This is a genomic window from Pollutibacter soli (genome assembly GCA_029269725.1).
GTDB lineage: Bacteria > Bacteroidota > Bacteroidia > Chitinophagales > Chitinophagaceae > Pollutibacter > Pollutibacter soli.
On the sequence record JARJHS010000003.1, the window covers coordinates 331,635 to 389,305 of the forward strand.

At 42.1% G+C, this 57,671-nt stretch carries 52 protein-coding genes (2 of these 52 cut by a window edge); 23 read left to right on the forward strand and 29 right to left on the reverse strand.

The features are described from left to right. A protein-coding gene (locus tag P2W82_RS09785; RefSeq protein ID WP_336515691.1) for a hypothetical protein crosses the window boundary here: on the forward strand, positions 1-57 show its final stretch. The gene continues 366 nt to the left of window position 1, outside the view; only the last 57 of its 423 coding nucleotides appear in the window; its start codon lies off the left edge, out of view; its stop codon occupies positions 55-57. Positions 58-504: 447 nt separating this feature from the next. Here P2W82_RS09785 and P2W82_RS09790 read toward each other — a convergent pair whose 3' ends face one another. The 10 genes from P2W82_RS09790 to cysD form a co-directional block, all read right to left on the reverse strand. After that, a complete protein-coding gene (locus P2W82_RS09790) occupies positions 505-936 on the reverse strand; it encodes a DUF2177 family protein (RefSeq protein ID WP_336515692.1) in 432 nt (143 codons plus the stop codon). 346 nt (positions 937-1,282) lie between these two features. Then, positions 1,283-2,836: a serine hydrolase domain-containing protein gene (locus P2W82_RS09795; protein ID WP_336515693.1), complete on the reverse strand. Its 1,554-nt coding sequence runs from the start codon at positions 2,834-2,836 to the stop codon at positions 1,283-1,285. A 679-nt stretch (positions 2,837-3,515) separates the two neighbouring features. Beyond that, a complete protein-coding gene (locus P2W82_RS09800) occupies positions 3,516-4,694 on the reverse strand; it encodes an O-succinylhomoserine sulfhydrylase (RefSeq protein WP_336515694.1) in 1,179 nt (392 codons plus the stop codon). A 32-nt stretch (positions 4,695-4,726) separates the two neighbouring features. Continuing rightward, positions 4,727-5,164, reverse strand: a complete 438-nt coding sequence (locus P2W82_RS09805; RefSeq protein ID WP_336515695.1) for an OsmC family protein — start codon at positions 5,162-5,164, stop codon at positions 4,727-4,729. Positions 5,165-5,410: 246 nt separating this feature from the next. Beyond that, a complete protein-coding gene (locus P2W82_RS09810; protein WP_336515696.1) occupies positions 5,411-6,955 on the reverse strand; it encodes a TSUP family transporter in 1,545 nt (514 codons plus the stop codon). 15 nt (positions 6,956-6,970) lie between these two features. Further along, on the reverse strand, positions 6,971-8,659 hold the full coding sequence (locus tag P2W82_RS09815) for an NADPH-dependent assimilatory sulfite reductase hemoprotein subunit (RefSeq protein ID WP_336515697.1): 1,689 nt from the start codon (positions 8,657-8,659) through the stop codon (positions 6,971-6,973). A gap of 215 nt (positions 8,660-8,874) precedes the next feature. Beyond that, positions 8,875-10,590 (reverse strand): diflavin oxidoreductase, encoded by a 1,716-nt coding sequence (locus P2W82_RS09820; protein WP_336515698.1) that lies wholly within the window; start codon positions 10,588-10,590, stop codon positions 8,875-8,877. Further along, positions 10,574-11,443, reverse strand: coding sequence for a uroporphyrinogen-III C-methyltransferase (cobA, locus tag P2W82_RS09825; RefSeq protein ID WP_336515699.1), 870 nt, complete (start codon positions 11,441-11,443; stop codon positions 10,574-10,576). Before cobA ends, P2W82_RS09820 begins: the two co-directional genes overlap by 17 nt. Before the next feature lie 32 nt (positions 11,444-11,475). Next, positions 11,476-12,720 carry a sulfate adenylyltransferase subunit 1 gene (locus tag P2W82_RS09830; RefSeq protein ID WP_336515700.1) on the reverse strand — a complete coding sequence of 415 codons (1,245 nt, stop codon included), beginning with the start codon at positions 12,718-12,720 and terminating at the stop codon, positions 11,476-11,478. A gap of 23 nt (positions 12,721-12,743) precedes the next feature. Next, positions 12,744-13,652, reverse strand: a complete 909-nt coding sequence (cysD, locus tag P2W82_RS09835) for a sulfate adenylyltransferase subunit CysD (protein WP_336515701.1) — start codon at positions 13,650-13,652, stop codon at positions 12,744-12,746. Between the two features lie 407 nt (positions 13,653-14,059). Here cysD and P2W82_RS09840 point away from each other — a divergent pair, with 407 nt between their 5' ends. Next, entirely contained in the window at positions 14,060-15,496 is a 1,437-nt protein-coding gene (locus P2W82_RS09840) for a hypothetical protein (RefSeq protein WP_336515702.1), read from the forward strand. Positions 15,497-15,642: 146 nt separating this feature from the next. Here the strand turns inward: P2W82_RS09840 and P2W82_RS09845 are convergent, their stop codons facing one another. From P2W82_RS09845 to P2W82_RS09880, 8 genes are all read right to left on the reverse strand, one after another. Beyond that, a complete protein-coding gene (locus tag P2W82_RS09845) occupies positions 15,643-16,533 on the reverse strand; it encodes a bestrophin family protein (protein ID WP_336515703.1) in 891 nt (296 codons plus the stop codon). Between the two features lie 199 nt (positions 16,534-16,732). Beyond that, positions 16,733-17,584 carry a dTDP-4-dehydrorhamnose reductase gene (gene rfbD / locus P2W82_RS09850; protein ID WP_336515704.1) on the reverse strand — a complete coding sequence of 284 codons (852 nt, stop codon included), beginning with the start codon at positions 17,582-17,584 and terminating at the stop codon, positions 16,733-16,735. Beyond that, positions 17,581-18,150, reverse strand: coding sequence for a dTDP-4-dehydrorhamnose 3,5-epimerase (rfbC, locus tag P2W82_RS09855; protein WP_336515705.1), 570 nt, complete (start codon positions 18,148-18,150; stop codon positions 17,581-17,583). The genes rfbD and rfbC overlap by 4 nt, the downstream gene beginning before the upstream one ends. Positions 18,151-18,199: 49 nt before the next feature. Beyond that, on the reverse strand, positions 18,200-19,252 hold the full coding sequence (gene rfbB, locus P2W82_RS09860; protein WP_336515706.1) for a dTDP-glucose 4,6-dehydratase: 1,053 nt from the start codon (positions 19,250-19,252) through the stop codon (positions 18,200-18,202). A gap of 19 nt (positions 19,253-19,271) precedes the next feature. Then, on the reverse strand, positions 19,272-20,567 hold the full coding sequence (locus P2W82_RS09865) for a nucleotide sugar dehydrogenase (protein WP_336515707.1): 1,296 nt from the start codon (positions 20,565-20,567) through the stop codon (positions 19,272-19,274). 1 nt (position 20,568) lies between these two features. Continuing rightward, the gene (locus tag P2W82_RS09870; protein ID WP_336515708.1) at positions 20,569-21,552 is read right to left on the reverse strand and encodes a UDP-glucuronic acid decarboxylase family protein; all 984 of its coding nucleotides are present in this window, start codon (positions 21,550-21,552) and stop codon (positions 20,569-20,571) included. 1 nt (position 21,553) lies between these two features. After that, positions 21,554-22,873: a UDP-glucose dehydrogenase family protein gene (locus tag P2W82_RS09875; protein WP_336515709.1), complete on the reverse strand. Its 1,320-nt coding sequence runs from the start codon at positions 22,871-22,873 to the stop codon at positions 21,554-21,556. A gap of 12 nt (positions 22,874-22,885) precedes the next feature. After that, on the reverse strand, positions 22,886-24,016 hold the full coding sequence (locus P2W82_RS09880; RefSeq protein WP_336515710.1) for a DegT/DnrJ/EryC1/StrS family aminotransferase: 1,131 nt from the start codon (positions 24,014-24,016) through the stop codon (positions 22,886-22,888). Positions 24,017-24,110: 94 nt separating this feature from the next. Here P2W82_RS09880 and P2W82_RS09885 point away from each other — a divergent pair, with 94 nt between their 5' ends. Next, positions 24,111-25,367, forward strand: a complete 1,257-nt coding sequence (locus tag P2W82_RS09885; protein ID WP_336515711.1) for a 3-deoxy-D-manno-octulosonic acid transferase — start codon at positions 24,111-24,113, stop codon at positions 25,365-25,367. On the opposite strand, the gene P2W82_RS09890 is transcribed toward P2W82_RS09885, so the two are convergent. Then, complete coding sequence (locus P2W82_RS09890) at positions 25,340-26,137, reverse strand: hypothetical protein (RefSeq protein WP_336515712.1); 798 nt, start codon at positions 26,135-26,137, stop codon at positions 25,340-25,342. The two genes, P2W82_RS09885 and P2W82_RS09890, sit on opposite strands and share 28 nt — an antisense overlap. Positions 26,138-26,221: 84 nt before the next feature. On the opposite strand from P2W82_RS09890, the gene P2W82_RS09895 reads away from it, so the two are divergent. The 7 genes from P2W82_RS09895 (at position 26,222) to P2W82_RS09925 (ending at position 31,625) form a co-directional block, all read left to right on the forward strand. Continuing rightward, the gene (locus P2W82_RS09895) at positions 26,222-26,818 is read left to right on the forward strand and encodes a thymidine kinase (RefSeq protein WP_336515713.1); all 597 of its coding nucleotides are present in this window, start codon (positions 26,222-26,224) and stop codon (positions 26,816-26,818) included. Between the two features lie 51 nt (positions 26,819-26,869). Continuing rightward, positions 26,870-27,529 carry a heme exporter protein CcmB gene (locus tag P2W82_RS09900; protein WP_336515714.1) on the forward strand — a complete coding sequence of 220 codons (660 nt, stop codon included), beginning with the start codon at positions 26,870-26,872 and terminating at the stop codon, positions 27,527-27,529. A gap of 74 nt (positions 27,530-27,603) precedes the next feature. Then, positions 27,604-28,302, forward strand: coding sequence for an ABC transporter permease (locus P2W82_RS09905; RefSeq protein WP_336515715.1), 699 nt, complete (start codon positions 27,604-27,606; stop codon positions 28,300-28,302). Further along, complete coding sequence (locus P2W82_RS09910) at positions 28,292-28,513, forward strand: CcmD family protein (RefSeq protein WP_336515716.1); 222 nt, start codon at positions 28,292-28,294, stop codon at positions 28,511-28,513. Before P2W82_RS09905 ends, P2W82_RS09910 begins: the two co-directional genes overlap by 11 nt. A gap of 54 nt (positions 28,514-28,567) precedes the next feature. Further along, complete coding sequence (locus P2W82_RS09915) at positions 28,568-29,977, forward strand: Glu/Leu/Phe/Val family dehydrogenase (RefSeq protein WP_336515717.1); 1,410 nt, start codon at positions 28,568-28,570, stop codon at positions 29,975-29,977. 184 nt (positions 29,978-30,161) lie between these two features. Further along, a complete protein-coding gene (locus P2W82_RS09920) occupies positions 30,162-31,013 on the forward strand; it encodes an IS1595 family transposase (protein WP_336515718.1) in 852 nt (283 codons plus the stop codon). 54 nt (positions 31,014-31,067) lie between these two features. Beyond that, on the forward strand, positions 31,068-31,625 hold the full coding sequence (locus P2W82_RS09925; protein WP_336515719.1) for a DJ-1/PfpI family protein: 558 nt from the start codon (positions 31,068-31,070) through the stop codon (positions 31,623-31,625). Between the two features lie 22 nt (positions 31,626-31,647). Here the strand turns inward: P2W82_RS09925 and P2W82_RS09930 are convergent, their stop codons facing one another. After that, positions 31,648-32,286, reverse strand: coding sequence for a hypothetical protein (locus P2W82_RS09930; protein WP_336515720.1), 639 nt, complete (start codon positions 32,284-32,286; stop codon positions 31,648-31,650). A 6-nt stretch (positions 32,287-32,292) separates the two neighbouring features. Next, the gene (locus tag P2W82_RS09935) at positions 32,293-32,745 is read right to left on the reverse strand and encodes a type I restriction enzyme HsdR N-terminal domain-containing protein (RefSeq protein WP_336515721.1); all 453 of its coding nucleotides are present in this window, start codon (positions 32,743-32,745) and stop codon (positions 32,293-32,295) included. Positions 32,746-32,796: 51 nt separating this feature from the next. Here P2W82_RS09935 and P2W82_RS09940 point away from each other — a divergent pair, with 51 nt between their 5' ends. The 3 genes from P2W82_RS09940 (at position 32,797) to queA (ending at position 36,618) form a co-directional block, all read left to right on the forward strand. Continuing rightward, on the forward strand, positions 32,797-33,567 hold the full coding sequence (locus P2W82_RS09940) for an AMP nucleosidase (protein ID WP_336515722.1): 771 nt from the start codon (positions 32,797-32,799) through the stop codon (positions 33,565-33,567). 48 nt (positions 33,568-33,615) lie between these two features. Next, positions 33,616-35,322 carry an ABC transporter ATP-binding protein gene (locus P2W82_RS09945; protein ID WP_336515723.1) on the forward strand — a complete coding sequence of 569 codons (1,707 nt, stop codon included), beginning with the start codon at positions 33,616-33,618 and terminating at the stop codon, positions 35,320-35,322. 246 nt (positions 35,323-35,568) lie between these two features. Beyond that, positions 35,569-36,618, forward strand: coding sequence for a tRNA preQ1(34) S-adenosylmethionine ribosyltransferase-isomerase QueA (gene queA, locus P2W82_RS09950; RefSeq protein ID WP_336515724.1), 1,050 nt, complete (start codon positions 35,569-35,571; stop codon positions 36,616-36,618). 331 nt (positions 36,619-36,949) lie between these two features. Here queA and P2W82_RS09955 read toward each other — a convergent pair whose 3' ends face one another. Next, a complete protein-coding gene (locus tag P2W82_RS09955; RefSeq protein ID WP_336515725.1) occupies positions 36,950-38,269 on the reverse strand; it encodes an aspartate kinase in 1,320 nt (439 codons plus the stop codon). A gap of 61 nt (positions 38,270-38,330) precedes the next feature. After that, a complete protein-coding gene (locus P2W82_RS09960) occupies positions 38,331-39,407 on the reverse strand; it encodes an Ldh family oxidoreductase (RefSeq protein ID WP_336515726.1) in 1,077 nt (358 codons plus the stop codon). Positions 39,408-39,574: 167 nt separating this feature from the next. Here P2W82_RS09960 and P2W82_RS09965 point away from each other — a divergent pair, with 167 nt between their 5' ends. Together P2W82_RS09965 and P2W82_RS09970 are read left to right on the forward strand one after the other, a co-directional pair. After that, positions 39,575-40,861 (forward strand): hypothetical protein, encoded by a 1,287-nt coding sequence (locus P2W82_RS09965; RefSeq protein WP_336515727.1) that lies wholly within the window; start codon positions 39,575-39,577, stop codon positions 40,859-40,861. A 485-nt stretch (positions 40,862-41,346) separates the two neighbouring features. Next, a complete protein-coding gene (locus P2W82_RS09970) occupies positions 41,347-41,754 on the forward strand; it encodes a hypothetical protein (protein ID WP_336515728.1) in 408 nt (135 codons plus the stop codon). A gap of 76 nt (positions 41,755-41,830) precedes the next feature. Here the strand turns inward: P2W82_RS09970 and P2W82_RS09975 are convergent, their stop codons facing one another. Continuing rightward, positions 41,831-42,244: a single-stranded DNA-binding protein gene (locus P2W82_RS09975; protein ID WP_336515729.1), complete on the reverse strand. Its 414-nt coding sequence runs from the start codon at positions 42,242-42,244 to the stop codon at positions 41,831-41,833. A 160-nt stretch (positions 42,245-42,404) separates the two neighbouring features. Here P2W82_RS09975 and mnmA point away from each other — a divergent pair, with 160 nt between their 5' ends. The 3 genes from mnmA to P2W82_RS09990 all read left to right on the forward strand — a co-directional run bounded on the left by mnmA (position 42,405) and on the right by P2W82_RS09990 (position 46,085). Next, entirely contained in the window at positions 42,405-43,511 is a 1,107-nt protein-coding gene (gene mnmA / locus P2W82_RS09980) for a tRNA 2-thiouridine(34) synthase MnmA (protein WP_336515730.1), read from the forward strand. Positions 43,512-43,631: 120 nt separating this feature from the next. Beyond that, positions 43,632-44,387 (forward strand): hypothetical protein, encoded by a 756-nt coding sequence (locus P2W82_RS09985; RefSeq protein WP_336515731.1) that lies wholly within the window; start codon positions 43,632-43,634, stop codon positions 44,385-44,387. 24 nt (positions 44,388-44,411) lie between these two features. Next, positions 44,412-46,085: a S8 family serine peptidase gene (locus P2W82_RS09990; RefSeq protein ID WP_336515732.1), complete on the forward strand. Its 1,674-nt coding sequence runs from the start codon at positions 44,412-44,414 to the stop codon at positions 46,083-46,085. On the opposite strand, the gene P2W82_RS09995 is transcribed toward P2W82_RS09990, so the two are convergent. The 4 genes from P2W82_RS09995 to P2W82_RS10010 form a co-directional block, all read right to left on the reverse strand. Then, on the reverse strand, positions 46,075-47,271 hold the full coding sequence (locus P2W82_RS09995; RefSeq protein ID WP_336515733.1) for an RsmB/NOP family class I SAM-dependent RNA methyltransferase: 1,197 nt from the start codon (positions 47,269-47,271) through the stop codon (positions 46,075-46,077). The genes P2W82_RS09990 and P2W82_RS09995 overlap by 11 nt on opposite strands. Positions 47,272-47,308: 37 nt before the next feature. Beyond that, positions 47,309-47,842 (reverse strand): dihydrofolate reductase family protein, encoded by a 534-nt coding sequence (locus P2W82_RS10000; protein ID WP_336515734.1) that lies wholly within the window; start codon positions 47,840-47,842, stop codon positions 47,309-47,311. A gap of 172 nt (positions 47,843-48,014) precedes the next feature. Then, complete coding sequence (gene odhB / locus P2W82_RS10005) at positions 48,015-49,253, reverse strand: 2-oxoglutarate dehydrogenase complex dihydrolipoyllysine-residue succinyltransferase (RefSeq protein WP_336515735.1); 1,239 nt, start codon at positions 49,251-49,253, stop codon at positions 48,015-48,017. A gap of 57 nt (positions 49,254-49,310) precedes the next feature. Further along, positions 49,311-52,073 (reverse strand): 2-oxoglutarate dehydrogenase E1 component, encoded by a 2,763-nt coding sequence (locus P2W82_RS10010; RefSeq protein WP_336515736.1) that lies wholly within the window; start codon positions 52,071-52,073, stop codon positions 49,311-49,313. 233 nt (positions 52,074-52,306) lie between these two features. On the opposite strand from P2W82_RS10010, the gene rpsT reads away from it, so the two are divergent. From rpsT to P2W82_RS10035, 5 genes are all read left to right on the forward strand, one after another. Further along, positions 52,307-52,564, forward strand: coding sequence for a 30S ribosomal protein S20 (gene rpsT / locus P2W82_RS10015; protein ID WP_336515737.1), 258 nt, complete (start codon positions 52,307-52,309; stop codon positions 52,562-52,564). Between the two features lie 116 nt (positions 52,565-52,680). Then, complete coding sequence (locus P2W82_RS10020; protein ID WP_336515738.1) at positions 52,681-53,646, forward strand: energy transducer TonB; 966 nt, start codon at positions 52,681-52,683, stop codon at positions 53,644-53,646. Between the two features lie 154 nt (positions 53,647-53,800). Then, positions 53,801-54,763: a TonB family protein gene (locus tag P2W82_RS10025; protein ID WP_336515739.1), complete on the forward strand. Its 963-nt coding sequence runs from the start codon at positions 53,801-53,803 to the stop codon at positions 54,761-54,763. A gap of 39 nt (positions 54,764-54,802) precedes the next feature. Further along, complete coding sequence (locus tag P2W82_RS10030) at positions 54,803-56,545, forward strand: M14 family metallopeptidase (RefSeq protein WP_336515740.1); 1,743 nt, start codon at positions 54,803-54,805, stop codon at positions 56,543-56,545. 50 nt (positions 56,546-56,595) lie between these two features. Beyond that, positions 56,596-57,507: a TonB family protein gene (locus P2W82_RS10035; protein ID WP_336515741.1), complete on the forward strand. Its 912-nt coding sequence runs from the start codon at positions 56,596-56,598 to the stop codon at positions 57,505-57,507. An 83-nt stretch (positions 57,508-57,590) separates the two neighbouring features. Here P2W82_RS10035 and P2W82_RS10040 read toward each other — a convergent pair whose 3' ends face one another. Further along, a protein-coding gene (locus P2W82_RS10040) for an MFS transporter (protein ID WP_336515742.1) crosses the window boundary here: on the reverse strand, positions 57,591-57,671 show its end. It continues 1,119 nt past the right edge of the window; the window shows 81 of its 1,200 coding nt (coding positions 1,120-1,200); its start codon lies off the right edge, out of view; it ends in the stop codon at positions 57,591-57,593.

The window sequence follows — 57,671 nt, forward strand, 5'->3', positions numbered from 1 at the left end:
CATGAAATTGAGCAGCTTACGCAGATGAAAGTAGAAACGTACATGCACGCTGAATAAGATTTTATATTTCAGATATTAGCATAGTCCAGCTCCTCTTACCAGGAAGCTGGATTTTTTTATACAAAAGATGCTTTTAAAATCGCTTAATAGTGATGAGTTGAAAATAATTAACACGGAAATTTCTGAATCCATCTGTACGAAAATAAAAAAGCTGAGGATAGATATCCTCAGCCGTAACATTGAGAAACACCTCGTCGTAAGACTCGATGTGTACATAAGGTAGTTAATTATTTACCTGATTTTAATGGGGGAAAACACCTGGTTTTGAATTCAGGCGGGTGAGTTTAAAAAGTTGGTTTTCATTTTTTTCAAAACAAATGCTTCAAACTTTTTTTAAATTTTTTATTCTGATTTTTATTGGAGAAGCTCGAACAAACTGGCCGATTCTCTAAAAATATTTCTTTGGCGGTTCTCTATCCCTTAAAGATTAGAATGCGATTAAAATTAAATTAGGTGACCAAACCGATTGAAGATTACTGCGATCAGATATCCCGCTGCTGCGCCAAGCGCAACATGCCATGTAACATCTACAATAGTTAATGTATCGGACCATCGGATGAACATCGACGCATTTGCGAAATTCCATGAACTTGCAGAAATCAGATTTATAAGTGCTCCTCTGAATGCAGCGCGACCAACGGAAATCATTGAAGTCTGTGTTTCGATGATAAAATACACCATACCAAAACTCAAAATCAATTCAAGAAGAACAACCCAAAACATATTCGTGTACTCGGATGGATGAATGACAGATTGGATAGGTGCAAACTGACGGTCAAAAAAATCACTCGCGATTTTTCCGTGAAAAAGTCCGTTAATGGCAAACATCAATACAAAAGAAGGAAGCCAGCAAATAAGAAAATTCTTGAGTTTCATTATAATCCGTAAGTAAGAAATAAGAAAACAAGCTATGCTAATATTTCAAATCCTTAACTTAATGCGCTTCAGATGATCTGAGTAAGATACAGAAAAAACTCCAGCAGGTAAGATTTAGCAGAATACAATCAATGCAAACAAACCCTGTTCAAATTTTCCATGGATATATATTCCGGTGAGTATTTAAAATTATAACTTCCTGATCGAAATAATAGACAGTTTACCGTAACATTTAAAGTAAGCCACTGTTAAAACAACTTTTTGAAAGTTACCATTAACGTGACTACCGGCAGTGGGTAAATCCGGAATTTGTAAAAATTCTTCCTGTGAAAATTCCAAGTAACTGTTACCTGGTTCCTTCCCAATGCTTTTTCTCGTTGTTAAAGCTCTGCCCGATTTCTACATCGACTTTTTCACTATCGAATTTGCAGGTATATGTTTCTGTATGCGGACTTTCAATATATCTGAGAGTCAGCTGCAAGGTTTGTGCATCCAGCCATCGATAAGATCCTGCTACTGCAAACGGAGCTAACCCTTCCAGATTATTTTTTGCTCTTGCAACAAGGTATGCGCCTTTTTTGTTTGTTTTACCCAACTTCCATGAAGAGGCAGAAAAACCGATCGGATAAACAGCAGAATCGGTTGAAAATGTAACCACACAATTCTTTTTCGTAAAATCAAATGCAACTGATTTAAATCCTGGCTGATCACCTGATTTTTTGAATTCCGATTTTCCGGCGGCAACAGCTTTAAAGGCAGAATCGGAAATCTTTTTAGGAGCGGGCAGTGATAAGGATGCGAGCTTTTTCTTTAATGCCGCTGCGGAGGCTTTATCAGAAACATCAGCATTCCCATCCTGTAACGCAGGAAGTAAATATTTGAAGATGAGATTTAGTTCATCCTGCATATTGTTTGTTTCGCTGGTGATGGATATCACCGCATCCTGGTCGGGCATTACTATAATGTATTGCCCATAAGCACCATCACCTCTGTATGCATTATTCCTGCATCGCCACATCTGGTAACAGTATCCCTGCAGCCAGTCATTACTGGCGAGTTGTTCTGCTGTTGCATTTGGATTCTGCATGATTTTTTTTGTGCTCGCTTCTTCGATCCAGCTTGCCGGAAGAATCTGAGTTCCTTTCCAGTCTCCTTTCTGCAAAAAGAGCTGACCAAATTTTGCCAGGTCTTCTGTACGTATACGTAAGCCCCATCCACCGGTATTAATTCCCCTGGGGTCAGTTTCCCAATCAATATCAGAAATGCCCAGGGGATCAAATAACCTGGGACGCAGATAATCAATTACCGACTGACCGGTGACTTTGGTCACGATCGCCGATAGCATATAAGTAGCGATGCTGTTATACAAAAACTTTGTTCCAGGCTTGTTTACCACCGGGGCGGCAAGAAATCCACGTACCCAATTGGTATCTCTCGCAGGAACATAGTTGGGTTCAGGCTCCTGCCCGGCAGACATGCTGAGCAGATCCTTAACTTCCATTGCAGCAAGATTTGCACTAACGGTATCGGGTAAGTCATTCGGGAAAAAAGCAATCACTTTCGCATTTACTGTTAATCGCTTTTCTGCAACACAGAATCCGATGGCAGTAGCCGTAAAACTTTTACTGCAGGAATACATGGTGTGTTTGAGATCTGCGCGATAGGGATTCCACCAGCTTTCGGCAATCACTTTACCATGACGCAGCAACATAAAACTATGGAACTCATTTTTCGACTGTTCAACAGCATTTACAAAATCAAGAATTGCCTTGCTGGAAACACCTTCTTTTTCAGGAGTACTTCGGATAAGAGGTTGTACATTACCAACACCAGTTTGAGCTGAGGTCTGGACAATCAAAAAAAGGCCAAGTAACAGGGTAGTCAGTTTTCGTATACGCATTGCAGTTGTGGATATGATGATTGAAAGTTGAGAAAATACTAATCTACTAAAATAAGATGAGGTTATTAGTATTCTTCCAGGCACATACCCTGTTTCAGAAAGCTGCAATGATTACTCGGGAGCGATATCAGAAATGGTTCATCAGAAATAAATCAACAGTAATCCCTTCTTTAACAATCAAACAAAAATTTGATTGCAGACTCAATCTGAAGATTGAATGTTATGATCACATGAATGAAAATCGAAATTTAAAGATAGTCGTACTTTTTTGGACGAAGGTACGCGGTGGGCTGTTCAGGCATTTTTGCTGCCGGGCGATCAGGTATTTTTTTAATAACTGGCTCTGGTAACTTTACCCAAGACTTTAATTCAGGATGCATTACTATGATTTCAGCGCCCTGGTCTTGCGTAGGAAGGTGTTGGATTTTTTCGGTAAGCATATATTAAAATCGAGCAAAATGTGTGCCCCATTGATAAATTTTCAATCAATAAAGCAGATATTGAAAACTTTAATGAATACTTGGGCCATAAGTGATGCTTTTTATACATTTTTCAAAAGGATTTAATAATATTCATCCAAAACAGCCTAATGCAAGAAGCTGTCAATTAGATGTTGAACAATTAAAAGCTGGCTAAAGTTGATTTGTTATTAAATCTGTGATCAATGTTTGAACAAATATCAAAGCTGGGAAGCTTTTATAGCCTGCTCCAGATCGGCAAGGATGTCATCAACAAATTCAAGTCCGACTGAAACGCGGACAAGGCCTGCTGTGATGCCAACTTCCTTCTGCTCAGCAACATTCAGTTTGGAATGAGTGGTACTCGCCGGATGAGACGCAATGCTTCTGCTATCTCCGAGGTTGTTTGTCATTGATAATAGCTTCAGATTATTGAGAAACTTTCTGCCATTATCAATTCCACCTTTCAACTCAAAAGTCAAAACACCTCCGCCGGCGCGCATTTGTTTTTTGGCTATTTCATATTGCGGATGAGATTGCAGGAAGGGATATTTTACCCAATTCACACCAGTGTTTTTTTCCAGAGCTTTCGCAAGTGCAAGCGCATTGCTGCTATGTCTTTCCATCCTGACACTTAACGTCTCCAGACTTTTTGAGAGTACCCAGGCATTGAAAGGACTTAAGCTTGGTCCTGTATTGCGGATAAACAGATAGAGTGGTTTTATCAGTTCAGCCTTTCCTACAACAACACCTCCGAGTACACGCCCCTGTCCGTCGATAAACTTCGTTGCGGAATGCAGCACCAGGTCAGCACCAAACGAAATAGGCTGCTGCAAAACCGGTGTTGCAAAACAATTATCAACTACAAAAAGTATGTTGTGCTTTTTGCAGATATCAGCCACATAACGGATATCAATTATGTCCAATCCGGGATTTGAGGGCGTTTCCAGGTAAAGCATTTTTGTATTTGGCTTTACCAGCGATTCTATTTGTTCCGGATTGTTCAGGTTAAAATAATCATGCGTGATCCCCCATTTCGGGAGGTACTTTGTAAGAATTGTGTGGGTGGAACCAAACACTGCCGAAGCAGAAATAATATGATCGCCCTGCGAAAGAAAGGTCATGAAGGTTGAATAAATCGCTGCCATTCCGGTTCCGGTAGCAACTCCATCTTCTGTTCCTTCAAGAGCGGCAATTTTTGCGATAAACTCATCAACAGTTGGATTTGAGAAACGCGAATAGATATTCACATCAAGGGAATCATCTTCAAAGGCAGCTGCCATTTCTTCTGCAGAATGATAGATAAAACTGCTGGTAAGAAAAAGAGGGGTGCTGTGTTCTTTTTCTGCAGTTCTGCTGGTCTGTGCGCGAATAGCAACTGTTTCCGGATGTGTAGACATGTATAACAATAAAAAAATAAAATGGTTAAAAATTAAGGCAGTACTTCTTTGTTATTCACAAAAACCCTCCACGATATCCGGGCACCTGCCCTCCTGAGTGTTTCAGCTACCGAACAATATTTATTTACTGAAAGCTCAACGGCACGCCATGCCTTGCCTGGCTCTATTTCACCAGTGAGTTCAATCGTCATATCTACTTTCTCCCAAAGAGAAGGCGTCTTATCATGTTCCCGCTCTCCATCAATTTTAATTTCAAGGCCCTTGAGTTCCTGCTTTTGTTTTTTCAGGATACTAACGATATCAACACCGCTGCAACCGCAAAGAGCTGCGAGAACTGTCTGCATAGGACGGAAACCCGTTCCCTTTCCACCCTGCTCTACAGGGATATCGATCCTCATCTGGTGGTTTCGTTCATCCCTGATATCAAATCCATAATCCGGGTCTGTAAGACCAGCATGCATTATTGGCATAATCCCTTAATTGAACTGCAAATATACTTCGCCGATGAAACATTTCCCGTGTTGAACATTTCATTCAGACCTTCATGAGAGCATCCGGTAGTTGTGTAACTGACTAAAATCGATGCCAGGAAAAAACTGTATTTGTTTCCAGTTCGGATCTTTACGTTTTGCAATTATTAAAATTGTTAAAATAGGTTATAAGAGCAATACAATTCCCTACCGGACTATTTGGAATTAATGAAGCTATTGGAAAAATTATCCTGTAAACACCTTTATCAATATCCTGGTACTCCAGAAAATGACTAGGATACCTAGTAAAATGAAAGAAGTTTTCTTAGGAAGTTTTCCGGCAAGCCTGGCTGCAATCGGAGCTGCGACAAGTCCGCCGATGATCAGCGCCAGAATTACCTGCCAATGAGTAACTCCCATTAACGAGAAAAACGTAAATGCACTTGCGAAGGTTACAAAGAATTCGGTAAGACTCACTGATCCTATCACATATCTTGGACTGCGTCCTTTCGTGATCAGCGTTGTTGTCACAATTGGCCCCCAGCCGCCGCCGCCAAAAGAATCAAGAAAACCACCAACGCCGGCGAGTATGCCATGGCGCTTGAATTTTTTCTGAGGTTGCGGCTTCCGGAATGCATTCATTAAAATTCGAATGCCCAAAATCATGGTATACACAGCCATCAACGGACGCAGGTAGTTTGCGTATTGTTCACCAAACCTATACAGTAACCATGCACCGAAAACCGCACCGATGACACCCGGTATGACAAGGGCTTTAAATAGTTTTTTGTTTACGTTTCCGAATTTATAGTGACTATATCCGGAAGCTCCGCTGGCAAACATCTCAGCCGTATGAATACTGCTGCTTATCGAAGCAAGATTTACGCCCGCAGATAAAAGTATTGAAGCGCTTGTGACACCGTATCCCATGCCCAATGCGCCATCAACAAGCTGTGCCAGAAACCCTGCCAGTACCATCCATGGAAAATTCTTATCCAGAGTTTCATACCACCTGATCGTACCGCTGGTGAGCTCCTTCATGGGCAGGTATGAAAAAACAAAATGCCCGATCAGCATGAGGCCAAATACGAGCAATGAACGGGTCGCGAATTTTCTCCATTTGTTTTCTTTCTCCTCATTGGTTTTATCAACGAGAACCTTTGTGATATCGTTAAGCTTCTTAACTTTCTCACCAAAATTGCCGGATAGCTTATTTCTGATCCGATTCAGATTTACCAGTACATCATCAAGTTCCTGAGGAAGACTTTCCTGCAACATTTCGCGAATGCGTTTTGCAGCGGTCGGTGATTTACCATTCGTTGAAATTGCGATTTTAAGATTTCCCTTTTTTACTATTGAACCCAGGTAAAAATCACATAAATCCGGAGTATCGGCGACATTGACCAATATCCCTTTTTCTTTCGCGGCCTGGCGAATAAAAACACTATCAGAAACACTATTAACTGCTGCAATTACAATATCAATACCAGCAAGATCATCCTTTTCAAATTCCTTTTCTGATAGCTGAACATTGGGATGATGTTGCAGCAAGGCTTTTACTTCCGGTGAAACTTTCTTTGCCACTATCTTAAGATCCGTAGAGGGAGAATTATGCAGAACAGCTACCAGTTTTTCCAATGCAACATTTCCACCACCTACAACGAGGATACTCATCTCTTCCAGTTTCAAAAAAACAGGAAAAAGATGATTACTCTCCGGAAGAGGTTCGGGCGCAGGTTTATTCAATTCGCCGGCCACCAGGTTTTCATCAATATTTTGTTGATTCTGCAATGCTGATTTTTTCGGTTATGCCGTTACGAAATTACCGCCCACAAGTTTGCGTCTGATGGCGAAATCACCTAAGGCCTCTCCCGGCTCACGTTCATTTGCATACTGTTCAAATAATGCATCCAGCGTTTCAAGTATCGCAGGCTCTTCCAGGTTCTCGCGATATTTTAAATTGAGACGCTCACCAAGTCTGTCGCCGCCTATATGCAGATTGTATTTTCCGTAGGCTGTTCCGATTAACCCGATTTCCGCCAGGTAAGATCTGCCGCAACCATTTGGACAGCCCGTCATCCTTAAATAGATCTCATCATTTTCAAGTCCATGCTTACTCAGCAATGGTTCAATTTTTGATATCAGAGCAGGCAGATAACGCTGTGCTTCGGCTAGCGCTAACGGACAGGTTGGGAATGCCACACAAGCTATAGCATTACGACGAAGCATACCTGCTTTTTCAGTATGTGCATCTATACCAAACTGGCTCAATAATTTTATCACATCCTCTTTATCTTTATCCTTGATATCAGAAAGAACAAGATTCTGATTACAGGTAAACCTGAACATGACTTTTCCTTGTTCAGCCAATGCATACAGGCCGGTCTTCAGTGCACAACTGGTGTCATCTTTTACCAGCCCGTTTTCCGTGAAAACAGTATAGTTCCAGGTTTTGTCCTGGTTTCTCTGCCATCCGAAATGATCACCACGATATTTAAAACTATAAGGTTTTGCGGGTTCCAGCCGGAAACCACATCGCTTCTCCAGTTCTGTTCTGAAATTATCGACACCGATACGATCAATAGTATATTTTAAACGTGCAAGCTTACGATCACTTCTATTTCCAAAATCGCGTTGGATAGTAATGATCTCGTACACGGCTTTGAGAATATTTTCTTTGCCGGAAACAAAACCCAGCATCGATCCTACACGAGCGTATGTTGAAGCATTTCCGTGTGTAGTACTCAATCCGCCACCGGCTGCTATATTGAAACCTAAAAATTTCCCATTGTCAATTACAGCAATCAAACCAATATCATTTCCAAAAACATCCACATCATTATCCGGGGGAACAGCAATAGCAATTTTAAATTTCCTGGGTAAATAACGATCCTGGTATAACGGATCAGTTTCTTCTTCTTTATTCAGAATCTGTTCTTTGTCGAGCCAGATTTCATAATATGCTCTTGTCTTCGGCAACGCCATCTCGCTAATCCAGGTTGCATAATCCTCAATCTCTTTATGCAATGGAGATGTAGCGGGATGGGCACTGTATATCACATTCCTGTTTACATCACCGCATGCTGCGATTGAATCCAGGTGAAGCGTATTGAAAGATTGAATCGCAGGTTTTATATGCGATTTAAGAATTCCATGCAGCTGGACGGTCTGGCGTGTAGTGATTTTTATCGTACCCGTTGAATGTTCACCGGCAATATGATTTAAACCGATCCATTGTTGTGGGGTCATGATACCGGCAGGCAAACGAAGCCTGATCATATAAGAATACAACCATTCAAGCTTCTTCGCGCTTCTCTCTTCTCTGCGATCCCGATCATCCTGCTGATACAAACCATGAAATTTGATCAGCGACTGGTCATCCTCGCGTAATGAACCGGTGATATCATCTGTAAGGCTTTCCTTCAGCGTGCCACGTAGAGCATCACTGTTTGTTTTGATCCTCTCAACAACTGATAATTTCTGTGATGTGCTCAAACTATAAACTTTAAACTATTTATTTTTTACCTACCTGCCCGCACTTCGGGCGGCTATAAACAAAATGTTCCTGCCGGAACATGAACGTTACCTTTCGTCTCCAATGTTAGAGGAATTGGACTTTTAATAAAGCAGACATTTAACCTTTCCCTGCATCCTTCCAAACCTTGAACTTTCAACTTTAACCTTCAGCTTTAAACTACTTCTTCCCTCTCTTAATATACGTCTTTATGAAAACGTCCATCCTTACAAACAGACTCCCAATAAGCCACTGAATCTTCGTGCGATTTATTTCCATGTGTACTTACGATATCAATCAATGCAGCTTCAACATCTTTACTCATAGGATCTTTTGTTCCGCTGATGTAAACATAAGCTCCGGACTCCAACCATTTGAACAATTCCTTTCCCTGCTCTTTCATCCGGTGTTGTACATACACCTTTTCCCGCTGGTCTCTGGAAAAAGCAAGACTGATTTTGTTCAGCACTCCTGTTTGTAAAAACATCTGCATTTCCGTCTGGTAAAGGAAATCAGTAGTGAAATGTTGTTCACCGAAAAAGAACCAGTTCTGTCCGGAAGCTCCTCTCGCATCACGCTCAGCAAGAAATGAACGGAAAGGTGCAATACCGGTACCAGGACCGATCATGATCACCGGTTTATCATCGGCTGGTAACTTAAACGAACGATTTCGATGTACATAGAAGCTCAACTTTGAATCAACAGAAAGATCTCCTAAAAAAGTACTGCAAAGTCCTATGTGTTTTTGCTCTTCAATGAGGTATGCATGCCTGCTGACAGTGAGGTGTACTTCATTTGGATTCACCAGCGGTGATGAGGATACAGAATACAATCGCGGAGCAATTCCTGGCAATACTTTAAGTACTTCGATAAACTGAGAAGGATCTTTTACCGGATATATTCTTAAAAGATCCACCAGGTCCATGCGCGTATCCGGAATATCCTGGCGCGTCAGCGTTGCATACTTCTTAATTGCTGAAGTAAGGAGGTAACAGATATTCAATCTTTCTGTCAGCAACTTTTTTACTGACTCTTTATATTTTGAAGTTTCGACAACTGCGTTTTCATCAACGCCTGTAAGCTCAATAATCCTGCTTACGATCTCTTTCCGGTTATGTGGAATTATCGCTATCGCGTCACCATGCTCGTACTGCACAGGCTCTTCAACAGCGATCTCGATATGCCAGGTAACTTTATCAGAACCACGATCATTAAGGTTAATATGTGTAATGATTGTACCGTCGTAAATTTTCTTTTCGCCTTTTGGTGATGCTGAAGCCGGTGCCGAAACAGGCTTATCGATCGTCTCTCCTTTTTCAGTAATGGTCAGCACTTTTTCAAACCATGCATGTGCAGGTTTTTCAAAATCGACATCACATCTCTGCAACGGTATCTGTCTTTTTCCACCCAACTTATGAAACTGCGCGTCTACATCTTCACCGGTTTTACAATACAATGGATAAGATGTATCTCCCAGCGCAAGCACAGCAAAACGCAGGTGCGGCAACTGAGATTCTTTTGCCATTAATGCATCATAAAACTTTTTTGCAGGACCAGGAGGGTCTCCTTCCCCCTGCGTACTGATGACAACAAAAAAGTATTCTTCTTTTTCGAGATCAGAAAAGCGATATTGATCAAGACCAAGACATTTTACATTTATGCCTTTATGCTTAGCGGCTGCTGCCAGTTCTGTTGCGAGTTTTTTTGCATTCCCGGTTTCCGTACCAAAAACTATAGTGATTTTTTTCACCACATTGATATGCCCGTTTCCATTCTGAATCAGTCCATTGGATTTTGCTTCAGGGAAGCGGGAAACCAAACCGGATAAATAGCCATTCATCCAGATCAATTCTTCTTTCGAAGAACTATCAATCAAATCCTGTAATATTTTCAACTTAGAACCCGGCAGCATGTTCTGATTTTTTTGATTCACCCGTTCCCACCTCATTCGCTTTCATGGGATCTGTCACCGGGTCAAAATAATTGAGTTCTGTTTCAATGGTCGTAAACCATGCAAACTTTTTATGAAGTGATACTACATCACCTATAATCAATAATGCGGGTGACATCAGTTCTTTGTCTTGCAAAGTTTCCATGATGCCGCCAACTTTATTAAAACTTATTCTTTGAAAAGCCGTCGTTGCCTGTTCGATAACGGCTAATGGTTTATCAGCAGAAATTCCTGCGCTGAGAAGATGATCTATCAAATGCTCCAATTGTTTTGAAGCCATATAAAACACAAGGGTATCTGTCGTCTGCGCCAGTTCTTTCCACACTTCACCTGTGATTACCTCTTCTTTATAATAAGTGAGAAAGCGAACTGCGGTGGAATAACCCCGTGCCGTCAATGGTATACCTGCGTAAGCAGCAGCACCGAGACCTGCCGTTACTCCTGGAATGATCTCAAATGAAATATTGTTTGCAGTAAGTGTTTCCAGTTCATCAAGTATGTTTGAAAAAACAGAAACATCACCACCTTTCAATCTGACCACCAGCTTTCCTGGTAAGGCATATTGAAGCAAGAGCTCATTGATCCTGGGTTGTGGTATACTACCTGATTTCCCTGCCTGTTTGCCAACAAATACGACTGTTACCCCGGGCTTTAAGTAGCTGTGGATAATAACCGGACTAACCAGTCGATCAACCAAAACCACATCAGCAAGCAGCAAATACTTAGCTGCGCGAACAGTAATAAGTTCAGGATCGCCGGGACCCGCACCCGCAAAAATCACTTTTGCTTTTGGCTGTACTTCTTCTGATTTCATCACTTGTATATACCTACCAGTTACTTTATACTTTATTGGAACAATACCGCTGCCACCGTGCTATTGCTCGTTTCATCTATCAAAATAGCGGCGCCATTGGTCTGAGAATTTTCGTAGGAATCATAAACAACCGGTGCCGCAGTTTTCAATTTTGCTCTCACAACTTCATTCAATGTTACCGGAGTGGATACTTCCAGTGGTTGCAAAGTATTCACGTCAATCTTATGTTCAAGATTTCTTACCACCGTGCGAACTGTTCTTGCATTGTGCTGCAGGTAATATTTGTTGCCAGGCTGAAGTGGCTTTTCATCCAGCCAGCACAATACTACATCCAGTTCCGACTTTAACTCAGGGCCCTGGTCTCTTCCAACAATAGCATCACCTCGACTGATATCGATATCGTCTGTCAATCTTATTACAACACTTTGTGGTGCAAATGCTTCACTTAATTCCTTTCCTCCTATTTCGACAGACTCGATAGTTGATTCGATTCCTGCGGGTAAAATTTTTATTTTGTCCCCTTTTTTAAAAATTCCGCTTTGTACTTTACCCGCGTAACCACGGTAATCGTGCAGATCTTCAGTTTGAGGACGAATGACGTACTGAACCTGGAAACGCTGATCGTTTAGATTGATGTCATTTTCCACCGGTACTTCCTCCAGGAACTGAAGAAGGGTGGGACCTTCATACCAACTCATGTGTTCACTCCTCTCAACAATATTATCTCCCTGCAATGCGCTGATAGGAAAGAATTTTACATCCTTCAAACCGAGCTGCGCTGCAACTTTTGAGTAATCGATAATAATATTATTGAACACGTCCTGTGAAAAATCAACCAGGTCCATTTTATTAATAGCCACAACGACGTGAGGAATTTTCAGCAGCGAAGCAATGATCGAATGCCTTCGGGTTTGTTCCACAACGCCCTGCCTTGCATCAATTAGAATGATGATCAGTTCTGCATTGGATGCGCCAGTGATCATATTGCGTGTGTACTGCACATGACCAGGAGCATCTGCTATGATAAACTTTCTGACTGGTGTTGTGAAGTAACGATATGCAACATCGATAGTAATCCCCTGTTCACGTTCTGCTCTCAGACCATCAGTTAACAAAGCGAGATCAATCTCACCCTTATCATTTTTTTTTGCACTGGATTTTTCAAGTTGCTCCAGCTGATCAGCGAGGATGCTTTTGCTGTCATAGAGCAAACGCCCTATCAGTGTACTCTTGCCATCGTCAACACTTCCGGCTGTTATAAATCGGAGAATATTCATCTAATCTTATTTATCTGGAAAAATCAGAAATAGCCATTTTTCTTACGGTCTTCCATAGCCGCTTCGGTAACTTTATCATCAATACGGGTTTCACCGCGTTCGCTGATTCGTGTGGCTTTTATTTCATTGATCACATCGTTAATATTATCGGCAGTTGATCGCACCGCCGCTGTACAGGTCATATCTCCTACAGTGCGGTATCTCACTTTTTCACGGATAACCACATCCTCCGGATCAAGTCTGATAAAAGAGGAAGAGGCGATGAGCTGACCTTCGTGTTCAATCAAATCACGTTCGTGTGAAAAATAAATCGAAGGCAAATCAATTTGTTCTTCGCGGATATAGTTCCAGACATCCAGTTCGGTCCAGTTACTGATCGGGAACACCCTTACATTTTCGCCTTTATGTATGCGGCCGTTAAAAATATTCCATAACTCAGGCCGCTGAAGCTTCGGGTTCCATTGACCAAACTCGTCGCGTACAGAAAATATTCTTTCTTTAGCTCTTGCTTTCTCTTCGTCTCTCCTTGCACCACCAATACAAGCATCAAAAGAAAACTCCTCGATGGTATCCAGCAATGTATAAGTCTGCAGCCAGTTACGACTTGCAAATTTTCCTTTTGGTTCCGTGAGCTTACGTTCACGGATGGTGTCTTCCACATTACGTACTATCAAAGTTGCTGCGACTTCTTTTGCTAATTGGTCACGGAATTCAAGGGCCTCGGGGAAATTGTGGCCTGTATCAATGTGTACCAGTGGAAATGGAATACGCCCTGGTGCGAATGCTTTTTTTGCCAGGTGAACGAGTGTGATGGAATCTTTTCCACCGCTGAATAAAAGAGCCGGCTTCTCAAACTGGGCTGCCACTTCGCGCATGATATAAATGCTCTCCGCTTCAAGCTCCTGCAGATAATCTAGTTTGTATTCTGACATGCCTCAAAAACTTTTAATGATAAAGGATGAAGCGGGGCTTCATTACGTTTTTGCTACTGAGGAATGTACAGGTAAACCCGATTCCAGAACCTCAATACCCAATTCCCTACAAATATAGTAGACATAGATCTAAAAATGTCATTAGTGCATAAAAATTACATAGTTTAACATCCACTTGCCTTATCGCCAAAACGGGAATTTTCTGGAACATCATTAAGGTAATAGCCATTGCCTTGCTGCTCTAATTTATTGATTTACAAATCATATAAAAAGAAATGGGCCCGAATTCCCCAAATAAAGCAAAGCCTGGTTTCATTGTTCAATTCAAAGTTTTTCCTAAATTGATCTACCCGCTTTTGGCTAGTACCTATTGAGACTTCTTATCCTAACTTTTAAAATTGCTCGCTATGTTTTATTTGCTTGGCATTTTTGATCCCGGCTGGAGGGATGCTGCAGTCCGGAATTCCAACACAGAAATTACCATCCTATGGGTCCTTGCTGCTGTCATAGGTTTTCTTTTGTATCATTTCTTTTTTAAAGGAAGGAACAATTCCGCCAGCAAGGCACTTATCCTCCGAATGAATCACCTGGAAAAAGAGCTTCACGAAGAAAAAAACAAGCACCATAAATACAAGCAACAAATGGAAGCCGCGGTTTCCAAGGCCAACTCATTTTCTGCGGCAGCTACAGAACTTGATAAAGCCAAACATAAACTGCATGACCTGCACAAGGAGCTAGATGCAGCTTTGCTGGCCAATAAGAAACTGAAAGATGAATTTGCATCGGAACATGCAAAAGTCACTTCAATGATGGTGGATCATGGTGAAGTAGAGGCAGTGCGTAACAGGGTAAAGAACCAGGAAAAAGATCTGAATATAAGCAGGGCGGAAAATCTGAAACTGAGGTCGGAACTGGAGGCGGCATTAAGTGAAAAAGTCAGATTATCCAATGCCTTGAATGAGAGCCAGGTGGCTGAACTTAAAGCGAAACTTCAAAAACTGGAAAACGATCTTCACAGTAGCAGGCTCATGGTGGTGAAGTTCCAGACGGAAACAAATCTACTTGAAGAGGAAAGAAAAAAGATCAGAGACGAATCAGCTTCGCTGGATGAGAGAATGAAAGAAATTGCTGATGCGAGGAGCAAGAGTACACAACTGGAAGCAGATCTTCAGAAATCCAAACAACAACTAGCTGATCTGAACGAGGGTAGATTGCAACTACAGGGTGAAATTGATAAATGGAAACAAGAGGCAGATGTTCAGGCGAAAAATGCAGCAACGGGATTGGATTTTCAAACAAAAGCGATCGGCCTGGAAGCTGAATTAAAAAAACTTCGGGCAGAAAATGAAGACCTGAAGATAAAAGCCTCAAATGGAGCTAATGCAGAACTCAACGCAATAGCAGCTTCTGCTGAATCTACTCATTTGCAGGGGCAGCTGGCAGATCTCAGATTGAAATCGGGAATGCTGGAGTCGGACCTCGTAACGCTCCGTCAAAACTACCTGACGCTGGAAGAAAAATATTCGGCCTTGCAGGATGAAAAAGAAAAACCGCTGCCATTTATTCCACCCGCTGCCTCTGCGCAGCCGGACAATCTAAAACGAATTGAAGGAATCGGTCCCAAACTTGAAGAGATGCTGAATGAACATGATATTTACACTTTCCGCCAGCTGGCGGGTACATCTTCTGAAACTCTTCAGAAAATTCTTGATGAGGGAGGCGAGCAATATCGTATACACGATCCTGCTACCTGGCCGGAACAAGCGAAATTACTAGCAGAAGGTAAGTTTGAAGAATTTGATAGACTTACATTGGAATTAAAAGGAGGCAGAAGAGAAAATTGATAAACTTTCTATCTTATTTCGGCATGCATCTGATTCGCTATTATTAAAATACAAAGCGACGACTATTTTTCAGGATAAATAGTCGTCGCCTTTTTTAATCTATCAACGATCAGGTACGTTTGTCGGTGAGCACTATCAACTAATTTTTACATCAGGTAGAATGTTTCTTTAGTCACTGGCCTTGCGGCTTCTCTATCACCAAGAAGCTGACGTATATTGAGTTCTATTGTTTGCGCAATATTTGTAACAGCGATATCACTCGGTCTGTTGCGGAACGGATCCTGCAGGTAATAAGCAGTCTTCTCTACCAGAAAAAATGCGCTCGACACAAAAGCCAGTAATGGTATCTCGTAAAATGTATCGATGTTTTTTAAAGCAATCGAAAATACAATTACAAAAAGATAGATGGTGAAGTGAAGGAACAACCTGTAAGTAACAGGAAAAACGGTGTTATTGATTCGCTCTGCCATTCCCATTGAAGCAGTTAACCTTACGATCGTTTCGTCAATCTGAACCATACTGTATGGGTCCACCTTACCGCTATCTCTGAGCAATTTCAGGTCCTGTACATGCAGCTGAAGAAGCGCGAGTGGTTTATTATCATGCGATGCGATGTGATTGAAATCTGCTTCGCTTAACCAGGGTTTTGTAATCAGCAAAGCATCCTGCCCGCGCAATGAATTTCCGAGTGAATAACTCCATGCAATCTGACGATAAGAAATTTCATCGCATACTTTACTTTGATCCTTTACAAGGCTTTGTAATTGCAAAACGAGAGACCGTGAATCATTTACTATCGCGCCCCATACTTTACGTGCTTCCCACCAGCGCTCGTATGATTGATTCATTTTAAATGACAACAAAATCGAAATTGATGTGCCAAGCAATGCGGCTACAGTCAGCGGCATATCGGGAAGAATACTTGAAAATGTGGAAGCAAAATAGTGTATGACCAATCCAACTACTATGACAAACAGCAAATCAACTTTTATTTTATTGAAAATATAGGTAAGGGGAATACGTTTGTCCAGTAACATAAAATCTGTTTATAATTGATACTAAATTTAAGAGGGCGCAAAACTATAGGCAGGATTTTCAAAACCAAAAGCAATTGTGTTAATATGCCTTTAGGCCCGAATAATATAATTCTATTTTAATAAAAAACCTTCGCTCTTAAAACGCTATTAAAATTACAATCAATAATTGTCACGGGATTCTCATGGAGAAGGGTGCAGATCAGATCTTGCTGATGCAGACAGAGAGACTTTTTCTCCATTCGGGAATTGTCAGGCCGAGTTTTGTCTCAGCTTTTTCAGTATTCATTACAGAATATGCGGGTCGCTTTGCGGGTGTGGGATATGAAGAAGTGGGGATAGGATTTACTACGCAGGAAGATTTGATTTCATCTTTTATAGCAACTGCAAAATCGTACCAGCTGATTACACCCTTATTGCTGTAGTTGTAAATGCCAGGCGCTGCTTTATCTCCAAGAGAAACGATGTGCATGATGGCATCCGCAAGATCACCTGCATAGGTTGGGGATCCGACCTGGTCTTGTACTACATTGATTAAAGGTTTGTCACTCATCAAACGAATCATCGTTTTCACAAAGTTCTTCCCGAACGAAGAATATACCCACGATGTTCTGATGATGATAGATTGACTGTTGAATTGCATCGCCTGCATTTCTCCTTCAAGCTTGGACGCACCGTAAACATTTAATGGGCTCACAGCATCCGACTCACGCAAAGGAGTAACCGCGGTTCCATCAAACACATAATCAGTAGATATGTGAATAAATCTTGTTCCTGATTTTTCCGCGGCTGATGCCAGGTATCCGGCTGCTGTTCCATTGATGAGATAAGCCAGCTCCTGTTCCGATTCGGCTTTATCCACCGCCGTGTATGCAGCGCAGTTGACACAATAGTCAGGACTTTCTTTTAAAAAAATATCGTCAACCGCTGCCTTATCTTCGATAGCAAGTTCAGAGCGTGAAGCAAATACAAAATTGTGCTGAGGGTAACGACTCTCCAGTTGCCGGAGTTCCATTCCCAACTGTCCATTCGCACCAGTTACAAGAATTTTCATACAGGTTGTATGCTGAATTCGAAATTGTTTCTGCAGTCTTCAAAATGCGGATGAACCTTGTCCTTGTCGGAAATGATAGCTTCAACAGCCGGAACTTTCCAGTCAATATTTAAAGCAGGATCGTTATATAAAATTCCTGCTTCAGATTCCTTATTATAGATCTGGTCGCATTTGTACAATACTTCGGCAAACGGACTTAGTACAGAGAATCCATGTGCGAATCCCCGGGGTATCAATAGCTGCAATTTATTCTCTGCAGAAAGTTCAATGGAATACACCTGGCCGAAAGAAGGCGATCCTTTCCTGATATCCACCACTACATCCAGAATAGCACCATGTAATACTCTCACCAGTTTTGACTGAGCATATGGATTCAATTGATAGTGAAGACCGCGAATGACACCGTAGGATGATTTTGACTGATTATCCTGCACCCAGGTCTGCTCGACACCATTGTTAATGAAGGTTTGCTGGTTATAGCTTTCAAAAAAATACCCTCTTGAATCTTCAAAGACTTTTGGAGTTATAATAAAAAGACCCGGAAATGGTGTAGGCCTGAAATGCATACGGAAAAAAATCTTTTGCGGGCAAGTTAAACTGAAATCATTAATGATTCTATCTCAAAACGTACTGTTGCTGATAATATTCCTGGTATGCACCGGAAAGAACATTGTCTGACCAATTTGTGTTGTTCAGGTACCAGTCAACAGTTTTGTCAAGACCTTCTTCAAATTGAAGAGAGGGCTTCCAGCCAAGATCTTTATTGAGCTTGGTAGCATCTATTGCGTAGCGCTGGTCGTGACCTGCGCGATCCTTAACGTATGTAATAAGTTCAGCTGATTCTCCTGCTGCCCGTTTGAGTTTCTTATCCATAACACTACAGAGAAGCTTTACCAGGTCGATATTCTTCCACTCATTGAACCCACCGATATTATAGGTCTCTCCTATCTTTCCATTATGAAAAATCACATCGATCGCGCGTGCATGGTCTTCCACCCAAAGCCAGTCGCGCACATTCTCACCTTTTCCGTATACCGGCAACGGTTTCTTTTTGATGATATTATTGATCATCAAAGGAATCAATTTTTCCGGGAACTGATGCGAGCCATAGTTGTTCGAACAATTCGAAATAACTACAGGAAGATGATAAGTATGATGATAAGCTTTTACGAGGTGATCAGAACCTGCTTTACTTGACGAGTATGGAGATCTCGGATCATAAGGTGTTTCCTCAGTGAAAAAACCAGCCTCTCCAAGAGATCCATAAACTTCATCTGTACTTACATGATAAAAGAGCTTGTCGCTATGTTCTTTCCATTGACGGCGTGCAGCATTAAGTAACACACCTGTTCCAAGTACGTTGGTCCTGATAAAGGAAAGCGGATCAATAATCGAACGATCTACGTGGCTCTCAGCAGCAAGATGAATTACTGCATCAAATTTATAATCGTCAAAAAGAGAATTGATAAAGGATTCATCAGTGATATCACCCTTTACAAATTCGTAGTTGGATTTCTTCTCAACATCCCTGAGATTTTCAAGATTTCCTGCATAAGTGAGCAAATCAAGATTGATGATTTTATAATCGGGATATTTATTTACAAATAACCGAACGACATGCGATCCTATAAAACCTGCTCCACCAGTTACCAGAATATTTTTTTTCATCTTCAGTTACGCATTTCAATTATAAGCTCCAATACGCTCTGCTGCTGATCCTGCCTCGAAATACACCTTTCAGGTCTGCTACGAGAGCAGAGTTTCGTGTCATTCCAACAAAATCATTGTCAGTGAGCGACAGGTACGGTTCGTGTGGAATTGCAATTATTACCGCATCGTAGTCTTTTCCATCGTTTCTTACCAGGTTCAGTCCATACTCTTCTTTCACTTCATCAGCTTCTGCAAATGGATCTTCAACATCAACCTTGATATTAAATGACTGTATTTCTTTTACAGTGTCGATAATTTTTGAGTTGCGGATATCGCTCACGTTCTCCTTGAACGTTACTCCCTTCACCAGCACTTTTGCATTGTTGACATCAGGAGCGTTCCTGAGCACATGCTGAATTACCTTACGGGCAACGTTACGCGCCATATTATCATTAATGAAGCGTGATGCAGAAATCACTTTCGCATCGTACCCCATCGCTTCCGCTTTATGAGTAAGATAGTAAGGATCTACACCGATACAGTGTCCACCAACAAGACCCGGGCTGAACTTTAAAAAGTTCCACTTCGTACCTGCGGCTTCCAGCACATCATAAGTATTGATATGCATCCTGTCGAAGATCATAGAAAGCTCATTCATCAATGCGATATTCAGATCACGTTGTGTGTTCTCGATGATCTTTGCGGCTTCTGCAACTTTGATTGATGTTGCACGATGCACTCCTGCATCAACAACGATCTCATACGTTTTTGCAATTTCTTCCAGCGATTCAGCATCACACCCGGAGACAATTTTTATTACTGAACGCAGTGTATTCTTTTTATCACCCGGATTGATTCTCTCAGGAGAATAACCGAGTTTAAAATCAACTTTATTTTTAAGACCTGATTCTTTTTCAATTACCGGAAGACAATCTTCTTCTGTACAACCAGGATAAACAGTAGATTCGAATATCACATAATCGCCTCTCTTCACCACTTTTGCAATTGTCTTTGAAGCGCCCAAAACCGGTTTCAGATCCGGTACGTTAAACTTGTCAACAGGCGTCGGAACGGCAACGACAAAAAATTTTGCTTCCTTAAGTTTATTGAGATCGTTAGTAAATACGATATCGCGATCTTTAAACTCTTCGGTTTTTACTTCTTTACTCGGATCGATACCATGCTTCATCAACTCGATACGTTTCTGATTGATATCGAAACCGATAACAGAAATTCTTTTTGCAAATTCCAGGGCAATGGGTAAGCCGACATATCCCAGTCCGATCACTGCCAGTTTAGCTTTTTTATCCAGTAAATCCTGATATATCAGCATATTATTTCAAGCTTTTAAACTCTTTGGGTTGTTTGTTCAATTCTTCAGGAGGTAAGGACTTGAAATAATCATATGTAATCTTCAGTCCTTCCGAGCGACTCACTTTAGGTTCCCAGCCAAGAATTTCCCTGGCTTTGGTAATATCCGGGCGACGTTGTTTCGGGTCGTCGACAGGGAGTGGCTTGTAAACAATTTTCTGGGAAGTGCCGGTAAGCCTGATAATTTCCTCAGCGAAATCCTTCAATGAAATTTCACTGGGATTACCAATGTTTACCGGGTATGCATAGTCGCTCAGCAGTAATCTGTAAATACCTTCCACGAGGTCGTCGACATAACAAAATGAGCGTGTCTGGCTTCCATCACCAAACACCGTCAGATCTTCACCACGTAAAGCCTGGCCAATGAATGCGGGTAAGGCACGGCCATCGTTTAGTCTCATTCTCGGACCATAAGTATTGAAGATCCTGATGATCCTGGTTTCCACACCATGGAAGGTATGATATGCCATAGTAATGGATTCCATGAAGCGTTTTGCTTCATCGTACACACCACGGGGGCCAACAGGGTTTACATTTCCCCAGTACTCTTCTGTTTGCGGGTGCACCATCGGATCGCCATATACTTCCGAGGTTGAAGCTACCAGCATACGTGCACCTTTGGCTTTTGCAAGCCCAAGACAGTTATGCGTTCCGTGCGCACCAACTTTCAAAGTCTGTATCGGTATTTTTAAATAATCGATAGGACTGGCCGGTGAGGCAAAATGGAGAATATAATCCAGTTTGCCTGGAACATGTATGAATTTTGAAACGTCGTGATTATAAAACTCAAACTGTTCAAGTTTGAAAAGGTGTTCGATGTTTTTCAGATCTCCTGTAATAAGATTATCCATTCCTATCACGTGATACCCTTCCTTAATAAACCGATCACTTAAATGCGAGCCGAGGAAACCCGCGGCGCCTGTAATCAATATTCGTTTTCTCTCCATATCAGTTGTTTTGAGTCGCTGCAGCACGCCCGATACTCTCGTAATGAAAACCCAGGTCTTTTATAGCGCCGATATCAAACAGATTGCGACCATCGAAGATTACTTTCTTCTTCAGTTTTTTCACAATCTTTAAAAAATCAGGTGTTCTGAACTCATTCCATTCGGTTGCGATGATCAGTGCATCCGCACCGTCCAATGCATCGTACTGGCTTTCTGCATAGGTTACTTTGTCCCCGATCACTTCCTGAACATTTTTCATCGCTTCAGGATCGAACACAGACACTGTGGCACCTTCTTTCGTCAATGCATCGATAATGTAGAGCGCAGGAGCTTCGCGGATATCATCGGTATTCGGTTTAAAAGCAAGACCCCACAATGCGAAATGTTTTCCGCTGAGGCTCCCTTTAAAGAATGATTTTATTTTTGGAAGCAGGTGCAATTTCTGACGCTCATTTACATCCATCACTGCGTTGAGAATCTGAAATTCATAATCCACTTCGTTGGAACTTTTTACTAAAGCCTGTACATCTTTAGGGAAACAGGATCCGCCGTATCCGATACCAGGGAAAAGAAATCTTTTACCTATACGGTCATCACTACCAATCCCGAGACGAACCAGGTCAACATCAGCACCCAGACGTTCGCAAAGCTGAGCAATTTCATTCATGAAAGAAATCTTCGTTGCGAGGAATGAATTGGCCGCATATTTTGTAAGTTCTGCAGAACGCTCGTCCATAAAAATGAGCGGGTTACCTGAACGAACAAACGGTGCATATAATTCTGACATCAGTTTTTTTGCTCTTTCGGAACTGGTACCAATCACTACGCGATCTGGTTTCATGAAATCATCCACCGCAACTCCTTCGCGAAGGAACTCCGGGTTGGACACTACATCGAATTCAACTTTTGCATTGGCCGCAATGGCTGCATGTACTTTTTCAGCAGTTCCCACAGGCACAGTGCTTTTATCTACAATGACCTTGTATTCTTTCATGATATTACCCAGATCCTTCGCTACGCCGAGAACATATTTCAGATCAGCTGATCCATCCTCGCCGGGAGGTGTTGGCAAAGCCAGAAATATGATCTGCGCTTCCTCAATACCTTCTGCCAGGTTAGTGGTAAACTTTAAACGTTCTTCTTTGAGATTTCTAAGGAAGAGTTTTTCCAAACCAGGCTCATAGATGGTAATCTGTCCGTTGGACAGCTTGTCAACTTTCCTCTTGTCGATATCAACGCAGGTTACGGTATTTCCAGTTTCGGAGAAACAGGTTCCGGTTACCAATCCTACATAGCCAGTTCCAATTACAGCAATTTTCATTTAATCCGATGTTTATCTGTGTACGAAATCTGATACGTGTTTTGTAATAAAATGCAGTTGTTCTTCATCCAGTTCCGAATGCATGGGCAGGGAAATCACTCGCTCGGTAAGCCAGTCAGTAACCGGCAAATCGACCTCACCGAGGTCGACAGTATCAAACATTTTCTGCCTGTGTACGGGTACCGGATAATAAAGCATGGAAGGAATCCCTTTTTCTTCCAGGTATTGACGCAGTCCATCACGATCCACTCCTTCCAGTTTCAGGGTATACTGGTGGTAAACATGATTGTTTTCGGCCGCAACAACAGGTGTAGTAATCTGTGAGATACCGGCAAAAGCCTTATTATAGAATTCTGCCGCACGCCTTCTTGATGCATTATATTCGTCCAGTTTTTTTAGTTTGATATTCAGGATAGCTGCCTGGAGAGCGTCTAATCTTGAATTACAACCTACCAATTCGTGGTAGTACCGGACCTTTTGCCCATGATTTGCAATCATTTTTAGCCGATCTGCTAACGCGGCATTATCCGTAAATATTGCACCGCCGTCGCCATAACAGCCCAGGTTTTTTGAGGGGAAAAAGGAGGTTGTACCTATTAATCCCATAGTTCCGGTTTTTTTCACCGAACCGTCCGGGAAGCGGTATTCGGCCCCTATCGCCTGTGCATTATCTTCGATGACGGGTATGCCGTGCCTGCCGGCGATTTCCAATATCCGGGCCATCGGCGACGATTGGCCATACAGATGGACCGGTATAATCGCTTTTGTACGTGGTGTAATACATTTTTCAAGCGAGGCAGGATCAATGCAGAAAGTGCCTGGTGTGACATCGGCAAAAACAGCTTTCAGGCGGAGTAATGCAACTACTTCTGCGGTTGCGAAATAGGTAAAAGAAGGTGTTATAACTTCATCGCCGGGCTGCAGTTCAAGCGCCATAAGCGCGATCTGCAAAGCATCCGTTCCATTAGCACAGGGAATAACATGTTGAGCGCCAAGATAGGAGGCAAGATTGGTGCTGAAATCCTGCACCTGTTTACCACCTATGAAAACCGTACTCTCTAAAACCTGCATCACTGCATCGTCCACTTCTTTTTTTATGTGGTGGTATTGACGTTTCAGATCCACCATCTGGATAGGTTGCATAAGTGGTTTATTTAAAAAGAGGCCAAAAATAGTAAAATATGTATACGCATTCGCATAGATATTAGATTTGCAACGATTTATAACTGAACGCCGATTGACTGTAATTTATAATCTGGGTTTATCGCTTTATTCCGTCGCGTTGGGTCTGGCTTCCTTATGGAACCCCAAAGCTAAATTATGGGTCGATGGAAGAAAAAATCTGCTTTCCCGCATTCGTGAAAAAGCGGGAAAACAAGGGCAATCCATCATATGGATGCACTGTGCTTCACTGGGTGAATTTGAACAGGGCCGACCGGTGATCGAAGCCATCAAAAAAGAATACGCGGGTTATAAAATCCTGATCACTTTTTTTTCTCCTTCTGGATATGAAATCAGGAAAAATTACCAGGGGGCAGATTATATCTTTTACCTGCCTGTTGATAGTCGCAACAATGCCAGGGAGTTCATGGAAATCGTTCGCCCGCAACTGGCCATTTTTGTGAAATATGAATTCTGGTATCACTATCTCACTGAACTCCGTGCGAGAAATGTTCCAACAATTCTTTTGTCAGGCGTATTTCGTCAGAATCATCCTTTTTTTAAGCCCTGGGGAGGCTTCTGGAGAAGCATGCTTGATTGCTTCCAGGTGATTTTTGTTCAGGACCCAAATTCAGCGAAACTTCTTCAATCGATTGGCCTGGATCAGAAGACAATTGTTTCCGGTGATACAAGGTTTGACCGTGTGCTGGATCTTTCAAAAAATGCAGCTAAACTTCCTTTGATTGAAAAATTCTGCAATAATCATAAAGTGGTAGTTGCAGGAAGTACATGGGTTGAAGATGATGAAGTAATGGATCATTTTGCAAAATCGAACCGGGATGTCCGGTTTGTAATTGCGCCCCACGAAATTCTTGAAACAAGAATAAAAGAAGTAGAAAAATTATATACCAATACTATCAGGTTTTCCGCCTGGAAAGAAGACCAGGAGAACCCTGAGAACAAAAATGTACTTATAATCGACAATATCGGCATGCTGGCAACTTTATACCAGTATGCGGATATCACATTTATTGGCGGGGCTTTTGGGGGCGATGGTATTCACAATGTGCTTGAAGCAGTCGTGTACTATAAGCCTGTGGTATATGGCCCCAACCATGAAGACTTCGGAGAGGCAGTAGAACTTGTGGATATAGGAGCCGCAGAAACTGTAGAGAATGCACTTGAACTCGAGAAAGTTTTTCGCACATTACTCGACGACGCAAACCTGCGCAAAGAAAAGGGACGAATTGCCGGAAACTATGTACGCGCGAAAGCCGGCGCTACTTCAATAGTGATGCAATATATTCAGGAGAAACGTCTCTTGACCAGCTGAACGAACTGTTGTACCAGCGGATTGTTTTCATTCCAGCCTAATTTCAATTTCAGTTCCCTTTCCATCCAGAATTCTGCTTCCGGCAAAATTGAAAAAGAATTCAGGGTTTTTATTGAACGATCAAACATGGCTTCATTTCCGCTGAATAATTCGATGATATAAAGATAACGGTCATTGATGCCTACTGCTTTCTTCAGATCTTTTACCGGGGAATCCTTCAGTTTTTCCGCGAGTTCTGTTTTCTCCTCTTTTAAACGGTCGTTAAGTGAAGATTCTTTATTATTTGTAGTTACCGATTCATTCAGTTCCCGTTTCGGTTCCTGTATTACTGAAACCGGTGCCGGTTTTGGTATTGGCTGAAATGAATGATGGGAAGAAAGTGTTGGTATATCCATCTCCTGTTCATCATGTACAACAGCCATCTGGCGTGCATTATAACTCCAGGAATTGTGCTGCTCCACGGTCTTCTTTACCTGCTCCAGTTCGGCACGTACATCGGCCTGGTCAACTGCCAGCATTTCAGCATGTTTTTCTTCCACTGGTTTTTGTTTCGGCAAAGGCGATGGTGAAGGCTGAAATAAAGTATTTACTTTACTGAAAGAAGGAACAATAACAGCCACTGATTTTTTTGACTGCATGCGTTCAGCACCAGCAGCTTTGCTGGTGAGTTCGCCCTGTAACATCTGAACAGTTACCAGTAATTGTTCAGGAGCTGCATTTTCAAGAAACTGCTGTTTCAGTTTGTCTATTAAAACCTCCACTCTTTCCATAGTAAATTGGTACTTTTGAAATCCTTGTGAATGAAGTTAAGTTGAATCAAAGGTATAAACTGTTCTGCAGAATATTTTTTAACAATGTTTATTGAACCTGATATCCGGGAAGGTACAAGAGGCTGGATAGAAGTGATTTGCGGATCGATGTTTTCCGGTAAAACCGAAGAACTTATCCGACGCCTGAAACGTGCAAAAATTGCACATCTCAATGTTGAAATTTTCAAGCCAGCGATCGATACGCGCTATCATCATCAAAACATTGTTTCGCATGATGAAAGCAGCATTGCTTCTGTACCTGTAAAAAATGCGCAGGACATCTTAAACCTCGCCCTCGATGTCGATGTGGTTGGAATAGATGAAGCACAATTTTTTGACGAATCAATAATTACTGTATGCGAACGCCTTGCAGAAAAAGGTATCCGTGTAATTATTGCAGGTCTTGACATGGATTATACAGGCAAACCTTTCGGACAAATGCCTGCTTTACTGTCTATTGCAGACTTTATCACCAAGCTTCATGCCATTTGTATGCAATGCGGCTCAATCGCCAGTTTTTCCTACCGGAAAAATGAAAAATCTTCGCAGGTGATCATCGGTGAAAAAGATCTTTATGAGGCCAGGTGCAGGTCATGTTTCACGAAAGGGATGGCGGAACAAACGTTGAACGTTCAACGTTGAACGTTCAACGTCAGCCTAAAATAATTTTAATACCCAACTCAAAACAACAGATTGATCAGGCAGGTAATTACTTTATTTAAAAAAGATGTTTTATTAGAGTTACGCCAGCAGTATGCATTATATGGAGTGATTCTTTATGTAATGTCGACCGTATTTGTCCTATATCTTACGATGGGTTCTGAAACTGATGGCGAAATCTGGAACGCTTTGTATTGGGTAATGCTGCTGTTTGTTTGTATCAATGCTGTTGCAAAAAGTTTTTTACAGGAGTCCAGGGGAAGAATGCTTTACTTTTATTCAATAACCAGTCCGACTGCTTTTATAATTTCAAAGCTTTTGTACAATCTTTTGCTGATCATCATCATGAACAGCATAAGTCTTTTTCTTTTTCTACTCTTTCTTGGAAACCCTACCGTTTATACTGGTCAATATATCCTTATCAGCATACTTGGTGCCTGTGGACTGAGCCTGATTTTCACAATGCTGGCAGCAATTGCATCACGAGCAATGCAGCAGGCATCATTAATGGCGATTCTTGGTTTTCCAATCATTATACCTCAATTATTACTATTGGTAAGGCTTTCGAAACTTGCCTTTGCTGAAACGTTTAGAGCCGGAGCTTCTATGGAAGTGACCCTACTTGTACTGGCGCTCGATCTATCAGTAGTTGTTCTCGCGGTGATTTTATTTCCGTTTTTATGGAAAGATTAGGCTGAAGCACCTAAATTTGCGGCACTATTTCCGCGTCAGACCTCCTGTTTCGTGGCCAAAACCCGATCTAGTATATGCGCAAATCCTGGTGGAAAATTCTCAGTATTGTTTTATTGGTATATGCTATCGTAGGCGGGTTATTGCTACCGGTTCCCGCATTAAGACAGTTGCAGGAGACTGTTCGTAATCTCTATTATCATGTAAGTATGTGGTTCGCAATGATGATACTTTTCACGATCTCATTGGTTCATAGCATTCGCTATTTGCGTACCACCAATTTTAAATATGATATCTGTGCCCGTGATTATTCAGCGGTAGCTATAGTACTTGGTCTGCTGGGGTATGCTACCGGTGTGATCTGGGCCAGCTATACCTGGGCGGACCCGAATAATCCTGCATATGCTTCTTTTGGTTCCATAGTAAGAGAACCCAAACTCATCGGGACTGCAATTGCCCTGCTTACCTACTTCGCTTATTTCGTGCTCAGAAGTTCTATAACTGATATCGATAAGCGTGCGAGGGTAAGCGCAGTGTATAACATATTCGCTTATGCGATGCTGTTTCCTTCTATCTGGATCATTCCGAGACTTTTGCCCAGTCTCCATCCAGGACAGGAAGGAAATCCTGCACTCGACTTCCGTGATGTAGATACCCGGCTGCGAATGGTCTTCTGGCCTGCAGTAGCCGGATGGACGCTTCTTGCTGTCTGGATTGCCACATTAAAAGTGCGCATCGATTTTCTGAAAGAAAAAAAATGGTTACATGCGAAATAAAATTGCATCCCTGTTTGTTAGTTGTCTGCTGAGCCTGATAGCATTTGCAGGATATTCACAGACGAATAATAAAGTGGAGATGGCTGACACGATGCGCAGTGAAGGGAAAATATATGTGGTAATTGCTGTCATCCTCACCATTCTTGCCGGTCTGTTTTTATACGTTGCCAGGATCGATCGCAAGCTCACTAAACTCGAAAAAGAGTCGTAAACATTTTCAACAACGATTGTCTTCATAAGAAAAACTTAAACCAAAAAAGAATTTATGTCTGAGTACAGTTTCTTCGACGCTGTCTGCAAAAGCTTTGATAAAGCTGCAAAATTTACAAAGTACGATGCAGGCGTTCTCGAGCAGATCAAACAATGTAACTCTGTGTTACGTATTCATTTTCCTGTTAAGATCGGCGATAAAATTGAAGTCATAAAAGCCTACCGCGTTCAGCATTCCCAGCACAAGCTTCCATGCAAAGGAGGTATCCGTTTCAGTGAGATGGTGAATCTGGATGAAGTAATGGCACTTGCTGCCTTGATGACGTATAAATGTGCCATCGTGAATGTGCCTTTTGGTGGCGCTAAAGGTGGAATCAGCATCGATCCGAAAAAATATGCTGCCTACGATCTTGAAAGAATCACGAGAAGATATACCAGTGAATTAATCAAGAAAAAATTCATCGGGCCCGGAGAAGATGTCCCTGCTCCGGATTACGGAACAGGTGAAAGAGAAATGTCCTGGATACTTGATACGTTTATGGCAATGAATCCGGGGGAAGTTGATGCTATGGCATGCGTGACCGGCAAACCTGTTTCACAGGGTGGAGTAAGGGGTCGAAGAGAAGCTACCGGACTTGGGGTATTTTTTGGAATCCGTGAAGTTTGTGGGATGCCTGATATCATGAAAAAACTGGGTCTTGAAGTTGGTGTTGAAGGAAAGCGTGTTGTTGTACAGGGTCTTGGAAACGTAGGATATCATTCAGCCAAATTCTTCGAAGAAGCAGGTGCAAAAATTGTCGCCCTTGCAGAATATGAAGGTGCTATTTATAATGATGACGGACTTGATGTTGATGCGGTATTCCAGCATCGCAAATCATCTGGGAGTATTCTGAATTTTCCTGGTGCGACGAATTTCGAAGTGAGCAGTGATGCACTAGAAAAAGAATGTGACATTCTTATTCCTGCAGCACTTGAGAACGTAATCAACGGCGACAATGCGCCAAGAGTGAAAGCAAAAATCATTGGTGAAGCAGCAAACGGACCATTGACTCCTGAAGCGGATGAAATATTTATTGAGAAAGGAGTGCTTGTAATTCCAGATATGTACCTTAATGCGGGTGGCGTAACGGTTTCTTATTTTGAATGGCTGAAAAACCTTAGCCATGTACGTTATGGTCGCCTGGAAAAAAGATTTACAGAAAACCAGAATGCGCAATTGCTGGAGCAGATGGAAGAATTGACTGGCAAGAAAGTTTCCAGAACGCAAAAAGACCTGATGTTGCATGGTCCGGATGAAGTTGATCTGGTGCGTAGTGGATTGGAGGAGACGATGATCAATGCGACGCATGAAATAATAGATTGCTGGAGAGCAAATCCGGAGATCAAGGATATGAGGACAGCATCATTTGTGGTAGCGATTAATAAGGTGGGAACGAGTTATTCGGAGCTAGGAATATTTCCGTAGAAGAATGAGAGAAAGAGATTTTGGAACGCCGGCGGTTGCCGGCGTTTTTTTTTGGTTGGCTGTGCTGCGGTGGCCCCCGGCCGATTAGCCATTTAGGCCGCATTGAGAAAAATACAGCGGGATTGCGATGAAAACATCTTTTCCCTGAACACACTATTGATGAGATTTGATCAAATCTTATCCAATGTTCAACAGAATTTCTATCAGGGATTTTCAAAAAAAATTTACAACAGAAGACGATTGTAAAAAATATCTTTTTGATTTAAAATGGGGATCCGGATATCATTGCCGTCGATGCAATCATCACCTGTATTATCCCGGAAGAACTTCATTTCATATGCGATGCAAAAGCTGTGACTATGATGAGTCTGTTACTGCAGGAACGCTGTTTCACAAAATTAAATTCCCCTTGCTGAAAGCATTTGGAATTATTTTCTTTGTATGTGTTCGGAAAAAAGGAATGTCAACTCTTGAACTAAGCAAGACTTTTGCAATTCGCCAGAAGACCGCCTGGCTTTTCAAGCGAAAACTTCAGATGGCAATGATCGACGCCGGGTTCACTGACTGGAAGAATGTTTCAGAACAGCTTAATTTCGAAATTAGTGACCATCCATCATCGAAATCAGACATAGAATGTGCACATCATGATGGATCAATATTAATTGCGAGGAAAAAGGGATCTCCGATTACGGCTACTTGTATTATTCAAAAAGAAAACAACAATACTAATATAACGCTTGAAGCAAGCCGAAAATTAATCTATCGCTTCCGGAAAAAGGTTGTCACCGGCAATAGTGAATATGTTCCTTTAAATAAAAACAACATTATCAGATCCATCGGCGACATCATTTTAAGCAATCTAAAAAATTGGTTGAAAGGCATTCACCATCACTGTTCACTCAGATTTCTTAAGGGCTATCTCGATGAGTTTTTCTTTCGGTTCAATTTTCGGCGCCAGTTAAAAACCATCTGGCATCAAATTTTATTAAGACTAATCAGCCGGCCTCCCTACTTTTATAAGCCCAATGAGCTCTAAATGGCTAATCGGTTGGAGAAGCAAGCACCAAACCCAATAACTAAAATCTATCTAATGAACCTCGCCTTTATCCTCTTCAACGGAATCACGTGGATGGACCTCATCGGTATCTATGAACCTGTTCAAAAACTTAAATCCCTCAACTATCTCCCGGATCTGAAATGGGATTTCTGTGGCTTCACCTCCGAAATTTCAGACTACGGCGGCTTTACAGTTAAGCCTACTCAGATAAAAAACGACCTCTCTTCTTACGATGCGATAATAGTCCCGGGAGGAAAAGGAACACGAGATATGATCTCCAATACTGAATTTTTACAGTGGCTCCAGACAGCGGCTAATGTTCAATACAAAATCTCTGTTTGCACCGGCTCCTTACTCTTAGGTGCTGCCGGATTTCTTAAAGACAGAAAAGCAACTACTCATTTCGACGAGCATGAAACTTTACGCCCCTATTGTGGCGAGGTGAGAACCGATCGTGTTGTTGTAGATGGAACTGTTATAACTGCCGGAGCAGTGACGGCAGCGATAGATCTCGGACTGCATCTCTGCAGAGAATGGGCGAATGACGAAGCTGCTGTAGTAATCAGGTATAAGATGGATTACAGGAACTGAAAGATTGTCTTCTTCCCAAAAACTACCTTTTCACAAAATCGGTGTTGTTAAATATTACGCTCATTCTTTTCGCAGGGATATCAACTTTCACCTTCGATGGATGTTTCAATCCATTATTATCAACAGTGTACTCTATGGTTCCCATAACATCATCTTCATCAATGACAGTTGTAAATGTTAGACCGCGCACCATAAAAATAATTTTATCGATATCCATTGTTACTTTATCCTCCTTGATCATATAATCTCCGCCACTCAGTTCGATCATATTTCCGGAGTCAGTTTGCATGCCTGATGTCTTGTAAAACGCGGTGAGTTGAGCATCAGTCGGACCTGTATATTTTGAAATCAACGCTGCTAATTTTTGTACCAGTTGTACTGCAGGGTCATCTGGTAATGGCGCCGCTCCTGCTTTCTCAGTAAGCAGCATGCTTCCATCCTTATTCCATTTGACATTATATAACAATACAGGATATTTTTTATCTCTTGCCGAAATATCCGTTTTCATTGTCCACTCATAAGTACGAAGTGTATTCAGCGTTTCCGTTGCAGACAGCAGCAAAAGCTGCTTCTTTGTACTATCAGATTGCTGCGCAAATGATATTGACGTTATGAAGCTGCAAAAACAAAAAGCAATACATCTAATCATTGATCTGAACATGAGTATTTAATTTTTCACAGATTTTGGATAGTCAGGAAAATTATCCAGCCAGCTTGCGGTTCCATCTGCGCGCTCAGCAACAAAGCAATTATTTCCATTCGTAATTACCAGATACTGAACTGGTACGACCATATTATATCTCAACACCTGCATCAGTACATCCTCTGATAACATTACATTCTGGGACTTACATTCGATCATCATCCACGGCTGATGGTCACCGTTATAAATGAGTACATCAAACCTCTTTTTTATTTTTCCCAGCCAGATTTCTTTCTCTACCGATATAATCGCAGCAGGATATCCTTTCTTTGTGATCAGCCAGTTCAAAATATTCTGCCTCACCCACTCTTCCGGAGTAAGCCGCACCCAGCTCTTACGACAGGCATCAAAAATTTCTTTTTTTCCTGCACTGACCCGGGTTTTGAATGCCGGTTCGGGATACTCAATCAGAATCATGTCTTCAAAGTTCAATACTTTTATATCAAACACAAATAAACGCAAGTAAGCATGAACAGCAAAGAGGATATCGTTAAAAACTGGCTTCCGAGATATACGGGGGCAAGCCTTGAAAGTTTTGGTCAGTATATTTTATTGACCAATTTCTACAACTATGTTAACCTTTTTGCTGAATGGAACAATGTAAAAATAATAGGCGCTGACAAACCGATGCAATGCGCTACTGCCAACGGAATTACTATTATCAATTTCGGAATGGGCAGCCCTACCGCTGCGACAGTGATGGACCTCCTCACAGCCATCAGCCCCAGCGGTGTTCTCTTCCTGGGCAAATGTGGCGGATTGAAAAAAAGAAACAAATTAGGAGATCTTATACTTCCGATCGCAGCTATAAGAGGGGAAGGAACTTCGAATGATTATTTTCCACCCGAAGTACCTGCCCTGCCGGCATTTGCATTGCAGAAAGCTATTTCGACAACGATACGCGAGTATGAAGTTGATTACTGGACAGGAACAGTATACACCACCAATCGCCGTGTATGGGAGCATGATGAAGAGTTTAAAGCATACCTGCAAAAAATCAGGGCATATGCGATTGATATGGAAACTGCGACTATTTTTTCAGTAGGATTCTATAATAAAATCCCTACAGGTGCTTTGCTACTGGTCAGCGATCAACCAATGACGCCGGACGGAGTGAAAACTGAAGAGAGCGACAAAAAAATTACTTCCAGCTATGTTGAAAATCATCTTCGCATTGGGATCGATTCATTAAAACAATTAATTAACGGCGGCCAGACTGTCAGACATCTTCGCTTCTGATCAGTTGAACATATTTACTATGTATAATGTCCATTCTGAATTTTCCAGATGAAGAAACTGCTTGAAATAAAGGATCTCACAGTTTCTTTTTCTACGGGAAAAGAAAAAATTCCTGCAATCAGAAACATCAGCTTTACAATAGATCGTGGAGAAACACTCGCTATTGTTGGGGAGTCTGGTTCGGGGAAATCGGTTACGGCAATGTCTATTTTACAACTATTGCCAGCGCCACCCGCAGAATATTCATCAGGAGAAATATTTTTCTATAATGATGAGAAAAAGGTAGACCTGCTGGCTGAAACAACAAGCGTACTAAGACAGATACGCGGTAACAGGATCGCGATGATTTTCCAGGAACCAATGACGTCATTAAATCCTGTGCTGACCTGCGGAACACAGGTGATGGAATCCATTCTTGTTCATAAGAAAATTTCAAAATCCGAGGCAAAGAACAAATCCTTACAACTTTTTACCCAGGTCAGGCTTCCTGATCCTGAAAATATTTTCAAAAAGTATCCGCATGAACTTAGTGGTGGACAGAAACAACGTGTGATGATTGCTATGGCCATGAGCTGTTCGCCGGATTTGTTGATTGCTGACGAACCGACCACAGCTCTTGATGTCACAGTACAAAAAGGAATTCTGGAATTGATCCGTGAATTGCAAATGCAGCATGGAATGGGTGTGATGTTCATCACTCATGATCTCGGTCTTGTCCAGGAAATCGCAGATCGGATTGTTGTCATGTATCGTGGAGAAATTGTTGAACAGGGTGATACACCATCGATATTAAATAGCCCCCAACATCCTTACACAAAAGCATTGATTGCATGTCGGCCGACAGGTCGGTCAAAAGGATTTCGTCTTCCTGTCGTCAGTGATTTTTTAAATGCGGAGAAACAACCGCACATCGCAAAAGAAATTATATCGAATGTCCAATCTTCGGTAATAAATACTGAAATACTCATCAAAGTGGAAAATCTTTCCATCAGGTATAAAACTTCAGGTTTCTTCAGAAAAAAAGATCAGCTGGCCGTTGATAATGTCAGCTTCGAAATTTTTAAAGGCGAAACCCTCGGCTTGGTGGGCGAATCGGGATCAGGGAAAACAACACTTGGCCGGGCACTGATCGGATTACTGAAACCTTCATCAGGAAAAATAATTATTGGCGATAGTGATAGCAGCAAATTGAGTACAGGAGAGTGGCAGAAGCTGAGAGAAAAAATTCAAATCGTCTTCCAGGACCCCTATGCTTCACTTAATCCGCGGTTAACGATTGGATCGGCCATCAGCGAACCGTTGCAAGTTCATCATCCGCAAATTGATAAAACGACAAGGAAAAGTAAGATTGATCATTTGCTCGAAAAAGTAAATCTGAAAGCAGAATATTATTACCGTTACCCTCACCAGTTTTCCGGTGGCCAGCGTCAACGGATTGGAATTGCCCGGGCACTGATTCTTAATCCGGCGTTTATTGTTTTCGACGAATCCGTTTCCGCCCTGGACGTCAGTGTGCAAGCACAGGTGTTGAATCTGCTAAACGACCTGAAGAAAGAATTCAACTTTACTGCGGTTTTTATCTCCCACGATTTATCGGTTGTTCATTATGTCAGTGACAGGATCATAGTGATGAACAGGGGACGAATTGTCGAGACTGGTACTGCCAACCAGGTTTTTTTCCATCCAAAGGATGAATATACCAGGAAACTGGTAAGCGCCGTTCCCGGAAATCCGTTTGCACAACATGGCCGTTAGTTCATTTTTATACCCTGACCCAAACCCGATCTATATAAGTCGTTGATTTTCAAAATGAAACATGTTAAAAAACTGTTGGGAAATAATACATCCGTAGTTTACTATAATTATATACCTTTGCCCGCCTTCAGCCTAGTCAGGGAACAACCTGGTACCGTAAGATCAGGTTTGCATGCGTAGTTCTGCGAATGGATTGGATGATATGCCGGTTTGTTTCATGGGGACTGAATTTAAATAAATTGATGCATGAAGTTATCCCAGTTTCGCTTTGACCTCCCTCTTAATCTTATCGCTCAGTATCCAACTAAAAAAAGAGAAGATGCCCGTATGATGGTCGTTCACCGGGAAACCGGCCAGATCGAGAATCGTCATTTTCGTGACATCATGGAGTATTTTGATGATAAGGACGTATTCGTAGTTAATAATACAAAAGTATTTCCGGCACGCATGTATGGTCGCAAGGAAAAGACCGGTGCCAAAATTGAAGTCTTCCTTCTCCGTGAACTCAACAGGCAGAATCGCCTGTGGGATGTAATCGTTGATCCCGCAAGAAAGATTCGTGTTGGAAACAAACTTTATTTCGGAGAAACAGATGAGCTGGTTGCAGAGGTAATCGACAATACCACTTCCCGCGGTCGTACCATTCGTTTTCTTTTTGATGGTCCCGAAGAAGAATTCAAACAGATTCTTAATAATTTGGGTGAAACTCCGCTTCCGAAATATATCAAACGTAAACCCGACGAAGAAGATCGCGAGCGTTACCAGACTGTTTATGCAAAACATGAAGGTGCAGTTGCTGCTCCTACCGCAGGTCTGCATTTCAGTATTGAACTGATCAAACGTTTAGAGATCCAGGGTATTCGTTTCGCTGAAGTAACTCTTCATACCGGCCTGGGTACTTTCAGACCGATCGAAGTAGAAGATCTCAGCAAACACAAAATGGATGCTGAATATTATCGTATAGAAGAAAGCGCCTGTAAAATTGTAAACAAAGCAAAAACAACAGGCCATAGAATATGTTCCGTTGGAACAACAACTATGCGTGCGCTTGAAACTTCATTCACAGCAGAAAAACTGTTGAAACCTTCTGAGGGCTGGACGAATATTTTTATCCATCCTCCTTATAAGTTTTCAATTTCTGACGCATTAATCACTAATTTCCATTTGCCAAAAACAAGTTTGTTGATTATGACCTGCGCATTTGCAGGATATGATCTGGCGATGGAAGCGTATAAAAAAGCAATCAAAGACAAATATCGTTTCTTCAGCTATGGTGATGCGATGTTAGTGATATGATCGGCAGCAGGCAACAGTGAGCAGACAGCAGATATATTACAGAGAGTTTTAGAAAAATAATATTCGTATAAAAAAAGACAATCCCGAAAGATTGTCTTTTTTATTTGAATTGTCAGTTGTCGGCCGCCAGCCGGCACGCAGGTTGTCAGAACTTTTGCAGTCAATTCTTTAAATTGTGAGGAGCTTTTTTCTATCGCGCACAGTAAACCCTGATTTGTCTTTTGTCTGAAATAGATACAGATAACAGAATACAGAAACATTTAACAAAAACAAAAGCCGGCTGTTCCCTACCTACAACTTAATACTTACTACTCACTTCAACGCCCTTCACTCACAATCCAAAAAGTCCGCTATTCAACAGCTGCAATGTTTTCTTCTTGTCATCAGATGAAATAAGTAATGACACATTATGCTTGCTTCCTCCAAAACTTACCATCCGCACAGGTACAGATTTTAAAGAATCAAAAAGTCGGCTAAGCATTTCCGGTGTCTGTGAAATATCATTACCAACAATAGATACAATTGTCTGATCCTTATCAATTCCGATGCTTCCAAACGGTTCCAGCTCACGTATAATTTCCGGAAGAAATGCATCAGTGTCAATCGTGACAGATACTGCAACTTCTGATGTAGTAATCATGTCGATGGGTGTGCGGTACTTTTCGAAGACCTCAAAAATTTTGCGCAAAAATCCATAAGCCAGGAGCATACGACTGCTCTTAATATTAATTGCGATAATGCCATCTTTTGCTGCAATAGCCTTCGCACCTACTGATCCCGCCTCCTGCATGATTACCGTTCCCGCAGCGTCAGGTTGCATGGTATTGAGAAGTTTCACCGGTACTTTCTCCAGTTGGGCCGGCCAGATACACGTCGGATGCAAAATTTTTGCACCGAAGTAGGCCAGCTCCGCAGCTTCATCAAAACTCAGTTGTTCGATGGCAACCGTTTTTGATACCACACGTGGATCGTTGTTATGCATACCATCGATATCCGTCCAGATTTCGCACACGCTTGCATTTACGGCAGCAGCAACTAACGATGCCGTGTAGTCGCTTCCTCCTCGTTTTAAATTGTCAATTTCGCCACGGGCATTGCGACAGATATATCCTTGCGTGATAAATAACTTTTTATCCGGATGCTGTTGCAAAATATTTTTAAGTCTGCTTCGGATCAGAGGCAGCTGAGGTTCTTCGTTCTGATCAATGCTCATGAATTCAAGAGCCGGCAGAAACAAATGATCAATTCCTTTTTCTTCGAGGTAAACAGAAAAAAGTTTTGTACTCATCAACTCACCCTGCGCGAGAATATCTTTATTTAATGCTTCATTGAAAGATATTTTCAGGATGATCTGGAGAAATTCAAAATGTTCGGCAATGATAGCGTTAGCTTTTGCCCTGTATTTTTCTTCTTTTAAAAGATCAAGAATGAATGATTTATAATGAGCCTCGAGTTTTTCAATCTGCTTTTTTGCGCCTTCCTTATCCCCCTTCGCCATTGCATCACCGATAGACACCAATGCATTTGTCGTTCCGCTTAGTGCGCTGAGTACTACGATCGTTGCTTCGTTGTCGCGGGTGATCAGTTCAGCCACCTGGTGCATCCGCTCAGGCTTTCCGACGGACGTACCGCCGAATTTCATAATTTTCATTGCTTATAAGTTGGTTTTACATTTTGCGTTCAACGTTTAACGTTTAACGTCGCGCGCGAAATTATAACTTGATGCTGAATTTAAGACCAGTATTTTTCAAGTCTTCCAGAACGGTATCAAGAAGCGGAATGCCGTTTTCCAGCCTGTCTTTTTCAGCTTCCCTTTCAGGATCACCAGGTATCAAAACCTTATCCTGGCCAGCAATCGGCTTAGCATTCCTGAATCTTTTTATCCAAAGGTCCATATCGCGGAAAAAATCTTTTTCAGGTCGGAACGCATCTACGCGCATCGCACCAAAAAAGTGACCGATTCCCTTTCCGGGCTGGTTTTCGGGCATTGGTACATAAGCGGGAAAAGGTGGAACCCACGGACCAAAATTGGCACCACTCAATACTGCAGAAAAAATGTCCACTATAGAGCCCAGTGCATATCCTTTATGACTTCCGTGATCACGATCTCCACCCAAAGGAAGCAATGCGCCCCCGTTTTTCAAAGCATGCGGATCAGTAACAGCATTTCCTTCGCTGTCCTGTATCCATCCAACCGGCGCATCCTTGTGTTTTCTCTGCAGGATTTCCAGCTTTCCATTTGCAGCTGTAGTCGTTGCCATATCAGCAACAAAAGGTGGTTCCGTTTCTGCGGGCACCACAACGCAAATAGGATTTGTACCGAGCATTCTTTCAATGGAAAATGTTGGCGCAACAAGTGCGCTGGCATTAGTCATGGATATGCCAATCATTTTATGCTGAAGTGCCCGCATCGCATGTTGCGCCGCTATTCCAAAATGATTACTGTTTTGTACACTCACCCAACCAGTACCAGCCTGTTTGGCTTTAGTGATAGCTATATCCATAGCCTTGGGTCCGACCACCAGGCCGAGACCCGAATCTCCATCAACTACCCCCGTTGATGGAGATTCATGTATAAGTTTAATATCCGGTTTTGCATTCACCCGTCCCACCTCCCACAACCTAACGTAACCGGATAGACGTGCAACTCCATGCGAGTCGATACCACGCAGATCGGCAGCGACAAGTGACTCAGTAGCCAGCTTTGCATCTTCGGGACTGCATCCAATCGCTGAAAAAACTGCTGTGACAAACCTGACCAGGTCTGTGGTATCAATACGATTTTCCATTCCGCAAAAATAACATTGTCGTAGATTAAAACTGCCTGAAAACCGTAAAGCTGCCTGCCGGCAGGCGCTGACAACAAGCTGTTCAAAACTGTAAACAATGAACTGCGAACCTGCCTGCAGGCGGGCTGGCCGTTCCACAGCCGCTGATTATTCTGTAAGTTTATTCCATGAAATTGATTTTTTCTGTATTGTTTTTTATGATCTGTTTTGTCCGGGGCTATACTCAGCTGGACAAATCAGCCATACATACCCGTTTTGTTTTGCATACCGAAAGGGAAAAGCTTCACAGGAATATGTACGAACGAACGATCCGGACCAACCTTTCCGGACAGCTCGATACAGAAACAGAATATCGCTTTCAATCCGCCTTTTATACAGTCACACAATTCCTGATTGACGACAGCATTGTATTTGCAGGATTCAATAAAGTGCTCCGGCGTTATGACTCACTGGAATGGGAAACACGTCGTTCTTTTCTTGAAGCCATATACGCGTTGAATCCAAAAAAATATACGGGTGCCATTGAAAACATCTTGTCAAAAGAAATTCATCCGAAAGGTGTAGCGATGGCAGCCTTGTTTGTCTACCGAAACGATAGTACAAAACAGAAACAAATAATCTATACCATAAACAGACGATTTCCTGATTACCCAAATATTCCGGTACTATCAGAACTGATGAAGTGGATGCTGACTGGAACTGTAATAAAAAAGGACAAACTTCCTGATCTCAACGAATTGTTTGCGGCGCAGCAGGAACACCGCGGTAAAATGATCTATTCTTTTCAAAGAAAAAACCGCGATCATCCCGGCATTGCCATCATCCAGGGTGAAGATGGAAAATTTGTTCGTGATGATAACGGAGAACTCATCACCATAAGACAGCTTGCGAGATCAGGTTCCAATCTCCCCTATTTCGTTACCAATGGAAATACGCCGCAGGGAATATATAGTTTACAGGGTGTCGATATTTCTGCAAATCTTCTGATCGGACCAACACCGAATATTCAAATGCTCATGCCTTTTGAAAAATACTGGAACTGGTTCTTTCATTCTAATGCAGATTCCACTTATCCCTTACTCTCCTACCTGAATATATTACCCGACAGCTGGCGCGATTATCTTCCGGTACAGGAAGCTTTTTTCGCAGGTAAGACAGGGCGTACAGAAATCATCGCTCATGGTACTACCATTGATCCTAAATACTTCAGCGGAAAACCTTTTTATCCCATTTCGCCTACCCTTGGCTGTTTGTGTGCGCCGGAAAACTGGAATATATCCACCGGTAAGCTCACGACCAGCGAACAATTCAGGTTGGTAGATACCTATTATTCGCAACCTGGCTCAGATGGATATTGCATTGTTTTAAATCTTGATGATAAACAACAAGCTGTATCCCGCGAAGAGATCGAAGCGATTGTGAAGCAATTCGAGACTAAACAATTTTTCAAATGAAATTCTGCAATGGACTCATTAGCTAATGTCAAAAAAGGCTTCCCCAAATATAAATTTCCAGCTAACACACTCCGCCGGAGCGATAAATCGAATCTACATTTAAACATATCGAACAGGATACTCCTGCCGGAGCGCAAGGCAACAAACCGATTTTGCGTTGAGATTATCGATATACATATTAATTGATCATTAAAAATTTTTCCAATGATGATTTAAATGTAAATGAGAACGATGCAAACTGAATCCTCAAAAAATCTTCATTTCGATGGTGATTCGAATTGCTTCTCCCGCTCCATCGGAACGCTCTGTTTGTAGCAAAGCGTTGTGAATTTGAAACCTGTATTCCACCCCAGTGCACCGTTCTGCAGGCATCTTGTTGCCAAATCAATTCTTATCTGGTAATCTTTTTTCTGAACGCTATCGATCAATTCACAATCAGCTGTGCAACGCGATCAAACCACAGGTTGTCAGATAAAAAAAAGAAAATGTTCAGGGTAATTGTTTGTGTTGCGCTGTTGCTGCCCTTGCTGGTAGCATGTGAAAAAGAGCAGTCGATGAGTTTTGAACCGGGTGTGTACAAAGGATCATTCAGAAGAAGTGGCCAGGGCTATAACGGTACTTCCAGGTCGGAGGTGGAACTTATTTTTGATGGAACCACTTTCTGGGGAAGCAGCGCCTTACCCTATTATCCGGCTATCGGTGAAGGAAAGTATTCGCTGATGCGCGATAAAATTGTTTTCAGAAACGAATCGGTATTTCCTGCGAATTTTGATTGGTCACTGATTCTCGACGAATCCTTCAGTACCAATATGGAGGGCGATAGTATTGTGCTGATCAAAGGACATAGTACTACCTCTCTTCATCATGACGTATACACTTTAAAAAAACAATAGGACAGTTGAAAAAAATCATCCGCCGCGGCGGATGATTTTTTTGCACATGATAACCGCTATTCAAAACAAAAACCCATTAGAAAGGAAGGTCATCGACTGGTTCTGACATATCACTGGTTACCGGAATTCCGTTGGAACCAAAGCTATTTGACGCCTGCGTACTTTCGGTCCTTTCCGAACTACCCAGCAACTGAACACTAAAAACACGAAGATTAAGTGAAGCTCCGGCAGTTCCATCATTTTTCGAATAGGATCTCACTTCAGGAGCACCCTCAACATAAACCTGCTGACCCTTTTTTAAATAGGGAGCGATTCCTGTTCTCTCCGTCCAGTAGGAACATTCCACCCAGGTGGTTCTTTCCTTTAGTGCTCCGGCAGAATCTTTGAATTTTTCAGAATGGGCAACGCTGAAATTGATTACGTTTTTTCCACTCACCGTATTGGTTGCACAATCTTTACCCAGGCGCCCGATGACTTGTAATTTGATCATAGTAACAGTTTTATTGAATGCAATTTCGCCCCGTTTGCTATGGCAGAAAAGTGAAAAACAACATAAAAAAGCACCATTTTTCCACTGAAACGATGGTGTTAAAACACGCCAGGGCCCGTCAACACTGGGCAAACTTTGCTATTTTTGCAAAAAATCTGAAATGAGCAGGCGGGGTAAAGTCATGGTAGCTATGAGCGGCGGAATCGATAGTACGATTACTGCATTAATGCTTCATGACCAGGGTTATGAAGTTGTGGGAATCACCATGAAAACATGGGACTATGCCAGTTCCGGAGGGGGTAAAAAAGAAACCGGCTGCTGCAATCTCGATTCTTTTAATGATGCCCGCGCAGCTGCTGTACATCATGGTTTCCCTCATTTCGTACTTGATATCCGGGAAGAATTCGGGGATTTTGTGATCAGCAATTTTGTTGATGAATACCTGGGAGGTCGCACTCCTAATCCATGTGTGATGTGCAATACACATATCAAATGGCGCGCGCTGCTGAAAAAAGCAAACGCGCTGGAATGCGATTTTATCGCCACCGGCCATTATGCTAAGATCCGCGAAGAAAACAATCGTTTTGTTATCAGTAAAGGCACTGATGAAACCAAAGATCAGAGTTATGTGCTCTGGGGGCTTCAGCAGGACCTGCTTTCGCGTACGCTGCTGCCCCTTGGCGATTACCGGAAAACGGCTATCCGCCAGATGGCTCTCGACTACGGTTATCCTGAACTCGCATCAAAAAGTGAGAGTTATGAAATCTGTTTTGTTCCCGACAATGATTACCGCGGTTTCCTGAAAAGAAATGTTTCAGGCCTCGAGGATCGGGTTAAAGGCGGCAATTTTGTTGATAAAAACGGGAATATCCTCGGCCAGCATAAAGGTTATCCGTTTTATACAGTGGGTCAGCGAAAAGGGCTCGACATCACTTTCGGGAAGCCTGTATATGTGACTGCCATCAGTCCGGAATCCAATACAGTAATGCTTGGGGATGAAGAAGATCTGAATAAGTCGGAAGCATGGGTTCAACGGCTGAACCTTATCAAATACGACCGTATTCCCGAAGGCCTTGAGTCTTCTGTAAAGATCCGATATCGTGATAAAGGCACCCCCGGCACTTTGCACAATGCAGAGAATGGCGGTATCAAAGTACAGTTTCATGTAGAAGCCAAAGGTGTAGCGCCCGGACAATCTGCTGTATTTTATGAAGGAGATGATGTACTGGGGGGAGGGATCATACAACGTTATCACACATTGATTTAAGCAATATCTGGTAAAAGCAGAGCGTTTTAACCTGCGGATATCTGAGATGTTTCATAATCTGATCTATATCCTTCAAAAACAATCAATTGTCCACGTGCGCATAACTGTGCTACCTTATTTATGCTGAAAAGAATTTCCTTCGCGTTAGCCGCAATACTGGTTTGCACATTGGTTTTTCAGTCATGTTCGAAAGAAACCGAGACTATTCAGACTGATCCGATTGCCGATTATCTCCCGATGCAAGTGGGCAAAACAATCACATATAAAATGGATTCCACCGTTTATGTCAGTCTCAATACGGTGAAAGAAGTTCATAGTTATGTTGTCAGGGATATTGTTGAAGCGGAAGTAACAGATAATGTTGGAAATCCTTCTTATCGTATCCGCCGTATGATCCGTAGCAATGATGACACTTTGGTTTGGGGTGATAATGCAACTTTTATTGTAACACCCCTTAGCAAATCGATGGAGTACATCGATAATAACCAACGTTTCATAAAATTGCAGGAACCCATCCGTGAAGATTTTGTATGGAAAGGAAACAGTTATATCAACACCTACTCCAACCCGGATTTGCAGTATCTGGATAATTGGGAATATTATTATTTCAATGTAGGAATGCCGTTTACGCTTCCATCAATGACGGTGGATTCAAGTATTACCGTAATTCAACGCGACGAAATTCTGGGCGATCCAAACAACAAAAGTTTCTATTATGAGATCAACCAGGCGAGTGAAGTGTATGGAAAAGGAATCGGATTGATTTATCGTAATTTCTTGCACGAAGCCTGGCAACCACCGAATATTACATCTGTTGCTGGTTATTATGAACCTAATAGTTATGGCATTACTTTGACCATGCTTAGCTATGAATAGTCGACTCGTTTTCTGGTATCTTATATGAAACTATCCACCACCATACTTTTCGTTTTTGCTGCTATATTTTCACATGCGCAACAACGGTATATAGTTTCCTTAAAAGACAAACAGAGTAACCAATTTCAGATCAGTAATCCTTCAGCGTTTCTTTCTCAAAAAGCTATTGATCGTCGCACCAAATTTGGAATTGCCATCGATAGTACAGATCTGCCGGTCTCAAAAAGATATACTGATAGCATTCTTGCATCAGGAAACGTAAAAATTCTAAATACATCTAAATGGCTCAATCTTGTGCTGATCGAGACCAGTGATGCAACGGCTTTACAAAAAATCAACAATTTTCCCTTCGTCAGCAACGCAAATGCTATCGCGAGAAAATTTTCGGCCAGATCAAAATTTGAAGAGCCGCTTTATATTGAGGATGAGATTCGTGCTTTCCCCAGGAAACAGCAACGCGTAACCGCCAATTCACTGGACTATGGAACTTCATTCAGCCAGGTTCATATTCATAATGGTGAATACCTCCATGAACTTGGCTACAGGGGTGAAAATATGATCATTGTAATGCTGGATGCAGGCTACCAGGGATATCTTACCAATCGTGCATTCGATAGTGTAAGAAAAAATAACCAGATCGCAGGTACCTGGGATTTTGTAAAGAATGAAGTAAGCGTGAATGAGGATAATGCGCATGGCATGTATTGCTTTTCAATTCTCGCTGCAAACCTGCCCGGACAGATGGTAGGAACCGCTCCTGCAGCAAAATATTATTTATTCCGAACAGAAGATGCAGCATCAGAATATCCTGTTGAAGAACAGAACTGGGCCGCTGCTGCGGAGCGTGCCGATAGTATTGGTGCAGATCTCATCACATCTTCTTTAGGTTATACTCAGTTCGACAAAGCAGAATACAATCATACATACCAGGATCTGGACGGCAATACCACGTTAATCACCCGTGCCGCAGATTTTGCAGCGAAAAAAGGAATTATTGTCACCAACAGTGCAGGGAATGAAGGCGCTTCCCCATGGAAATATTTATCTGCACCAGCGGATGGCGACAGTGTTGTTGCTGTTGGCGCAGTAAACGCTTCGGGACAAGTAGCTGGATTTTCCGGTTATGGTCCGGCATCAGATGGTCGTGTAAAACCCGACATCGCATCAGTGGGCTGGAATACATTTTTTGTGACAACACAGGGAACGATCTCCCAGGGAAACGGGACTTCTTTTTCCAATCCCAACGTTGCAGGATTAATCACTTGTTTATGGCAGGCATTTCCTGAGTTCAGTAATATGGAGATCATTGATGCTGTCAAAAAAAGTGCAAGCCAGTATAACAATCCCGATGATCGTATTGGTTATGGAATTCCTGATTTTAAGAAAGCTTATGAAGCTTTGACTATTGAAAAGAACAGACGCAACCAGGCAGCCATTCTCAATAATGCACAGATAAAAGTATTCCCGGTGCCATTCACTGGTCAATTTACCGTGTTGTTTAAACCAACACAAAGTGGCACAACTCATTTTGAATTATTCGATGCTACCGGCAAAAAACTTTCTGTGATCAACAAAACCGCAATCGCCGGTGAAATCATGTTTATCGAACTGAAACAGCTGAATAGTTTGCCTCACGGTGTATACTTCCTCAGGTATCAGGACGGAGATCAGAATGGCATTGTCAGAATTATGAAGTAAGCAATGCTGCAAACAGGGTGTCTGCACCAAAAGCAGTTCCAGAAATAATACCAGACTTTATCATTTTTAATTGATGCTGGTGAACAAGTCTTTCAACGACTTCTTCATTTTCCTCTTTATAAACGGAGCAGGTAATGTAGAGCAGGAAACCATTCCTTTTCAGATAAGGTATAGTGTTAGACACGATGCTGAACTGCAGTGATGAATATTGTTGCAGGTCGTCTTCTTTAATAAAACGCATACGTTCGGGCGTACGCGCCCAGGTACCAGATCCAGAGCAGGGTACATCAGTAATTATCAGGTCAAAATAGTCTTTTGGAATTTCCGATGCCCGCACACCATCGGGAACGAGCTTTGACAGATCGACAATATAGGAGAGATAATTCTCAATGCCAGCATCTTCAAATCTGACCTCAAGGTTTTTCAAAACAGATTCACGGTTGTCCGAAACCGTTAGCTGAACATTTTTGTACTGATCATTGGCGAGTATGGATTTTCCACCACTCGCGGCGCAACAATCCCAGATGCGAACGGGTCCATTAAACTCTTCTGGCTTTGGAAAATAATCAGCGGTCTTTTGAGAGCTGTAATCCTGGATGACCAATTCGCTCTGCAGATCCATGATTTTTTCCAGGTCAGTTCCCGTGGGAATTTTTATCGCATATTCATCCAACGCGGTAAAATTGATATCAGCCCTTTTCAATTTCCTGTGTACAGAATTTACATGACCAGGCCGGATTCGGATGAAAATATCAGGCTGCCGAAGTAGTGCAAGTACAAATGCTTTATGATCTATTCCGCTGGAAATATGATCCGGAAATGGAAATATGTTTTCCAGACTAAAGCCAGGAATCCGCTGACGAATGATACTCAATTTAGTATTTACAGATGACGCCACCGTTGCGTTCCATTCAGGTTCTACTGCTTCGAGAAATTCATTTTTTTCCGTTGAACATAGATAAAAACCTGTGACAACCTGCTCGCGTACGGAAATTTGCAACGCTGCCCTGCCTATGCGGAAATATGCATAGCAAAGAGAAGCGATCCATTTCCGATCTTTCGAACCGGCTTTTTTATTCGATCTGAAAAATGATTTTATGAATTCAGAAAAAGGAGAAGTCCCGTTATAACTATTGATGATCTGTTCTGCCGTATTCAGATAGGAAAAGAAGCGGCCATTGATCATTGAAGAAATTTAGACAAAGATAAAGGCTGGTTTTCTTTTAATACTTTATTCTGTAAGTGATGATCTGTAATCCCTGGTCATACAAGTTGGATTCAATCAGTTCCAGTGCATAGGATTTATTTGCATCACCGAATAACGGGACGCCTTTATTTAAAATCAAAGGATTCAGTTTGATTTTTACGATATCGATCAACTCATTCTCCAGCAGCCAACCTGCAAACTGTCCGCCACCACACAAATATATATCGGCACCTTCTTCTTCTTTGAGTTTTCTTACAAAAGAAATATCCCTTTTTACAATCTCGACAGAATCGCTTCTTTCTTCAAATTCCAACTGATTGGAAAATATATAATGCTTCATTCCTTTATATGCTGGCTGTCCGGGTTTCAAACCAAATTTGTATCCAAATTCATAGGTGTGCCTACCCATGATCACAGTGTCGAAATCATTGAGGTCATCAAAATACTTTTCGACTCCTTTTCCTTCCAGGATAAATCCTTCGATGCTGTCATTGGGACCGCTGATGAAACCATCAATGGATGTAGCTACGTAATACACTATTTTCCGCATGGCAAAAGATTGAAGAACTCAAATTAATATTATCCGCACTGATAATATAGGCATTAAATTGAAAACCTGCTAACGCCTTGCGGTTAAATATTCTGTTTATTATCGACAAAAAATAAAAAAGCCGATTATTTCTAATCAGCTTTTGTTTCGGATTATTTAATAGTACACTCTTTTACAATTCAAGCAAAGTCTTCACCGGATCTTTTCCGAATAATAACAATTCCGGATTCTCCAGTAACTCTTTTACTCTTACCAGGAAGCTCACACTTTCACGACCGTCGATAATTCTGTGATCATAACTCAACGCCACGTACATCATCGGACGAATTACGATCTGTCCGTTGACAACAACTGCCCTCTCTTCGATCTTATGCATACCGAGTATTGCAGATTGAGGGATATTGATAATGGGTGTACTCATAAGCGAACCGAATACACCACCATTGGTGATGGTGAATGTGCCTCCCTGCATTTCTTCCATGCTGAGTTTATTATCTCTTGCTTTAGTCGCAAGTTCTATCACCTTCTTTTCAATCTCAGCCATGCTCAGGCTTTCAGCATTCCTGATAACAGGAACAACAAGGCCTTTCGGCGCAGAAACTGCGATAGAGATATCGCAGTAATTATGATTGATTATTTCATCACCATCGATATAAGCATTTACCGCCGGCCATTCCAGCAACGCATATGAACATGCTTTTGTAAAGAAGCTCATGAAACCTAGACCAACGCCATGGCTCTCTTTGAACTTATCTTTAAACTTTGTACGGATTTCCATGATCCTGCTCATGTCCACTTCATTAAAAGTGGTAAGCATAGCAGTTGTATTCTTCGCCTCTACCAGCCTTCTTGATACCGTCTTACGAAGATTGCTCATCTTGTTGCGCTGTTCATCGCGACTGAACGCCGCAACACCAGGTTTGCGACCCGGATTGGATAAAGCATCCAGCACATCACTCTTCAGAATACGGCCACCCGTACCCGAAGGCGTTATATTTTTGACATCCACTTTTTTATCAGCAATTATTGCAGCAGCTACAGGACTGGCTTTCATGTCTGCTACAGCTGTAGCAACAGCCGGTTCAGGTTTTTTGGTATCAGCAGTAGAGGCAACAGCGACCGCTTCTTTTTTCGGAGCTTCAACAGCAACTGGCTTGACCGCTGATTCCGGTTTTGCCGCCTTATCATCAATCTGGCAGGCGATATCACCTATTTTCAACGTATCCCCTTCCTTCGCCACGGTTTTCAAAATACCCGCCTGTTCGGCATTGATCTCGAAAGTTGCTTTTTCACTTTCCAGTTCAGCAAGAACTTCATCTCTTTCCACCCAATCGCCATCCTTTTTCAGCCATTTTACCAGGGAAACTTCACTTATAGATTCACCGACCGTTGGGACCTTTATATCAATCATCGTTTAACGTTTAACGTTGAACGTTTAACGTTGAACGTTAAACGTCATAGAGTTTATTTATATAGTGAATGCTGTTTCAATTATCTCTGCCTGTTCCTGCGCATGAACCTTACTGTAACCCGTAGCGGTAGATGCACTGGGTTGCCTGCTGATCACTCCAAAGTTAATATCATCTTTCAGATTCATCTGGAGGAAAGTGGCAGCGCCCATATTCAAGGGTTCCTCCTGAACCCAGAACCAGGTTGCCTTGCTGTACTTTTTATATTGTTCAAGCAATTGCTTTGTTGGCAAGGGATAAAGCTGTTCAAGACGAAGCAATGCTACATTGGTAATATTATTCTTCTTCCTGTAATCCTGTAATTCAAAGTACAATTTTCCGCTACAGAGTAACACTTTTGTTACTGCAGATGAATCCGGAGTAGCAGGATCATCAATAATTTCTTTAAAATTTCCGGACACAAATTCATCTGCCGTAGAATATGAACCGGGATGACGAAGATTTGCCTTCGGAGAGAATACAATCAGGGGTTTACGGAACGGCCATGTCAACTGCCTTCTCAACGCGTGGAACAAATTCGATGCTGTCGTGATGTTGACTGCAACCATATTCAGTTCAGCGCATTGTTGAAGGAAACGTTCCATTCTCGCACTGCTGTGTTCAGGCCCCTGGCCTTCGTAACCATGTGGTAATAACATTACCAATCCATTCATACGGTTCCATTTCTGTTCCGCGCTGGATATAAACTGATCGATCATCGTCTGCGCACCATTGGTAAAATCACCAAACTGCGCCTCCCACAACACCAGTGAATCAGGACTTGCCAGTCCGTATCCATACTCAAAACCGAGTACACCGTACTCGCTGAGCAAAGAATTATAGATAAAAAATCTTCCCTGTGTGCCCGGTAATCGACTCAGGCGATTGTATGCTACATCAGTATTTTCATCGCGCAACACTGCGTGCCTATGTGAGAATGTCCCTCTCTTTACATCCTGGCCGCTCATGCGTACATCTTTGCCCTGAAGCATAAGACTTCCGTAAGCCAGGAGTTCTGCAGTGGCCCAATCAATTTTCTTTTCTTCTGTGAACAGTTTTACTTTATCCTGCAACAGCTTTTCCACTTTTCGTAGTGGCTTAAAATCTGAAGGCCACTCCATCAGGCTTTTAAACAGCGTATCAAATTCCTCGTTTGATATTGCAGTAGAAGGAGATGATTCAAAATCCGCAACAGTAGCATGGCGCAGGCTTTTCCACGACAACTCAGGTTGCTGGTAATGATACGGAAGAGGGTTCTGTTTGATTTCGTCTAACCTTTCCTGTAAGTCATCCCAGAATTTCTTCTCCATCTGTTTGGCCAGCTCTTTCGCATCAGGCTCTCCATTCTCCATCAGGAAATTGGAATACACTTCCCTTGGATTCTGGTGCTTTTCGATCAATTCGTAAAGATGGGGCTGAGTAAACTTCGGATCATCACCTTCATTATGACCATGGCGACGATAACAAACCATATCGATGAACACATCAGAATTAAATTTCTGGCGATATCTTGTTGCGATTTCAACGCATTTCACCACAGCCTCGGGATCGTCACCATTCACATGCATTACAGGAGCCTGGATCATTGATGCGAGAGATGTACAGTAATCCGAGCTGCGCGCTTCTTCAAAATCTGTTGTAAAACCAATCTGGTTGTTGATTACAAAATGAATTGTTCCCCCGGTATAATAACCATCCAGTTTACTCATCTGCACGATCTCGTAAACAACTCCCTGGCCGGCAAGAGAAGCATCACCATGGATCAGGATCGGTAGAATTTTATCGTAATCACTCTTATATAATACATCGGCCTTCGCTCTTGAAAAACCCAATACCACCGGATCAACTGCTTCAAGATGGGAAGGGTTTGGCATCAGTTTCAGATGGAGTGTTTTACCATGCGCAGTCTCCACTTCAGAGCCGAAACCCATATGGTATTTCACATCCCCGCTTCCCATGGTCTGGTCAGGTATAATATTTCCTTCAAACTCACTGAAGATCTGTTCATAGGTTTTGCCCATGATATTTGCCAGGATATTTAAACGACCGCGATGGGCCATACCGATTACCACTTCCTGAACATCAAAATCAGCAGCTTCAGTTAAAATGGCATCCAAAGCAGCAATGGCTGTTTCGCCGCCTTCAAGAGAAAATCTCTTCTGACCGATATACTTTGTATGCAGAAACTTCTCGAACATCACTCCCTGGTTCAGTTTCTCCAGGATTCTTTTCTTTTTTTCCAGGGGAAGGGCAGTCGTAAAGTTTTTTTCCATTTCGTTCGAAAGGAAATCCACTTTCTCCTGGTCGCTGATATACTTAAACTCGATGCCTACATGAGAGGCATAACTCCGTATAAGCTGATCTAGTATTTTTCTAAGCGTAGTCTGACCCAATCCAATCAGGTTGCCCGCATAGAAGTTTTTGTCCATATCTGCCTCTGAAAGACCGTAAAAGTCCAGGGTCAGATTGGCTCCGCGATCCTTCCTCGGTCGGATCGGGTTGGTTTTAGCGATCAGGTGACCGCGGTTCCGATAACCCAGGATAAGGCGATATGCGCCCAGCTCTTTACGCCAATCCACTGTTTCTGAGGTTGTTGCGCCTGGCTCAGCAACGGCAACAGGAGTACCGTTAAGCCCTGCTTTGGCGCCGGTGCGCGCAAAGTCAAAACCTTCAAAAAATTTTCTGAATTCCGGATCCACACTCTCCGGATTATGCTGAAAATCCTGATAAAGTTGTTCTATGTAAGCTGGATGGGAATTGGTTATATAGGAAAAGTCCTTCATCGCTCGGGCAAGTTGATTTTTCTCGTTCAAAGGATTACAAATATCGTGGTTTAAACGGAAATTGAGAGTCGGATCATTACATTGGCGTTAACATTGGGTCTCCGCTTTTTTCGACTCTGAATTTTGTTGATTTTTGGGCGGAAAAGAGAGCTGGAATTTATCTGTTTGAGATTTGGTATTTACATGCAACCGGCTTACCTTTGCCGTCCTAAAAATGAGTAAAGCAAGATAATATGGCAAATCATAAGGCTACCAAAAAAGATGTTCGCCAGGCAGCAAAACGCAGGGAGAGAAACAGGTACCAGGGTAAAACCACCAGAAATGCTGTTCGCGATCTGAGAGCTTTGACGACAGCCAAAGATGCAGCCGAATCAATTCCAACAGTGATCAGCCAGATCGATAAACTGGCTAAGAAAGGTGTGATCCACAAGAACAAAGCAGCTAACCTGAAAAGCGCGCTGACCAAAAAAGTACAGGCACTGGCTAAATAATTATAGCTTTTAAATGTATTGAACCGCTCAGAATATCTGAGCGGTTTTTTTATTCACTGGATGTTTTATCATTTCCGATTCATTTGTATTTTGACTTCCAATTTCTGAAAAACACCATGAAAAATTTATTAGCTGCCTTAACTTTCACCTGGTTTGCGTCTGCATCTCTTGCTCAGTCAGATACCGTTTTCAGGGCCCTGGATTACAAATTCGAGCCCACCAGCGAAGAAAAAGGTGTTTATAAAGCCATCTGCATTGTTTCAAGATTAGATAACGGTTGGTCAGTCCGAGATCATTATCGCGACAATGGTAAGCTGATGATGTTGACCTACTATTCTGATAGCACATTTAAAGAGAAGACCGGCCCTTTCGAAGTCTTTCATCGCAGTGGCAAAACACGCGTAAAAGGTTTCTATCATAAAAACAACCGCGCAAGTCAATGGAAGTCGTACCATGAAAATGGAACCCTGAAAGACAGTACAGTTTATGATGAGAAAGGCAATATAACCGGTATAAGTATCGGGTGGTATGATGATGGAAAAATAGCAGACTCTGCAGTTTACAGCATAGGTGGTAAAGGCCAAAGAACGGAATGGTTTAAAAATGGAATTAAGTCAGGCGAAGGTGAAATGAGCAACGATGATAAAGTCGGTCTATGGAAATTTTATAGAAATACTGGAACGCTCGTAACCGAGGAAACATATATTGCTGACAGTATTATCGCAGTTCGTTGCTTTGAGGAAAATGGCCAGGTTTCACAAAAGGAATGCATTGCAGAAAAAGAAGCCAGCTTTTCAAAAGGCCCGGAAGGCTGGATGAAATACCTGGTGAACAAAATCTTAGCAAACGAAAATAAGTTGCTTAAAAACAACGCTGGGGGAACAGTGATAGTCACCTTTGTTGTGGGGATCAGCGGAGAAATAATTGATCCTAAAATTGAAAATCCTAAAGGTGGGGTGTTGGAAGAAATAGCAGTTAAAATTATTAAAGATTCACCGCGCTGGAACCCGGCAATACAGCACAATCTATTAGTAAAAGCCTACCGGAAGCAACCCATCACCTACGAACCGTCGGAAGAATAAAGAATCCGGAAGATCAATGCGCATTTTATATTGATAAATGTCAATTTATTCCGTCACCCTCAAACTCCAGGTGTTTTCGGTAACAATACTGCTATAAGAAACCCCGGTTTAATGCGTTATAAACAAAGGTTTTCTCAGCTTTAAAACACCAACTATGAGGGGAAGGATTATCTCATGTGTGCTGCTGTTCACATTGCAGCAATCTGTTGCTCAGAATGATACCACGATCAGGTTTCTCAACAGCCAATACCAACAGGCTGAAGAAACAGGGGCCCGCTACAAAACAAGGATGGTGAAGACTAAAACTCCTGACGGTAACTGGTCCGTCAACGATTATTATTTCGAGAACAGAAAATTAATGATCAGGTCTTTTTTTAGCGATAGCACAATGACAAATGCTACTGGAGTTTATGAAGTGTTTGATTCGAAAGGAAATAAACTTATCAGTGGAAACTATGTAAACAACAACAAAAACGGCGCCTGGAAATACTGGCACAACAACGGAAGAATCAACGATTCTGTTGTATATGAAAACGGAAATATCGTCGGCATTCGTAAAGGATTTTATAATGATGGAACTCTCCGGGATTCTGCTTTCTATAACAAAAATGGAAATGGCAACCAGATCAGCTGGCATACCAATGGAGCGAAAAGAAGTGAGGGCCAATTGGTCAACTCAGCAAAAACAGGTCAATGGAAGTTTTATTTTAAATCCGGAAAAATTGCTGCTGAACAATTGTATGCAACGGATTCCGTAGTGAGTATGCGTTGTTTTGATGAAGAGGGAAATATCGTAAACGATGATTGTGTGGATGAAAAACTGGCACAATTTCCAAATGGGATGGATGGCTGGCGGAAGTACATTACAAAAAAAGTTAGTGCATACCGGAAACAGTTAAAACAGGAAGGTCGCCCGGGAACAGTATATGTTTCATTTATCGTTGGTGTTGATGGGAAGGTGGAAGATGCAAAAGTGGAAGACCCTAAAGGAATTTACCTTGAAGATTTTGCCCTTCAGATCATACTGACTTCTCCTCAGTGGACACCGGCCCGCCAGCACAATCTTCCCGTGAGGAGTTACTACCGGCAACCCATTACTTTTAAGCTCGGGAACTGACCTTATCTGAGTATATTAGCGGCGCAAACATACATCCGCATGCGCCGACTTTTGATTCCATTCACTGTTTCTCTTTTTGTTTCTCTTTCTCTCTTTATTAACGTTTACGCACAACCTCAAACAGTTTACGAAAAATCAGGTCGTACAAAAACGGCGACGTATTACGAGATCATTTCCTTTTACCAGCAACTGGATAAACTTTCATCAAAACTCCTTTTGAAAACGATGGGACCTTCCGATGCAGGTGTTCCATTGCATCTGGCTTTATATTCGAACGACGGAAAATTTGATCCTGCGCAATGGCGTGCACAAGGAAAGATTATTCTTTTTATAATTAACGGAATTCATCCTGGCGAGCCCGATGGAATCGATGCCAGTATGATGATGCTCCGGGATCTGATTACAAATAAACGCAGTCTCCCAAACAATGTCGTTCTTGCAGTGATACCGGTTTACAATATTGGTGGATGCCTGAACCGCAGTCCGAACTATCGCGTTGATCAGAACGGTCCGGAAGAATTTGGTTCGCGCGGCAACTCGCAAAACCTGGATCTCAATCGCGACTTCATAAAAAATGATAGTAAGGAAGCGAGGTCATTTGCTGAAATTTTCCACTGGCTCGATCCCGATATCATGATCGATAATCATGTGAGTAACGGTGCCGACTACCAGCATGTGATCACGCTGCTGACAACTCAACATAACAAACTCGGCGGAGCGGCAGGCAGATATCTGAAACAGCAGATGGAACCTGCGTTATACAGTTTGATGCGTGAGAAAAAACTAGACCTCGTTCCATATGTAAATGCCTTTGTCGACACTCCTGAATCAGGCTGGCCCCAATTTTATGATGGCCCTCGTTACAGCAGCGGATATGGTGCACTGTGGCAGTGTTTCTCCTTTATCACAGAAACTCATATGCTTAAGCCTTATACTCAACGAGTAGATGCAACATATGCATTTATGGAATCGATGATTTCATTTACAACTTCTTCTGCAGATTCGATTAAAGCGATCAGAAAAGCGGCAAGGGCAGAAGTACTCAATCAGCCAACTTTTTCTTTCCGATGGAAATCTGATCGCTCACAGTTTTCTACAATCACTTTTAAAGGATTTGAAGCCGGAAGAAAGCCGAGCGTTATTTCCGGGGCTCAGAGATTGTATTATGATCGTTCGAAACCGTTTACCAAAGAGATCAGATTTTATGATACATACGTTGCGCAACTCGAATTGAACAGACCAAAAGCATATATCATCCCGCAAGGTTGGTGGAGAGTAACCGACTTGCTCAGGATCAACAAAGTTGAAATGCGTCGTTTCACTTCGGACACAACACTTAATGTGGAAACCTATCGGATCACTTCTTATAAATCATCACCACAGCCCTGGGAAATGCATCACCTCAACAGCGCCGTTGAAGTGACAAAAACCAATTCTGTTGTCACTTTCCGAAAAGGCGACTGGTATGTTCCGATGAATCAGCCAGCAGCAAGGTTCCTCGCAGAAGTGTTAGAGCCACAAAGCGATGATTCCTATTTTGCGTGGAATTTCTTTGATGGCATTCTCGGACAAAAAGAAGGTTACAGTCCTTATGTTTTCGAAGAGACCGCCGCTGTTTATCTTTCAGAGCATCCGGAGCTGCAGACAGCACTGGAAGAAAAAAGAAAATCAGATTCCTCTTTTGCAAAAAGCGGTTCGGCTCAGCTCAATTTTATTTATGAGAAATCAAAATACATGGAACCAGATTATATGAAATACCCTGTATACCGGGTTGTTAACTGAGCTTTAACAATGATCCGGCATAACTTGTAAATCTTTTTATCCAAGATTGTATGTCACAGAAATCAGATGAACGAATGAAATATCTTTTACTCTTTTCCACCTTGATTTTATCTGGAGCAATTTCTGCACAAACGGATACGCTTACACGGTATTTCAATGGATCATTACAATCCGTAGGAAGAACTTCAGGAGTATATAATGGCAAAGCCTACCAGACAGCCTACGGCTGGGAAGCGCTCATTTACAACAATGCAGGAGTACTGATTGTAAAAGGAGGATACAAAGACAAATCCCTTCAAACGAAAAACGGTTTATACACCTACTATTATCCTTCCGGTGCAGTGCAGGTGCTGGGCACGATGCAAAACAATGTGCAGGAAGGTTGCTGGAGAAGCTGGTATGCAAGTGGTAAATTGAAAGATTCCGTGTTTTTTTCGAGGGGATACAAGACCGGTCCTTCATACAGTTGGTTTGAAAATGGAAATCCAAAATATGTCGGTACTTTTCAGAATAACCAGGCTGCGGGCGACTGGACCTGGTATCACGAAAATGGAAATCCATCTACGAAAGAAAAATACCAGGGTGGAAAAATAACTTCTCTCGAATGCTTTGACAGTACCGGAAAAGCCTCGGGTATTCAGTGCGGATTGGAAACTGAACCGTCGATTAAGGGTCGTTATGGCGGTATTCAAAAATATATTGTTGATAGTTTGCTCTACCCCGCCGAAGCTTTAAAGAAAAAAATTGAAGGTGTTGTACAAATCGAATTCACCGTCACAAAAACAGGCGAAGTAAAAGATCTTCACATCCTCTCCAGTCCTGACAAATTGTTATCTGATGAAGTGTTACGGGTTATTCTTTCTGTCCCCGGATGGTATCCTGCTATTGAGCACAACAGACCCATTGACTATGTTGTAAAAATGAATGTTCCTTTCTTTAAAAATATGGAGAGTGATGATTAGCTTCCGGATTTTATTTTTCTACCCAGGGTTCGTCAGAAACGATGAATGCCGCCAACTCTACCTAATCAACAGCACCTGGAACATCATTTCAATTTCTGCCTTTTAGCCAGCAGGTACCCAAGATAAATTGTACTTGACACCACAAGTACACTGAAGTAGCCCAC

Excerpts from the sequence above, each read along its gene's own strand:
- P2W82_RS09790 (WP_336515692.1), bottom strand. The coding sequence starts at position 936 with ATGAAACTCAAGAATTTTCTTATTTGCTGGCTTCCTTCTTTTGTATTG.
- P2W82_RS09795 (WP_336515693.1), bottom strand. The coding sequence starts at position 2,836 with ATGCGTATACGAAAACTGACTACCCTGTTACTTGGCCTTTTTTTGATT.
- P2W82_RS09800 (WP_336515694.1), bottom strand. The coding sequence starts at position 4,694 with ATGTCTACACATCCGGAAACAGTTGCTATTCGCGCACAGACCAGCAGA.
- P2W82_RS09805 (WP_336515695.1), bottom strand. The coding sequence starts at position 5,164 with ATGCCAATAATGCATGCTGGTCTTACAGACCCGGATTATGGATTTGAT.
- P2W82_RS09820 (WP_336515698.1), bottom strand. The coding sequence starts at position 10,590 with ATGCTGCCGGGTTCTAAGTTGAAAATATTACAGGATTTGATTGATAGT.
- cobA (WP_336515699.1), bottom strand. The coding sequence starts at position 11,443 with ATGAAATCAGAAGAAGTACAGCCAAAAGCAAAAGTGATTTTTGCGGGT.
- P2W82_RS09830 (WP_336515700.1), bottom strand. The coding sequence starts at position 12,720 with ATGAATATTCTCCGATTTATAACAGCCGGAAGTGTTGACGATGGCAAG.
- cysD (WP_336515701.1), bottom strand. The coding sequence starts at position 13,652 with ATGTCAGAATACAAACTAGATTATCTGCAGGAGCTTGAAGCGGAGAGC.
- P2W82_RS09840 (WP_336515702.1), top strand. The coding sequence starts at position 14,060 with ATGTTTTATTTGCTTGGCATTTTTGATCCCGGCTGGAGGGATGCTGCA.
- P2W82_RS09845 (WP_336515703.1), bottom strand. The coding sequence starts at position 16,533 with ATGTTACTGGACAAACGTATTCCCCTTACCTATATTTTCAATAAAATA.
- rfbD (WP_336515704.1), bottom strand. The coding sequence starts at position 17,584 with ATGAAAATTCTTGTAACTGGTGCGAATGGACAGTTGGGAATGGAACTC.
- rfbC (WP_336515705.1), bottom strand. The coding sequence starts at position 18,150 with ATGCATTTCAGGCCTACACCATTTCCGGGTCTTTTTATTATAACTCCA.
- rfbB (WP_336515706.1), bottom strand. The coding sequence starts at position 19,252 with ATGAAAAAAAATATTCTGGTAACTGGTGGAGCAGGTTTTATAGGATCG.
- P2W82_RS09865 (WP_336515707.1), bottom strand. The coding sequence starts at position 20,567 with ATGCTGATATATCAGGATTTACTGGATAAAAAAGCTAAACTGGCAGTG.
- P2W82_RS09870 (WP_336515708.1), bottom strand. The coding sequence starts at position 21,552 with ATGGAGAGAAAACGAATATTGATTACAGGCGCCGCGGGTTTCCTCGGC.
- P2W82_RS09875 (WP_336515709.1), bottom strand. The coding sequence starts at position 22,873 with ATGAAAATTGCTGTAATTGGAACTGGCTATGTAGGATTGGTAACCGGA.
- P2W82_RS09880 (WP_336515710.1), bottom strand. The coding sequence starts at position 24,016 with ATGCAACCTATCCAGATGGTGGATCTGAAACGTCAATACCACCACATA.
- P2W82_RS09890 (WP_336515712.1), bottom strand. The coding sequence starts at position 26,137 with ATGGAAAGAGTGGAGGTTTTAATAGACAAACTGAAACAGCAGTTTCTT.
- P2W82_RS09895 (WP_336515713.1), top strand. The coding sequence starts at position 26,222 with ATGTTTATTGAACCTGATATCCGGGAAGGTACAAGAGGCTGGATAGAA.
- P2W82_RS09905 (WP_336515715.1), top strand. The coding sequence starts at position 27,604 with ATGCGCAAATCCTGGTGGAAAATTCTCAGTATTGTTTTATTGGTATAT.
- P2W82_RS09910 (WP_336515716.1), top strand. The coding sequence starts at position 28,292 with ATGCGAAATAAAATTGCATCCCTGTTTGTTAGTTGTCTGCTGAGCCTG.
- P2W82_RS09915 (WP_336515717.1), top strand. The coding sequence starts at position 28,568 with ATGTCTGAGTACAGTTTCTTCGACGCTGTCTGCAAAAGCTTTGATAAA.
- P2W82_RS09920 (WP_336515718.1), top strand. The coding sequence starts at position 30,162 with ATGTTCAACAGAATTTCTATCAGGGATTTTCAAAAAAAATTTACAACA.
- P2W82_RS09925 (WP_336515719.1), top strand. The coding sequence starts at position 31,068 with ATGAACCTCGCCTTTATCCTCTTCAACGGAATCACGTGGATGGACCTC.
- P2W82_RS09930 (WP_336515720.1), bottom strand. The coding sequence starts at position 32,286 with ATGTTCAGATCAATGATTAGATGTATTGCTTTTTGTTTTTGCAGCTTC.
- P2W82_RS09935 (WP_336515721.1), bottom strand. The coding sequence starts at position 32,745 with ATGATTCTGATTGAGTATCCCGAACCGGCATTCAAAACCCGGGTCAGT.
- P2W82_RS09940 (WP_336515722.1), top strand. The coding sequence starts at position 32,797 with ATGAACAGCAAAGAGGATATCGTTAAAAACTGGCTTCCGAGATATACG.
- P2W82_RS09945 (WP_336515723.1), top strand. The coding sequence starts at position 33,616 with ATGAAGAAACTGCTTGAAATAAAGGATCTCACAGTTTCTTTTTCTACG.
- queA (WP_336515724.1), top strand. The coding sequence starts at position 35,569 with ATGAAGTTATCCCAGTTTCGCTTTGACCTCCCTCTTAATCTTATCGCT.
- P2W82_RS09955 (WP_336515725.1), bottom strand. The coding sequence starts at position 38,269 with ATGAAAATTATGAAATTCGGCGGTACGTCCGTCGGAAAGCCTGAGCGG.
- P2W82_RS09960 (WP_336515726.1), bottom strand. The coding sequence starts at position 39,407 with ATGGAAAATCGTATTGATACCACAGACCTGGTCAGGTTTGTCACAGCA.
- P2W82_RS09965 (WP_336515727.1), top strand. The coding sequence starts at position 39,575 with ATGAAATTGATTTTTTCTGTATTGTTTTTTATGATCTGTTTTGTCCGG.
- P2W82_RS09970 (WP_336515728.1), top strand. The coding sequence starts at position 41,347 with ATGTTCAGGGTAATTGTTTGTGTTGCGCTGTTGCTGCCCTTGCTGGTA.
- P2W82_RS09975 (WP_336515729.1), bottom strand. The coding sequence starts at position 42,244 with ATGATCAAATTACAAGTCATCGGGCGCCTGGGTAAAGATTGTGCAACC.
- mnmA (WP_336515730.1), top strand. The coding sequence starts at position 42,405 with ATGAGCAGGCGGGGTAAAGTCATGGTAGCTATGAGCGGCGGAATCGAT.
- P2W82_RS09985 (WP_336515731.1), top strand. The coding sequence starts at position 43,632 with ATGCTGAAAAGAATTTCCTTCGCGTTAGCCGCAATACTGGTTTGCACA.
- P2W82_RS09990 (WP_336515732.1), top strand. The coding sequence starts at position 44,412 with ATGAAACTATCCACCACCATACTTTTCGTTTTTGCTGCTATATTTTCA.
- P2W82_RS09995 (WP_336515733.1), bottom strand. The coding sequence starts at position 47,271 with ATGATCAATGGCCGCTTCTTTTCCTATCTGAATACGGCAGAACAGATC.
- P2W82_RS10000 (WP_336515734.1), bottom strand. The coding sequence starts at position 47,842 with ATGCGGAAAATAGTGTATTACGTAGCTACATCCATTGATGGTTTCATC.
- odhB (WP_336515735.1), bottom strand. The coding sequence starts at position 49,253 with ATGATTGATATAAAGGTCCCAACGGTCGGTGAATCTATAAGTGAAGTT.
- P2W82_RS10010 (WP_336515736.1), bottom strand. The coding sequence starts at position 52,073 with ATGAAGGACTTTTCCTATATAACCAATTCCCATCCAGCTTACATAGAA.
- rpsT (WP_336515737.1), top strand. The coding sequence starts at position 52,307 with ATGGCAAATCATAAGGCTACCAAAAAAGATGTTCGCCAGGCAGCAAAA.
- P2W82_RS10020 (WP_336515738.1), top strand. The coding sequence starts at position 52,681 with ATGAAAAATTTATTAGCTGCCTTAACTTTCACCTGGTTTGCGTCTGCA.
- P2W82_RS10025 (WP_336515739.1), top strand. The coding sequence starts at position 53,801 with ATGAGGGGAAGGATTATCTCATGTGTGCTGCTGTTCACATTGCAGCAA.
- P2W82_RS10030 (WP_336515740.1), top strand. The coding sequence starts at position 54,803 with ATGCGCCGACTTTTGATTCCATTCACTGTTTCTCTTTTTGTTTCTCTT.
- P2W82_RS10035 (WP_336515741.1), top strand. The coding sequence starts at position 56,596 with ATGTCACAGAAATCAGATGAACGAATGAAATATCTTTTACTCTTTTCC.